This window comes from Rhizobium sp. BK181 (genome assembly GCF_014193305.1).
In the GTDB taxonomy this organism is placed as follows: domain Bacteria; phylum Pseudomonadota; class Alphaproteobacteria; order Rhizobiales; family Rhizobiaceae; genus Rhizobium.
This window is the reverse complement of sequence record NZ_JACHZA010000010.1, coordinates 113,115-168,311: the sequence shown is the minus strand read 5'-3', so window position 1 is coordinate 168,311 and position 55,197 is coordinate 113,115. Positions and strand designations below refer to the sequence as shown.

The 55,197-nt window shown below is 59.8% G+C and carries 56 protein-coding genes, 2 tRNA genes and 1 riboswitch (2 of these 59 running past the window's edge); of the genes, 34 read left to right on the top strand and 24 right to left on the bottom strand.

All coding sequences use genetic code 11. The features are described from left to right. Positions 1-174 carry the 3' portion of a VOC family protein gene (locus FHT77_RS21290; RefSeq protein WP_183756873.1) on the top strand. 210 nt of this gene lie to the left of the window's left edge, so 174 of the gene's 384 nt are visible here — the last part of the coding sequence; its start codon lies off the left edge, out of view; the stop codon is at positions 172-174. A gap of 53 nt (positions 175-227) precedes the next feature. Here FHT77_RS21290 and msrQ read toward each other — a convergent pair whose 3' ends face one another. Both msrQ and msrP read right to left on the bottom strand, forming a co-directional pair. Next, positions 228-884: a protein-methionine-sulfoxide reductase heme-binding subunit MsrQ gene (gene msrQ, locus FHT77_RS21285; RefSeq protein WP_183756872.1), complete on the bottom strand. Its 657-nt coding sequence runs from the start codon at positions 882-884 to the stop codon at positions 228-230. Beyond that, positions 884-1,831: a protein-methionine-sulfoxide reductase catalytic subunit MsrP gene (gene msrP, locus FHT77_RS21280; protein WP_114712287.1), complete on the bottom strand. Its 948-nt coding sequence runs from the start codon at positions 1,829-1,831 to the stop codon at positions 884-886. The genes msrQ and msrP overlap by 1 nt, the downstream gene beginning before the upstream one ends. Before the next feature lie 318 nt (positions 1,832-2,149). On the opposite strand from msrP, the gene ilvD reads away from it, so the two are divergent. Further along, positions 2,150-3,988: a dihydroxy-acid dehydratase gene (ilvD, locus tag FHT77_RS21275; RefSeq protein ID WP_183756871.1), complete on the top strand. Its 1,839-nt coding sequence runs from the start codon at positions 2,150-2,152 to the stop codon at positions 3,986-3,988. A gap of 52 nt (positions 3,989-4,040) precedes the next feature. Here ilvD and FHT77_RS21270 read toward each other — a convergent pair whose 3' ends face one another. Both FHT77_RS21270 and FHT77_RS21265 read right to left on the bottom strand, forming a co-directional pair. Further along, positions 4,041-4,391 (bottom strand): lysozyme inhibitor LprI family protein, encoded by a 351-nt coding sequence (locus tag FHT77_RS21270; protein ID WP_246720023.1) that lies wholly within the window; start codon positions 4,389-4,391, stop codon positions 4,041-4,043. 13 nt (positions 4,392-4,404) lie between these two features. Beyond that, positions 4,405-4,794 (bottom strand): YkvA family protein, encoded by a 390-nt coding sequence (locus FHT77_RS21265; RefSeq protein WP_183756869.1) that lies wholly within the window; start codon positions 4,792-4,794, stop codon positions 4,405-4,407. Positions 4,795-4,932: 138 nt separating this feature from the next. On the opposite strand from FHT77_RS21265, the gene FHT77_RS21260 reads away from it, so the two are divergent. Continuing rightward, positions 4,933-6,336: a DegQ family serine endoprotease gene (locus FHT77_RS21260; protein WP_183756868.1), complete on the top strand. Its 1,404-nt coding sequence runs from the start codon at positions 4,933-4,935 to the stop codon at positions 6,334-6,336. Beyond that, a complete protein-coding gene (locus FHT77_RS21255) occupies positions 6,333-7,649 on the top strand; it encodes a replication-associated recombination protein A (RefSeq protein ID WP_183756867.1) in 1,317 nt (438 codons plus the stop codon). Before FHT77_RS21260 ends, FHT77_RS21255 begins: the two co-directional genes overlap by 4 nt. On the opposite strand, the gene FHT77_RS21250 is transcribed toward FHT77_RS21255, so the two are convergent. The 4 genes from FHT77_RS21250 to FHT77_RS21235 all read right to left on the bottom strand — a co-directional run bounded on the left by FHT77_RS21250 (position 7,650) and on the right by FHT77_RS21235 (position 9,504). Continuing rightward, on the bottom strand, positions 7,650-7,952 hold the full coding sequence (locus FHT77_RS21250; RefSeq protein ID WP_016553576.1) for a DUF1883 domain-containing protein: 303 nt from the start codon (positions 7,950-7,952) through the stop codon (positions 7,650-7,652). A gap of 105 nt (positions 7,953-8,057) precedes the next feature. After that, positions 8,058-8,321 (bottom strand): hypothetical protein, encoded by a 264-nt coding sequence (locus tag FHT77_RS21245; RefSeq protein ID WP_183756866.1) that lies wholly within the window; start codon positions 8,319-8,321, stop codon positions 8,058-8,060. A gap of 111 nt (positions 8,322-8,432) precedes the next feature. Next, positions 8,433-9,344 (bottom strand): 4-hydroxy-tetrahydrodipicolinate synthase, encoded by a 912-nt coding sequence (dapA, locus tag FHT77_RS21240; protein ID WP_183756865.1) that lies wholly within the window; start codon positions 9,342-9,344, stop codon positions 8,433-8,435. A 7-nt stretch (positions 9,345-9,351) separates the two neighbouring features. Continuing rightward, on the bottom strand, positions 9,352-9,504 hold the full coding sequence (locus FHT77_RS21235) for a hypothetical protein (protein ID WP_183756890.1): 153 nt from the start codon (positions 9,502-9,504) through the stop codon (positions 9,352-9,354). A 538-nt stretch (positions 9,505-10,042) separates the two neighbouring features. Between FHT77_RS21235 and FHT77_RS21230 the strand changes: the two genes are divergently transcribed. Then, entirely contained in the window at positions 10,043-10,450 is a 408-nt protein-coding gene (locus tag FHT77_RS21230) for a DoxX family protein (protein ID WP_183756864.1), read from the top strand. Positions 10,451-10,465: 15 nt separating this feature from the next. Here the strand turns inward: FHT77_RS21230 and FHT77_RS21225 are convergent, their stop codons facing one another. The 8 genes from FHT77_RS21225 to FHT77_RS21190 all read right to left on the bottom strand — a co-directional run bounded on the left by FHT77_RS21225 (position 10,466) and on the right by FHT77_RS21190 (position 16,230). Next, positions 10,466-11,242, bottom strand: a complete 777-nt coding sequence (locus tag FHT77_RS21225; RefSeq protein ID WP_183756863.1) for a DUF4239 domain-containing protein — start codon at positions 11,240-11,242, stop codon at positions 10,466-10,468. A gap of 99 nt (positions 11,243-11,341) precedes the next feature. Then, positions 11,342-12,133: a sulfite exporter TauE/SafE family protein gene (locus FHT77_RS21220; RefSeq protein ID WP_183756862.1), complete on the bottom strand. Its 792-nt coding sequence runs from the start codon at positions 12,131-12,133 to the stop codon at positions 11,342-11,344. Positions 12,134-12,148: 15 nt separating this feature from the next. Then, on the bottom strand, positions 12,149-13,081 hold the full coding sequence (gene argC / locus FHT77_RS21215) for an N-acetyl-gamma-glutamyl-phosphate reductase (RefSeq protein ID WP_183756861.1): 933 nt from the start codon (positions 13,079-13,081) through the stop codon (positions 12,149-12,151). Positions 13,082-13,144: 63 nt separating this feature from the next. Beyond that, a complete protein-coding gene (gene speB / locus FHT77_RS21210) occupies positions 13,145-14,104 on the bottom strand; it encodes an agmatinase (protein WP_183756860.1) in 960 nt (319 codons plus the stop codon). 97 nt (positions 14,105-14,201) lie between these two features. After that, positions 14,202-14,504: a putative quinol monooxygenase gene (locus FHT77_RS21205; protein ID WP_183756859.1), complete on the bottom strand. Its 303-nt coding sequence runs from the start codon at positions 14,502-14,504 to the stop codon at positions 14,202-14,204. Between the two features lie 135 nt (positions 14,505-14,639). Beyond that, positions 14,640-15,107, bottom strand: coding sequence for a 30S ribosomal protein S9 (gene rpsI, locus FHT77_RS21200; protein ID WP_183756858.1), 468 nt, complete (start codon positions 15,105-15,107; stop codon positions 14,640-14,642). A 2-nt stretch (positions 15,108-15,109) separates the two neighbouring features. After that, positions 15,110-15,574 (bottom strand): 50S ribosomal protein L13, encoded by a 465-nt coding sequence (rplM, locus tag FHT77_RS21195; RefSeq protein ID WP_183756857.1) that lies wholly within the window; start codon positions 15,572-15,574, stop codon positions 15,110-15,112. A gap of 224 nt (positions 15,575-15,798) precedes the next feature. Further along, entirely contained in the window at positions 15,799-16,230 is a 432-nt protein-coding gene (locus tag FHT77_RS21190) for a PaaI family thioesterase (protein WP_183756856.1), read from the bottom strand. 73 nt (positions 16,231-16,303) lie between these two features. Here FHT77_RS21190 and FHT77_RS21185 point away from each other — a divergent pair, with 73 nt between their 5' ends. Continuing rightward, positions 16,304-17,137, top strand: coding sequence for an enoyl-CoA hydratase (locus FHT77_RS21185; RefSeq protein WP_183756855.1), 834 nt, complete (start codon positions 16,304-16,306; stop codon positions 17,135-17,137). Here FHT77_RS21185 and FHT77_RS21180 read toward each other — a convergent pair whose 3' ends face one another. Both FHT77_RS21180 and FHT77_RS21175 read right to left on the bottom strand, forming a co-directional pair. Continuing rightward, positions 17,138-17,974 (bottom strand): EamA family transporter, encoded by an 837-nt coding sequence (locus FHT77_RS21180; protein WP_183756854.1) that lies wholly within the window; start codon positions 17,972-17,974, stop codon positions 17,138-17,140. A gap of 408 nt (positions 17,975-18,382) precedes the next feature. Then, positions 18,383-18,712, bottom strand: coding sequence for a hypothetical protein (locus FHT77_RS21175; RefSeq protein WP_183756853.1), 330 nt, complete (start codon positions 18,710-18,712; stop codon positions 18,383-18,385). A 104-nt stretch (positions 18,713-18,816) separates the two neighbouring features. Here FHT77_RS21175 and FHT77_RS21170 point away from each other — a divergent pair, with 104 nt between their 5' ends. The 3 genes from FHT77_RS21170 (at position 18,817) to FHT77_RS21160 (ending at position 20,986) form a co-directional block, all read left to right on the top strand. Beyond that, positions 18,817-19,245 (top strand): CoA-binding protein, encoded by a 429-nt coding sequence (locus FHT77_RS21170; protein WP_016553590.1) that lies wholly within the window; start codon positions 18,817-18,819, stop codon positions 19,243-19,245. A 109-nt stretch (positions 19,246-19,354) separates the two neighbouring features. Continuing rightward, positions 19,355-20,638, top strand: a complete 1,284-nt coding sequence (locus FHT77_RS21165; RefSeq protein WP_183756852.1) for an O-acetylhomoserine aminocarboxypropyltransferase — start codon at positions 19,355-19,357, stop codon at positions 20,636-20,638. A 3-nt stretch (positions 20,639-20,641) separates the two neighbouring features. After that, entirely contained in the window at positions 20,642-20,986 is a 345-nt protein-coding gene (locus tag FHT77_RS21160) for a cupin domain-containing protein (RefSeq protein WP_183756851.1), read from the top strand. A gap of 68 nt (positions 20,987-21,054) precedes the next feature. Here the strand turns inward: FHT77_RS21160 and FHT77_RS21155 are convergent, their stop codons facing one another. Together FHT77_RS21155 and FHT77_RS21150 are read right to left on the bottom strand one after the other, a co-directional pair. After that, positions 21,055-22,416 (bottom strand): sigma-54 dependent transcriptional regulator, encoded by a 1,362-nt coding sequence (locus FHT77_RS21155; protein WP_183756850.1) that lies wholly within the window; start codon positions 22,414-22,416, stop codon positions 21,055-21,057. Continuing rightward, complete coding sequence (locus FHT77_RS21150) at positions 22,413-24,275, bottom strand: sensor histidine kinase (protein ID WP_183756889.1); 1,863 nt, start codon at positions 24,273-24,275, stop codon at positions 22,413-22,415. Before FHT77_RS21150 ends, FHT77_RS21155 begins: the two co-directional genes overlap by 4 nt. A gap of 240 nt (positions 24,276-24,515) precedes the next feature. On the opposite strand from FHT77_RS21150, the gene FHT77_RS21145 reads away from it, so the two are divergent. Continuing rightward, the gene (locus FHT77_RS21145) at positions 24,516-25,850 is read left to right on the top strand and encodes a dicarboxylate/amino acid:cation symporter (protein WP_183756849.1); all 1,335 of its coding nucleotides are present in this window, start codon (positions 24,516-24,518) and stop codon (positions 25,848-25,850) included. Between the two features lie 75 nt (positions 25,851-25,925). Here FHT77_RS21145 and FHT77_RS21140 read toward each other — a convergent pair whose 3' ends face one another. Continuing rightward, positions 25,926-27,170 (bottom strand): cytochrome P450, encoded by a 1,245-nt coding sequence (locus tag FHT77_RS21140; RefSeq protein WP_183756848.1) that lies wholly within the window; start codon positions 27,168-27,170, stop codon positions 25,926-25,928. A 41-nt stretch (positions 27,171-27,211) separates the two neighbouring features. Beyond that, positions 27,212-28,462 (bottom strand): GGDEF domain-containing protein, encoded by a 1,251-nt coding sequence (locus tag FHT77_RS21135; protein ID WP_312859766.1) that lies wholly within the window; start codon positions 28,460-28,462, stop codon positions 27,212-27,214. 377 nt (positions 28,463-28,839) lie between these two features. Here FHT77_RS21135 and clpP point away from each other — a divergent pair, with 377 nt between their 5' ends. The 6 genes from clpP to FHT77_RS21105 all read left to right on the top strand — a co-directional run bounded on the left by clpP (position 28,840) and on the right by FHT77_RS21105 (position 37,889). Continuing rightward, positions 28,840-29,469 carry an ATP-dependent Clp endopeptidase proteolytic subunit ClpP gene (clpP, locus tag FHT77_RS21130; RefSeq protein ID WP_016553598.1) on the top strand — a complete coding sequence of 210 codons (630 nt, stop codon included), beginning with the start codon at positions 28,840-28,842 and terminating at the stop codon, positions 29,467-29,469. A gap of 293 nt (positions 29,470-29,762) precedes the next feature. Beyond that, positions 29,763-31,040 (top strand): ATP-dependent Clp protease ATP-binding subunit ClpX, encoded by a 1,278-nt coding sequence (gene clpX / locus FHT77_RS21125; protein WP_016553599.1) that lies wholly within the window; start codon positions 29,763-29,765, stop codon positions 31,038-31,040. Positions 31,041-31,455: 415 nt separating this feature from the next. After that, positions 31,456-33,870: an endopeptidase La gene (gene lon / locus FHT77_RS21120; RefSeq protein ID WP_183756846.1), complete on the top strand. Its 2,415-nt coding sequence runs from the start codon at positions 31,456-31,458 to the stop codon at positions 33,868-33,870. A 207-nt stretch (positions 33,871-34,077) separates the two neighbouring features. Continuing rightward, positions 34,078-34,353: a DNA-binding protein HupB gene (gene hupB, locus FHT77_RS21115; protein ID WP_007531759.1), complete on the top strand. Its 276-nt coding sequence runs from the start codon at positions 34,078-34,080 to the stop codon at positions 34,351-34,353. Between the two features lie 122 nt (positions 34,354-34,475). Beyond that, positions 34,476-34,625: riboswitch (FMN riboswitch) on the top strand. Between the two features lie 82 nt (positions 34,626-34,707). Next, positions 34,708-35,607, top strand: a complete 900-nt coding sequence (locus tag FHT77_RS21110; protein WP_183756845.1) for a DMT family transporter — start codon at positions 34,708-34,710, stop codon at positions 35,605-35,607. Between the two features lie 83 nt (positions 35,608-35,690). Further along, positions 35,691-37,889 carry an esterase-like activity of phytase family protein gene (locus tag FHT77_RS21105; protein ID WP_246720016.1) on the top strand — a complete coding sequence of 733 codons (2,199 nt, stop codon included), beginning with the start codon at positions 35,691-35,693 and terminating at the stop codon, positions 37,887-37,889. 68 nt (positions 37,890-37,957) lie between these two features. Here FHT77_RS21105 and FHT77_RS21100 read toward each other — a convergent pair whose 3' ends face one another. Further along, positions 37,958-38,944, bottom strand: coding sequence for an aldo/keto reductase (locus FHT77_RS21100; protein ID WP_183756843.1), 987 nt, complete (start codon positions 38,942-38,944; stop codon positions 37,958-37,960). A 230-nt stretch (positions 38,945-39,174) separates the two neighbouring features. Here FHT77_RS21100 and FHT77_RS21095 point away from each other — a divergent pair, with 230 nt between their 5' ends. Continuing rightward, positions 39,175-39,576: a cupin domain-containing protein gene (locus FHT77_RS21095; RefSeq protein WP_183756842.1), complete on the top strand. Its 402-nt coding sequence runs from the start codon at positions 39,175-39,177 to the stop codon at positions 39,574-39,576. Between the two features lie 6 nt (positions 39,577-39,582). Here the strand turns inward: FHT77_RS21095 and FHT77_RS21090 are convergent, their stop codons facing one another. Beyond that, positions 39,583-40,188: a class I SAM-dependent methyltransferase gene (locus FHT77_RS21090; protein ID WP_183756841.1), complete on the bottom strand. Its 606-nt coding sequence runs from the start codon at positions 40,186-40,188 to the stop codon at positions 39,583-39,585. A 346-nt stretch (positions 40,189-40,534) separates the two neighbouring features. Between FHT77_RS21090 and FHT77_RS21085 the strand changes: the two genes are divergently transcribed. From FHT77_RS21085 to FHT77_RS21005, 17 genes are all read left to right on the top strand, one after another. Further along, positions 40,535-40,611 (top strand) — tRNA-Asp (locus FHT77_RS21085). Between the two features lie 52 nt (positions 40,612-40,663). Beyond that, a tRNA-Asp gene (locus FHT77_RS21080) sits at positions 40,664-40,740 on the top strand. Positions 40,741-41,067: 327 nt separating this feature from the next. After that, positions 41,068-41,433 carry an NADH-quinone oxidoreductase subunit A gene (locus FHT77_RS21075; protein WP_016553607.1) on the top strand — a complete coding sequence of 122 codons (366 nt, stop codon included), beginning with the start codon at positions 41,068-41,070 and terminating at the stop codon, positions 41,431-41,433. Next, positions 41,424-42,008, top strand: coding sequence for a NuoB/complex I 20 kDa subunit family protein (locus tag FHT77_RS21070; protein WP_016553608.1), 585 nt, complete (start codon positions 41,424-41,426; stop codon positions 42,006-42,008). The genes FHT77_RS21075 and FHT77_RS21070 overlap by 10 nt, the downstream gene beginning before the upstream one ends. A gap of 15 nt (positions 42,009-42,023) precedes the next feature. After that, positions 42,024-42,626, top strand: coding sequence for an NADH-quinone oxidoreductase subunit C (locus FHT77_RS21065; RefSeq protein WP_183756840.1), 603 nt, complete (start codon positions 42,024-42,026; stop codon positions 42,624-42,626). A 73-nt stretch (positions 42,627-42,699) separates the two neighbouring features. Then, the gene (locus tag FHT77_RS21060) at positions 42,700-43,890 is read left to right on the top strand and encodes an NADH-quinone oxidoreductase subunit D (RefSeq protein ID WP_183756839.1); all 1,191 of its coding nucleotides are present in this window, start codon (positions 42,700-42,702) and stop codon (positions 43,888-43,890) included. Next, positions 43,890-44,162, top strand: a complete 273-nt coding sequence (locus tag FHT77_RS21055; protein WP_183756838.1) for a hypothetical protein — start codon at positions 43,890-43,892, stop codon at positions 44,160-44,162. The genes FHT77_RS21060 and FHT77_RS21055 overlap by 1 nt, the downstream gene beginning before the upstream one ends. Positions 44,163-44,178: 16 nt before the next feature. Further along, on the top strand, positions 44,179-45,315 hold the full coding sequence (locus FHT77_RS21050; protein ID WP_183756837.1) for an NADH-quinone oxidoreductase subunit E: 1,137 nt from the start codon (positions 44,179-44,181) through the stop codon (positions 45,313-45,315). Positions 45,316-45,325: 10 nt separating this feature from the next. Next, a complete protein-coding gene (gene nuoF, locus FHT77_RS21045; RefSeq protein WP_114712316.1) occupies positions 45,326-46,630 on the top strand; it encodes an NADH-quinone oxidoreductase subunit NuoF in 1,305 nt (434 codons plus the stop codon). A gap of 5 nt (positions 46,631-46,635) precedes the next feature. Continuing rightward, positions 46,636-47,268: a 5' DNA nuclease gene (locus FHT77_RS21040; protein ID WP_183756836.1), complete on the top strand. Its 633-nt coding sequence runs from the start codon at positions 46,636-46,638 to the stop codon at positions 47,266-47,268. A 217-nt stretch (positions 47,269-47,485) separates the two neighbouring features. Continuing rightward, entirely contained in the window at positions 47,486-49,567 is a 2,082-nt protein-coding gene (nuoG, locus tag FHT77_RS21035; protein WP_183756835.1) for an NADH-quinone oxidoreductase subunit NuoG, read from the top strand. Positions 49,568-49,579: 12 nt separating this feature from the next. Beyond that, the gene (gene nuoH / locus FHT77_RS21030; protein WP_016553616.1) at positions 49,580-50,623 is read left to right on the top strand and encodes an NADH-quinone oxidoreductase subunit NuoH; all 1,044 of its coding nucleotides are present in this window, start codon (positions 49,580-49,582) and stop codon (positions 50,621-50,623) included. A 40-nt stretch (positions 50,624-50,663) separates the two neighbouring features. Next, entirely contained in the window at positions 50,664-51,155 is a 492-nt protein-coding gene (gene nuoI, locus FHT77_RS21025; protein ID WP_007789671.1) for an NADH-quinone oxidoreductase subunit NuoI, read from the top strand. Positions 51,156-51,296: 141 nt separating this feature from the next. Next, a complete protein-coding gene (locus FHT77_RS21020; protein ID WP_183756834.1) occupies positions 51,297-51,911 on the top strand; it encodes an NADH-quinone oxidoreductase subunit J in 615 nt (204 codons plus the stop codon). A 29-nt stretch (positions 51,912-51,940) separates the two neighbouring features. Continuing rightward, entirely contained in the window at positions 51,941-52,249 is a 309-nt protein-coding gene (nuoK, locus tag FHT77_RS21015; RefSeq protein WP_007531803.1) for an NADH-quinone oxidoreductase subunit NuoK, read from the top strand. A 7-nt stretch (positions 52,250-52,256) separates the two neighbouring features. Continuing rightward, positions 52,257-54,257 (top strand): NADH-quinone oxidoreductase subunit L, encoded by a 2,001-nt coding sequence (nuoL, locus tag FHT77_RS21010; RefSeq protein WP_183756833.1) that lies wholly within the window; start codon positions 52,257-52,259, stop codon positions 54,255-54,257. Next, a protein-coding gene (locus tag FHT77_RS21005; RefSeq protein ID WP_183756832.1) for an NADH-quinone oxidoreductase subunit M crosses the window boundary here: on the top strand, positions 54,257-55,197 show its 5' portion. Its footprint extends 571 nt past the window's final position; 941 of the gene's 1,512 nt are visible here — the first part of the coding sequence; the start codon lies at positions 54,257-54,259; the stop codon falls past the right edge of the window. The genes nuoL and FHT77_RS21005 overlap by 1 nt, the downstream gene beginning before the upstream one ends.

The window sequence follows — 55,197 nt, the reverse complement described above, 5'->3', positions numbered from 1 at the left end:
AACAAGGCGGAAGTTGACGCTTTCTACCAGGCTGCACTTGCGGCCGGCGCCAAGGACAACGGTGGCCCCGGCCCAAGACCGCAGTACACGCCCGACTACTACGCCTGCTTCGTCCTCGATCCCGACGGTTACAACATCGAAGCGATGATCAATCAGCCAGCCACGGACGTCTAACTGGTTGCTGGCTCGCCGCCTCGAGGGCGATCCTTGCCGCAGCCTGTGGAAGATCACGAGACGGTTGCCGCTGCTCGGGTGCGGTCGCGTCCCTGGCCGCGTTTGCGGCTGCGCGCGATCGGTCGCCATGATCGGTAGAGGATGAGCACGATGATCAGGCCGACGTAGACGTACTGCTCGAGGTCGAGGACTTTCGTCGACAACGCAAAGTGCACGGCACCAGCGGCGGCGATGATATAGACGAGGCGGTGCAGCCGCACCCAGTTCGGGCCGAGGCGACGGATCGAGAAGTTGTTGGACGTCACCGCGAGCGGAACGAGCAAGGCAAGCCCGGCCATGCCGAACATGATGAAGGGCCGCTTTAGCACATCGTTCACGACCGCAGAGAAATCGAGTGCTTGGTCGAGCACCATGTAGACCGTGAAGTGCATCAGGGCATAGTAGAAGGTCAGAAGGCCGAGCGCGCGGCGATAGCGAAGGTAGTTCCATCCGAGCAGGTCGCGCGCGGGCGAGACGGCCAGCGTCAGGATGAGGAAGCGGATCGTCCAGAGGCCGAGGAACAGCTCGAACGTCTTCACCGGGTCAGCGCCAAGCTGATCGGTGGCGCCGAGATAGAAGGTCCAGGCGGCAGGCAGCAGTCCGAGAGCGTAGAGAGCCCAGACAGAGGCCGACTGCCAGCGCTTTGGAAGACTGAACGAAAAACCTGCCATCAGAAGTTCTTCCGCAGATCCATGCCGCTATAGAGGCTTGCGACCTCGTCGGCGTATCCGTTGAACGGCAGCGTGGGGTGGCGGCTTGCACCAAAGAATCCGCTTTCGCCGATGCGCCGTTCGCTCGCCTGGCTCCAGCGCGGGTGATCGACCTCCGGATTGACGTTGGCGTAGAAGCCGTATTCTTGCGAATTGGTCACCTGCCAGGTGTTCTTCGGCTCCTTGTCCGTCAGCGTGATCCGAACGATCGACTTGATGCCCTTGAAGCCGTATTTCCACGGCACGACCAAGCGGATCGGCGCACCGTTCTGGTTTGGCAGCGTTTGGCCATAAAGACCGACGGCGAGCAGCGTCAGCGGGTGGCGAGCCTCGTCGAGCCGCAGGCCCTCGACATAGGGCCAGTCGAGCGATTGGAAGATGCCCTTCTGCCCCGGCATCTCGTCTGGGCGTACGACGGTTTCGAAGGCGACGTACTTTGCGCTCCCGAGCGGTTCCACCTTGTTGAGCAGAGAAGCGAGCGGGAAGCCGTCCCACGGAATGACCATCGACCACGCCTCGACGCAGCGCATCCGATAGGTGCGGTTCTCGATCGGGAATTCCTTCATCAGCGCTTCGATATCGAACGTGCCCGGCTTGTTGACCATGCCGTCGACCTTGATTGTCCAGGGCAGCGGCTTGAAGTCGCCGGAGAGCGCGGACGGATCACCCTTGTCGAGACCAAATTCGTAGAAGTTGTTGTAGGTCGTCACGTCCTTGAGCGGCGTCGCCTTCTCGTCAACCGTATATTTGCTGTCGATGACCGATAGTGCCGCTGCGCTGGCCTTGCCGGCGCCGTAAAGCGCCATGGCGCCTAGTGTTGCGGCGCCGAGGAACTCGCGACGCCTCAGATAAACCTGCTGCGGTGTAATCTCCGAGGAGGCGATCTTGGGGGGACGGTAGGCTGGCATCGGAAACCTCCTGAGCATGAGAGCTCGGTATAAACCTTCAACGCATCGAACGCGTCTTTGGATCATTGTTTATGCCTACTGGCCTGGCTGCGGAAAGCCAACTTTTTGTGTACGCTGTTTGATGGAATAGTCTGTAACAAAACCACTGTTCCGACCGTATATGGTCGATGCACCCGGCAGCGCAGGCGTACCGGTTTCGGCCTTCCCGGTAGTGACAGCCAACACCGTTTGCATTACGACGATTGCAAAAGCAGCGATAGCCTGGACGCTTCAGCGTCCCGCATCGCCGACGATTTCCGACACGCAAGGAATACACCAATGCCAGCTTATCGTTCCAGAACCACGACCCACGGCCGCAATATGGCGGGTGCGCGCGGCCTTTGGCGCGCAACGGGCATGAAGGATTCGGACTTCGGCAAGCCGATTATTGCGGTGGTGAACTCCTTCACCCAGTTCGTGCCCGGCCACGTCCACCTGAAGGATCTCGGCCAGCTCGTGGCCCGCGAAATCGAAGCCGCCGGTGGTGTTGCCAAGGAATTCAACACGATCGCCGTCGACGACGGTATCGCGATGGGCCATGACGGCATGCTCTATTCGCTGCCCTCGCGCGAACTGATCGCCGACAGCGTCGAGTATATGGTCAACGCCCACTGCGCCGACGCCATGGTCTGCATATCGAACTGTGACAAGATCACGCCCGGCATGCTGATGGCCTCGCTGCGCCTCAACATCCCGACGGTCTTTGTCTCCGGCGGTCCGATGGAAGCCGGCAAGGTCGTGCTGAACGGCAAGACCCATGCGCTCGATCTCGTCGATGCAATGGTTGCCGCTGCCGACGACAAGGTCAGCGACGAGGACGTCAAGGTCATCGAACGCTCTGCCTGTCCGACCTGCGGCTCGTGCTCGGGCATGTTCACCGCCAATTCGATGAACTGCCTAACCGAAGCGCTCGGGCTGTCGCTGCCCGGCAACGGCTCGACGCTGGCAACGCACGCCGATCGCAAGCGTCTGTTCGTGGAAGCCGGTCACCTGATCGTCGATCTCGCCCGCCGTTACTACGAGCAGGACGAGGTCAAGGCCCTGCCGCGCACGATCGCCTCGAAGCAAGCGTTCGAGAATGCCATGGCTCTCGACATCGCCATGGGTGGCTCGACGAATACCGTCCTGCACATCCTGGCGGCCGCACACGAAGGCGAGATCGATTTTACGATGGCCGACATCGACGGGCTGTCGCGTCGCGTTCCGTGCCTCTCCAAGGTCGCCCCGGCAAAGAGTGACGTCCACATGGAAGACGTTCATCGCGCTGGCGGCATCATGTCGATCCTGGGCGAGCTCGATAAGGGCGGCCTTCTTAACCGCGACTGCCCGACCGTCCATGCCGAAACGCTCGGCGATGCGATCGACCGTTGGGATATCACCCGCACCAACAGCGAGACCGTCCGCAAGTTCTACCGCGCGGCCCCCGGCGGCATTCCGACCCAGGTTGCCTTCAGCCAGGAAGCGCGTTGGGACGAACTGGATACTGATCGCGAAAACGGCGTCATCCGCTCCGTCGAGCATCCATTCTCGAAGGACGGCGGACTGGCGGTTCTGAAGGGCAATCTGGCGCTCGACGGCTGCATTGTGAAGACGGCAGGCGTCGATGAATCGATCCTGAAGTTCTCCGGCCCAGCCAAGGTCTATGAGAGCCAGGATGCAGCCGTGAAGGCGATCCTGTCGAACGAAGTCGTCGCTGGCGATGTCGTCGTCATCCGCTACGAAGGCCCGAAGGGCGGTCCAGGCATGCAGGAAATGCTCTATCCGACGAGCTACCTGAAGTCGAAGGGCCTGGGCAAGGCCTGTGCGCTGATCACTGATGGCCGCTTCTCTGGCGGCACCTCCGGTCTGTCCATCGGTCACGTTTCGCCGGAAGCGGCAAACGGCGGCACGATTGGCCTGGTCCGCGAAGGCGACATGATCGACATCGACATCCCGAACCGCATCATCAGCCTGCGCGTCGACGACAAGGAGCTGGCGAACCGCCGCGCCGAGCAGGAGGAGAAGGGCTGGCATCCTGCCGAGCAGCGCAAGCGTAACGTCACGACTGCGCTGAAGGCTTACGCAGCCTTCGCAACCAGCGCCGATCGCGGCGCCGTGCGTGATCTCGGCAGCCGCTGAGTGGCTATCTCGACCCGCTGATTGAGAGTCAGCTGTTCAAATGAACCGGTCGCTAGAGCGGCCGGTTTATTTTTTTGTAGGTTTCATCCAGCTGCTTCAGGCGCTCGTCGTAGGCGGCCTTGATGCAGGCCGCGTCCGGTCCGCATTCCTGACGCTTCATCAGCCAGGCTGTCTGCTCGTCCTGCAGCGTACCGCGTGAGCCCATCGCCATCAGTCCGGATAACAGGTCAAATGTCGTGACCATCTTGACATCCGCGTCGTTCAACGCGCGGTTCTCGCAGATCATCTTCTCATCCGGCTTCAACTCTTTTGCATCGCAGTCGAAACTCGCGGCTTGCGCCAAACCCGGTAACATCAACAGGGCGAGGGCGGTTATCGGGAGTGGGAGCTTGCGAGATTGCATCATGCATAGGTTCCTATTTGCTGACGATCCGGCTGGAGAAAGCCGTCACGACGAAGATGATGCAGCATGCCCATAGGGCAAGGATAAGGATCAAGCCGAGGCGGCTCGACGGCCGGTCGAGGCGCGCTGCCGCCCTTGTGCGCAGGTCCTCCATGACATCAGCTGGAACGAGGCGAAGGGCCAGCATGATGCCAAGCGGCACGATCACCAGATCATCGAGATATCCGAGCACAGGTATGAAATCGGGGATCAGATCGACCGGCGAAAGGGCGTAGGCCGCGACCGCACCGGCGACAGCCTTGGCAGGCCAAGGGACACGTGGGTCGCGCGCGGCAAGCCACAGCGCAACGATGTCACGCTTCAGTGACCTTGCCCATGCTTTGAGCTTTGATATCAGATGCATACCAGCCGTTCCTGAATCAATTTGGCAACTGCGTTCAGCAGTTCGTGAGCTGCCTCATTCTTCCATGCTTCCGCCCTCTTTCCTTTCTAGCGTCCGGCGCTACAACGTCTTCACAAGAGAATTTCAGAAGGAATACCCATGCATGACCTGTTGAAGCGCGCAGCCCTGCCTTTCCTGGCTCTGGTGATCGCGCTACCGGTTTCCGCCAACGCTCAAACCGCGAAGATTGTGCCGCAGAGCCAGATGGAAATGCAGCTTTCCTTTGCGCCACTCGTCAAGCAGACAGCCGGGGCTGTGGTGAACGTTTATGCCGAGAAGACGGTGCGCCGACAATCTCCCTTTGCCGGTGATCCCTTCTTCGAGCAGTTCTTCGGCCAGCAGATGCCGAACCGCAGCGAGAAGCAATCGTCACTGGGATCGGGCGTCATCGTTGAGGCGAACGGCACGATCGTTACCAACAACCACGTCGTGGAAGGCGCAGATGATATCAAGATCGCGCTCTCCGACGGACGCGAGTTTCCATGCAAGGTCGTCTTGAGAGACGACCGGGTCGACCTCGCCGTTCTCAAGGTCGATACGAAGGAAACCTTCCCGACGCTCCAGCTTGGTAATTCCGATGCCGTCGAGGTCGGTGATCTGGTGCTGGCGATTGGCAACCCATTTGGCGTCGGCCAGACAGTCACGAGCGGTATTGTTTCGGCTCTGGCGCGCAACCAGGTCGTGAAGAACGAGTTCGGCTTCTTCATCCAGACCGACGCGTCGATCAACCCCGGCAATTCCGGCGGCGCGCTGATGAACATGAAGGGCGAACTGATCGGCATCAACACGGCGATCTTCTCGCGCGGTGGCGGCTCAAACGGTATCGGCTTTGCGATTCCTGCCAATCTCGTCAAGGTATTCCTCGCCTCGGCCGATGCCGGCGTGAAGTCGTTTGAGCGGCCTTATGTCGGCGCCACGTTCGATGCGGTGACATCCGAGGTTGCCGAAGCGCTCGGGCTTAACAAGGCGCGTGGCGCCCTCATCGTCAAGGTGACAGACGGCAGCCCGGCGGCAAAGGCCGGATTGAAGGCAGGGCAGATCGTGTCCGCCGTCGATGGCATTCCGGTCGAGCATCCGGACGCGCTTCTCTATCGCCTGACGACAGCCGGTCTCGGCAAATCGGTGCAATTGACCGTGGTTGAGAACGGCCGCGAGCAACAGATCGCCCTTGCGCTCGACAGAGCCCCTGAGACCGCCCCGCGCGATCAGCGCACGATTGGCGGCCGTACGCCCTTTACCGGCGCCGTGGTCGAAAACCTGTCGCCTCGCGTCGCGGACGAACTGCGCATGCCCTCGGAATCGACCGGCGTTGTGGTTTCCGAAGTCACGGAGGACTCCCTTGCTGCCCGTCTCGGCTTTGAGCCCAAGGACATCATCATCTCGATCAATGGTGCCGAAGTGAAGACCACCAAGGAACTCGCGGCGATCGCCGACGAGGATCCCAACTTCTGGCGCGTCGAGATCGAGCGCGATGGTCAGCGCATCCGACAGTTCTTCCGATGAGCGATGACCTCTTTGCACCCCGTATTCCTGAAGAGGTCGCCAATCGGCGGCCTCTCGCCGATCGCCTGCGGCCACGTTCGCTTTCGGAAGTCACCGGTCAGGAGCATTTGACCGGAGAGGACGGCGTGTTGCGGCGGATGATCGAGAGCGGTTCGCTAGGCTCGATGATTTTCTGGGGACCGCCCGGAACCGGCAAGACGACCGTTGCCCGGTTGCTGTCGGGTGAAGCCGGCCTGGCGTTCGAGCAGATATCGGCGATCTTTTCCGGTGTGGCGGACCTCAAGAAGGTATTCGAGGCGGCGCGTTTGCGTCGGATGGACGGCCGGCAGACGCTCCTCTTCGTCGACGAGATCCATCGCTTCAACAGGGCGCAGCAGGACAGCTTCCTTCCGGTAATGGAAGACGGCACCGTCATCCTCGTCGGCGCGACGACCGAGAATCCCTCTTTCGAACTGAACGCGGCGTTGCTGTCGCGCGCACGTGTGCTGACCTTCAAGTCGCATGACGATGACAGTCTCCTGGAGTTGCTGAAGCGCGCAGAGGCGGCGGAAGGAAAAGCGCTGCCGCTGACGGACGATGCGCGGGCAAGTCTGCTGCGAATGGCAGACGGGGATGGTCGCGCCGTGCTGACGCTTGCCGAGGAGGTATGGCGCGCTGCGCGAGAGAAAGAAACCTTCGACACCGAGGGCCTGACGCGGATCGTGCAGCGCCGCGCTCCCGTCTATGACAAGGCCCAGGATGGCCACTACAATCTCATTTCAGCCCTGCACAAGTCTGTACGCGGTTCCGATCCCGACGCCGCGCTCTACTATCTCGCCCGGATGTTCGACGCGGGCGAAGATCCGCTTTACCTCGGCAGGCGGCTCGTTCGCATGGCGGTCGAGGACATCGGCCTTGCCGATCCGCAAGCGCTAGTGATCTGCAATGCCGCAAAGGATGCCTATGACTACCTCGGCTCGCCCGAGGGCGAACTGGCGTTGGCGCAGGCTTGTGTTTATCTGGCGACCGCGCCGAAGTCGAACGCAGTCTACACGGCCTTCAAGGCTGCGACGATGGCTGCCAAGCAGAATGGATCCCTCCTGCCGCCGAAGCATATCCTGAACGCCCCCACGAAGCTGATGAAGGGGGAAGGCTATGGGGACGGCTATCGCTACGATCACGATGAACCTGACGCCTTTTCCGGCCAGGACTATTTCCCGGAGAAGATGGGCCGGCAGACCTTTTACGATCCGCCGGAGCGCGGTTTCGAACGGGATATCCGCAAGCGGCTTGAATGGTGGGCGAAGCTCAGGAAAGAGCGCAATCAGCGCTGATCAGGAAGCGCGCATCTGCCCCGCAGGCGCGACGAGCTTTACGGCGGATTCCGCCAGGCCGTGATGGCCTTCCATATCCACGACGAGATGCCAGTGGCCGCTATCGGGAATGGAAAGGCGGATGGGAGATTTCCGCGCGACACCGCCCACATATTTGAAGTCGAGGACTTCGGTAAAGCGCTGATAGTTCGGCGCCGTCATCAGGCGCACGTTCGCAACGGCGTTCAACGTCACCTCGATGATCGTCCCGGCGCGCTGTTCATTCAGATCGTAGTGGGTAAAGCGGAAATTCGGTTTCGGCATCGGTCTGTGGCGTGGCTCGTCTCTGCCTGCACCATAGGCCATTGCAGTTAAGGAAGCGTTTGCCGTCTTGCGGCGAGCCAGCAGCCCGCCGCCACGAAGGTCGTATTAGTGGATATCGTTGTCGCCGCGCTCGAGCGCTGTGAACGGCAAGATAATGCCATCGGCTGCGCGGCAGATCTGCTCGGGGTGATGATCACACTCGTCTGCTGCAAAATTACGGGCGGCGTGCTCGCTGATGAATACGCCTCCAACGAGCCCCTGACGGTCCTGTACCACCCAACGGCCGTTTCGATCCTGGCCAATGGTAAAACGTGCCAAACTTTGACGTTGGAGAGGCTCGATTTTGGGAGCAGATTGAAGAGAAGGCATCGATTTTCCTTTCGAATTGTCTTCTGCCCCTCGGGGCAGTGCCACATGCATGAAGCTAATGGCACCCGCATGCGCCTTCCATTGGTCGGAATAGGATAAAATATAAAAATATCATATAGATAAAGATGAATCGTGAGCGCCAGAAGCGCGCAGCAGTGCTTGCGATATCGACTGCTTTTCGTTCGCTTCGACGCCGAGAAGCGGCAGACGGACCTCCGGATCAATCAACCGCAAGGTCTGCAGGGCGTATTTGATCGCAGCTGGGTCACCCTCGGCGCCCAAAGCAGCCGTCAGCGGCGCCAACCTGCCCTCCAGTTGGCGCGCAGCCGGCAGGTTGCCACCACGGGCCGCCTGCTGCAGCGATGCATAGAGACGTGGGCACAGGTTCGCGCCGGCCGAGATGATGCCGCTGCCGCCTGTGCTCAGAAAGGAGAGCGCCGTTGCGTCGCAATCGGAAAGAAGCAAGAAGCGCTGACGCCACTCCGGCGGCAAGGTACGTGCAGCGACGCTACCGTCCGCAAGAACAAAGCCCACGACGGACGGGATATCGGCAAGGGCATTCAAAGTTGTCGACGTCATGTCGATCGCTGTCCGCAGCGGATTGTTCTCGACGATCAGCGGGAGGCTGGTTGCGAAGGCAAGCTGAGCGAAGTGACTGGCGATCCCCTTCTGACCCGGTTTTGAATAGTAGGGCAGCGTGACGAGGGCCGCCGCCGCACCCAGTTCTTCGGCATCGCGCGTCAAGGCGATCGTGCTTGCGGTCGCATTCGTACCGGTTGCTGCAATCACGGGAACACGCCCAGCAGCGACCCGGACACAGGTAAGGATAGCTGCTGCTCGCTCGCTTCTGGTGAGCGTCGACCCTTCGCCGGTCGCTGTGCAGACCGCAAGTCCGTCAACGCCACTTTGGATCTGCCACTCTACGAGTTGCTCGAGCGCGGAAAGATCGACCACTCCCTCCCGAAACGGTGTGACAAGCGCCGTCGTGGTGGGGCCGAGGCGCAATGTTCGATCTGCTGGCATGCTCTGCTCAGAAGCCGCCGAGGATGACGTAAAGCTCGACGGTGGCAAGCACGAGGCCGAACAGGACCAGCGCCTGGGCAGTTCGTCGTTCGCGCATTTGTCGTTTTGCTGCGCGGCGCGGGCGGGTGATCGGCGCGTTCGATAGCATGAAGTCTCGCATGGCATTCAACCTTCGCATTTCCCGGGAAGGCTAACGCCGTTCACGGTAGGAATTCCATTCAGCTGCGAGCGCGCGGATATAGAAATCGCATAAAGGTGCGGCAGCGCCAAAGCCGAACACTCTGGGGAAAATTCCTGAAATTGCAGATGGTTATCGGAAGTTTTCGAATCATCCTCTTAGGGACCGGCTTCCATCGTCAGGAGGAGCAGAAGGCGAACCCAGGGTTGATCTCGGCTGCGAAACCCGAACAATATCCGTTCGGAGGAATGTCAGGACAATGGATGCCCCGGTAATTGATACAGCAGTGGTGCGTCGGCTGATTGCCACAAGTCATTGAAGACGTGCTGGCCGATCACTTGGCTTGGGCCTGACATGACGCAGTGTCGGCTCGCCAGAAGAAATAATGCTCGCGGCTTGTCGGATGAGAGTATCCGGCGGCGTCCTTTGGGCGAAGGCTGAAGGCACCGCCCAGAGTTGATGTGGGAAGCCGGAAGCCTCGACAATTTTGCTGAACGGCTTCGGCCGAGGGAGAGATGACATGAGCAAGACATTTGCAGTTCTGCTGGCGCGACTGATCTTTGGCGCCGTTTTCGCGATGGCCATGAGCTTCAAGTTCATGGATATGCAATCCACCGCAAGCTATATCGCTGCGGCAGGCTTTCCATTCCCGCTTTTTCTGGCGTGGGTGGCGGCCTTCTTCGAACTGGCACTGACGCTGGCCTTCCTGACGGGAGCCTTCTTTTCGGAAGCTTCCTTCCTTGCGGGTATCTACGTCGTGTTTCTTGCCTTTGCGTTCCACGGCCCGAGCCATTGGAGTGGCAATCAGGCAGAGTTTGGCTTCTTTATCGATCACTTCACCTTCCTGGCCGGCTTGCTATTTGCTGCCGTCCACGGTCCGGGAGACACGCTGGTCGTCAGGATGCGGTCCCCGCTCCTGGCTCGGTAGCAATGGACGGTCGCACTATCCGGAGGCGGGTGGTGTCGCTAATTCGTCGAGCAGGCGTTCGAACGCCGTCGGCTTCAGGGTAGCCGGCGGATTGTACGGGTCAGAGAACGCGTAGATGAAGAAGAGGATGATGCCTGTGAACGCGCCGAGCACCGACAGCAGCAGCAGGTTTCGTGCATCGGGCGGATAAGGATAGTAGCCGAGTGCCATGAACACAACGCCGGAGACTGCTGCGAACCAAAAGATGCTGCTGATGGAGTCGGTGCCGCTGTTTTCGCGTTTATCCCGTGACTCAGCGATGCTGTGGACGTCAGTCAGCATGTGTTCGCGAATGCTTTGTTGACGCGCGTTGGTTGGCGTCAGGTCGAGCACCCGCTGGTAGACATTGTCCCACTTGTTCCACGCCGTCGGAGAGAGCTGCCCGGTTCGTCCAAGCGTTTGCCATTCTTCATCGACAACGATCTGCACGTATTCGAAGAGCGCTTGCTGGATGGGGGCGGCTTTATCGTCGGCGCCGTAACGGTTCGCGTCGAAATATATATCGGCAATGGCGTTCGCTTCGGTGACGCTCTCAAACTTCAGTTGCTGATACTCGATCATCTCCTGCGCGAAGACGAGAGCGAGGATGAGCGCATGCAATGACGAGATGCGCATGACGACGGCGCCGGCAAGTTCTCTGTCCTTACCGGTCGGATCGCCGCCCATGATCAGACGCATGAGGAAGTAGAAACTTAGCGTTACGACGATCGTCCCGCCAACAAAGGCAATGCCAAACAAGACGACGGCACTCATGCGCGCTCCCCCAAAGGTCGCTGGGGACCTTAGGCGGCGGACGAATTTTGATCAACGATGGTTGCACAACAGCGCGGCTTTACCGCTTCGAGGGCGCGTCTATCGCAGGATCCCGTCGAGCGCCGGCATGCCCAGAATGGCGGAGGCTGCGATCAGCAGATAGCAGATCGTCCGGAACGTGCTCTCCTTGGCGAGCCCAAACAGCTTCGAGCCGGCATAGAGGCCGATGGCGTAGCTCGGCAGGATGACAATGGTCAGTGCAAAGACCGCCTCAACGAAAAGTCCGCCGAAGTAGTAGCTGACGACGCCGAAGCAGGTTGAAATCGCGAAATAGAGAATGATATTTGCGCGTACTCGGCCAAAATCGGTCTTGCCGCCGAGCCAGTAGGCAACGACCGGCGGCCCGCCGAGCTGCGCTGCGCCGCTGAAAAGGCCGGCAAGAAGACCTGTGAGGGAGGTCAGGTACGTGCGCGGTTCGCCATGATATCGCCAACCTGAAACAAGCAGTGCGAGCAGACAAACGGCAACTGCCGTAATCGTCCAGCGCAGCGCAAGTGGATCCATCAAGGCCAGCGCCGCCGTCCCGGCAGGCACGCCAAGAAATGCGCCTGCAGCCATCGTGAAGACTTCGCGGCGGTTGGCGCTGCGCCAGGCAGGCGGGATCATTCCGAGCGTCGCCAGTCCGTCTATGACAAGCAGGACGGGTGAGATCAGCTTCGGGCCGATGATGGCTCCACCCAGCGGAACGAAGATCAGCGCCGCACCGAACCCGGAGAAGCCGCGCGCGAGCCCCGCAATCAAGGCAATGGCGACGAGCGACATAATGCCGTGATCCGGCAAGGCGGCGACAAACCACGCGCTCGTGCTCGCCAGCAGCGTATCAAACGACATCGATTGGTTCCGAAATCAGGAGGCGAGCATCAGGTCCATGTTCTGGACGGCGGCCCCCGAGGCACCCTTGCCGAGGTTGTCGAGCAACGCAACGAGGTTGAACTGCGAAGTACCGGGCGTGCCGAACACGAAGAGCTTCATCGTATCCTCGCCGGCAAGCTCGACTGCATCGATGCGGGGCAGCTTGCGGCTCTCGTCCAGCGGCACAACTGTCACGATCTCCTGGCCGGCATAGTGGGCGACAAGAGCGGCATGGATGCTTTCGAGCGTCGTGCCCTCGGCAAGATCGTCGAGATGCAGCGGCACCTGAACGATCATTCCCTGCGGGAACTTGCCGACGGACGGGGAGAAGATCGGCGCGCGGTCCAGAAGACCGTGGATCTTCATCTCGGGCACGTGCTTGTGCGTCAGCGTCAATCCGTAAAGAAAGTGCGGAGCGGAGATCGCATCGTCGCGGCTCGGATCTTCCATCTGCGCGATCATCTGCTTGCCGCCGCCGGTGTAGCCGGAAACTGCGTTGACGGTGACCGGATAGCCGTCCGGCAGGATGCCGGCGGCGCGCAACGGCCGAATGAGGCCGATCGCGCCGGTAGGGTAGCAACCCGGATTGGCGACGAAGCGTGCCGCCTTGATCTTTTCGGCCTGCTCCTTGTCCATCTCCGCAAAGCCGTAGGCCCAGGAAGGATTGACACGGAAGGCGGTGGAGGTGTCGATGACCCGCACGTTGTTGTTGCCGGAGACCATCTGCACGGCTTCTTTCGAAGCATCATCCGGCAGGCAGAGGATCGCGACATCGGCGCTGTTCAGCATATCCTCGCGCATCGCGGCGTTGCGACGCTCGGCTTCCGGGATCGACAGAAGCTCGACATCGCGACGGCCGGCCATGCGCGTGCGGATCTGCAAGCCCGTCGTGCCGTGTTCGCCATCGATGAAGATCTTCGGTGCCATTGTCTCGCTCACACTTTCAATAGGTTAGAAAGAAGTCCGGAATCATTTTGTAAGAGGGATGAGTCAGCCGTGTGACGCGCTCGCGCGGCGCTCGGCATGTAGGCCAAGCATATACATCGCGACCGTCGCCCCCGCAATGGCAGTGATATCCGCGTGGTCATAGGGCGGTGACACCTCAACGACGTCGCCGCCCCTGATGTCCAACTGGTGCAGACGCTGCAGAACCGAGAGAATTTTGGCGCTCGAGGGGCCGCCGGATACGGGTGTACCGGTGCCGGGCGCATAGGCAGGGTCAAGGCAGTCGATATCGAAGGTCAGATAGGCCGGCGCACCGCGGGTATGCGAGATGATCGTCGAGGCGATATCGCTCGCACTCATCTCTTCAAGCTGATGACCATAAAGAATATGAATGCCGAAATCCTCTGGCGCATGCGTGCGGATACCGATCTGGATCGACCTGTCAGGATCGATGATGCCGTCCCGTGCAGCCCGCGCCACGAACGAGCCATGGTCGATCCGCCTGTTGTCGTCGAACCAGGTGTCTTGGTGAGCATCGAACTGGACGAGCGCCAGCGGCCCGTGCTTGGCTGCATGCGCCTTCAGGATCGGCCAGGTGACGAAATGGTCACCGCCAAGGGTCAGCATGAAGGCGCCGCTGTTGACAATGGTCTTTGCCTGCCGCTCGATTGCCGCAGGTGTCTCGTGGTGGTTGCCGTAGTCGAGCAGGCAATCGCCATAGTCGATGACGGCCATCTCGGCAAAGAGGTCGCGGTTGAAAGGATATTGCGGGTCGTTGTCGAAGATCGCTGACGCGCGCCGCATCGCCTGCGGCCCGAAGCGCGTGCCCGGTCGATTGGAGGTCGCGGCATCGAAGGGGATGCCCCAGACGACGGCATCCGCGCCGGACAGGTCCTTGGTAAAGCGACGTCGCATGAACGACAGCGCTCCGGCGAAGGTCGGGTCGGTGGCTGCCGATGTCAGGCTCGTTGCCGTAAAGGCGTGGTCGATCGACTTGTTGGCCAAGAGATGCTCCTTGAGGGGTATGCTGTGCCTATGCCTACCAGAAACGAATCTCAAACCGAAAGGCCAAAACGGTGCCGGTCGCTCGGCCAAGCTGGTTTTACCGCGGCAGCTTGTCCGCCAGCACTTCGGGAGTCTTCAGTTGCGGCGCCTCGGCAAGCAGTTCAGCCGCTCGTGCCATCAGCGCTGCGGCCACCTTGCCGTTCAAATGTGCCTGCCGACCGGCCTCATCATTGAACGCATCGAAGATGGCAAACGTGCTCTGGTCGTACCGAACGGCAAACCACGTCACCGTACCGGGTTCCTCTTCGACAAGTGCCTGCGCGCTTTTCAAGAACGCGGCCACTTCCTCTTCCTTGCCGGACTTTGCTTTCAGTTCGACATAGATTGCTTGCTTGGTCATTCCTGCCTCCCTTGGCACGCGCTTGAAGCGCCTGGAATGCGGTAGAACTGGCAAGGGAACGAGCGGCTTCAAGCGGCGGCCAAAAGAAAAGGCCGGGCAAGAGCCCGGCCTTCGCATTTCCATAGTCCGAAGCGATTAACGCTTGGAGAACTGGAACGAACGGCGGGCCTTGGCCTTGCCGTACTTCTTGCGTTCAACAACGCGGCTGTCGCGGGTCAGGAAGCCACCCTTCTTCAGGACCGATCGCAGGCCCGGTTCGAAGTAGGTGAGGGCCTTGGAAACACCGTGACGAACAGCACCGGCCTGGCCGGAAAGACCGCCGCCGGCAACCGTTGCAACGATGTCGAACTGGCCTTCGCGGGCAGCAGCAACGATCGGCTGGCGCAGGATCATCTGCAGAACCGGGCGTGCGAAGTATTCCGCGAATTCCTTGCCGTTGACGATGATCTTGCCGGAGCCCGGCTTGACCCAAACGCGGGCAACAGCGTTCTTACGCTTGCCGGTCGCGTAGGAGCGGCCAAGCGAGTCGACCTTACGGACGTGTGCCGGAGCCGAAGCTTCGGTAGCCGTGCCGAGATCCTTCAGGGAGGAGAGGTCAGCCATTCTTAGGCGCTCCTTACGTTCTTCTTGTTCAGCTTGGCGACGTCGAGAGCGACAGGCTGCTGTGCTTCATGGGGATGGTTGGAACCAGCGTAAACGCGGAGGTTCTTCATCTGACGACGGCCGAGCGGGCCACGCGGAACCATGCGCTCAACGGCCTTCTCGAGAACGCGCTCCGGAAAGCGGCCTTCGATGATCTGGCGAGCGGTACGCTCCTTGACGCCGCCGGCGTAACCCGTATGCCAGTAGTAAACCTTGTCGGAGTACTTCTTGCCGGTGAATACGACCTTGTCGGCATTGATGACGATGACGTTGTCGCCGTCGTCAACGTGGGGAGTGAAGGTTGCCTTGTGCTTGCCGCGCAGACGCATAGCGATGATGGAAGCGAGACGGCCAACGACAAGCCCTTCGGCGTCGATGATGACCCACTTCTTCTCCACCTCTGCAGGCTTCTGGGAGAAAGTTGCCATAGTAGTTACTCTCTTTTGGATCCCTCGGCCCGAAGGCGAGAGGGCGTTTCTTGTTGCTTGGTTTGGTGGGCCGAAGACGCACCAAAAAGAAAGCAGCCCGGAAAGGCTGCATTTCTGGCGGTGTGTATAAAGACAAAGGGCTGTGCGGTCAATGACGATGCTTTGCAGGATCGCAAAAATATTAAAGCAAAATCAATATGTTATTTGTGTGGTATCATATTACCTCATATTTCGCGGGGCGGAATCGAGTAAGTGGCGGTTGCTTGGGCAATCAGCTCATCCGCATTTTCCTGGAAAATCGATGCCTCGATGACCGCGAGCCGCTTCCCGAGCTTGAGAATTCGGCAGGTGCAGGTCGTCGGTCTTGGCTTTGGCAGGCGCAGGAAGTTGATGCTCAGATTGGTGGTGACAGCCAGAGCCACCGGCCCGATATGCGCGAGCACTGCCGCATAGGCTGTCACATCCGCCAAGGTGAAGAGGGCGGGGCCGGATACGGTGCCGCCCGGTCGCAAATGTCTTTCGCTAGGATCGAGCCGCATCGACACGCAACCTGGGCTGATCTCGGTGATCGTGAACACGCGACCGTCCGTGTGGATCTGCGGAAAATCCGTGTCCAGAAATCGGTGGAGCTCGTCGATCGTCATGATCGGCTGCATGAGTTTGCCTCGAAATTGCTTGTCGCCTGTGGCAGAACAATTAGCACGAAAAAACAATGCAGGGAGTTAGACCATGGCCGAAGTCGTATCCTTTCGGAAGGACCCGAGCAAAGCGGGTGAGGGTGCGCTCGTCATCCCGCAACTGAGTGACGGCGTGCTGCGGCTGACGCTCAGCAATCCGCCTGCGAATGCGCTCTCGATCGCCGTCATGGAAACCCTGATCGGTGAACTGCAGAGCGCCGCCGAAGACGCTGCCGTTCGCGTGGTCATCATCGCATCGACCGGCAACGTCTTTTCTGCCGGCCACGACCTCAAGGAATTGACCGCGCATCGCGCCGATGAGCACAACGGCGAGGCATTCTTTGAGGAAACCTTTGCGCTGGCTGCGGATCTCATGCTGGAGATCACACGCTTGCCAAAACCTGTCATTGCCGAGATCGACGGCCTCGCAACGGCTGCCGGGTGCCAGCTTGTCGCTTCCTGCGATCTGGCGATCTGCACCGATACGGCGACCTTCTGCACCCCCGGCGTCAATATCGGCCTGTTCTGCTCGACACCGATGGTGGCGGTGTCGCGAGCAGCGCATCGCAAGCAGGCAATGGAAATGCTGCTGACCGGTGAGACGATCGACGCCTCGACCGCCAAGGATTTCGGGCTCGTGAACCGTATCGTGCCGAGGCAGTATCTGACTCAGGTCGTCACCAAATATGCCTCCGTCATCGCAAGCAAATCGCCGCTGACGCTGAAGATCGGCAAGGAGGCATTCTACCGCCAGCTCGAAATGCCGATCGAGGAGGCATACAGCTATGCGGCTCAGGTCATGGTCGACAATATGCTGACGGCCGATGCCGAAGAGGGAATCGGAGCCTTCCTTTCCAAGCGCATGCCGCAGTGGACGGGCGAATAGCTAGCCGAGTTTCAGGACCAGCCCGCCGAGCGCGATGATCGCGCCGGCGAGATAGCGCCACGGGCTGGCCTTTTCCTTCAGCACGATCACGGAAATCAGCAGCGCAAAGAGGATCGACGTCTCGCGCAGCGCCGCAACGGTCGCAACCGGCGCCTTGGTCATCGCCCAAAGCGCGAGACCGTAGGAGGCGATAGATCCGCCGCCGCCAATCAGACCACGCCACCAGTTGTAGCGGACATGCACGGCGACTGCGACGCTACCGCGCTTGGCGATGGCCCAGGCGAATAGCAGTACCGGCGGTAGCAGCGACATCCATAGCGTATAGGACACCGCATTGCCGGAGATGCGGGCGCCGATTCCGTCGACATAGGTATAGGTCGCAATCACGCAGGCATTCGCTAGGGCTAGCCGGATGGCGTGCCCGCCGCCTTTTCGTGCTTCGAAGGCCAGTGTCAGGATGCCGGCGCAGATCGTCATCGTGCCAATGAGGGCACCTGTCGACAACGTTTCGTTCAGGATGAAACCGCTGGTGGCCGCAATCAGGAGCGGCGCGCACCCGCGCATGAGCGGATAGACAAGGCCGATATCGCCCGCGCGATAGGCGCCGGCGACGAGCTGGAAATACACGAACTGCAGAATAGCCGAAGCGCCGATGAAGGGCCATGCGGCCGAATTCGGCAACGGCAGGAACAGCAGAAACGGAAGCGCGCAGGCTGCCCCGCCAGCCGATATCAGGCTTGCATCCAGCGACTTATCGGTGCCCGCCTTGATCATGGCGTTCCAGGTTGCGTGCAGCAGAGCACCAAACAGAACGAGTAGGATGATGTGGAGAGGCAAAAAACCACCAAATGGTGTGAAAACTGATCGCTGGATGCTTGTTACGCGGCTGTTGGCAAAAAGCAATCCCGTTCGATGACGTGATGAATAGCGTTGAAGCAGGTCCTGCGCCCCGCGGCAACCGGAAGATGCCGTGTGGCCCCAATCAAAAGAGGAACGTACACCAGAGGTATTCATCGCCCAGCCGTCATTTCAACTATGAGGCGTCTCTAACATACGCATGAACATATGCGAACATATACAGGTTATACATAGAACAGTGATGGTGCGCGAAGCTGGGTCGCCGCAAATTTTACAATAGTGTGACAAAGCCGTCACGGAATCGGTCGATCCCTAAACGGTCAAGCGCCGGGCGCGATTGTTTTCGCAGGCTCGCGGATCATGATTTTGCTCTGGAGCCATGCTGTTTCAGAGCGTGTTATAAGGGGCGAGAAACATCCCGTCAAAGTTGTCGATATTCTGGCAATTCAGCACGCGACACCTCGGATTGTCCTTCGTCGGGATGGTCGTCCATTCAGCATATTGGTGGGCGTCGCAATAGGTGCTGTCGCGAATGTAACGGTCGAACAACGTCATGCCGCTCACCCGCTTTGACGGATACCGGAGGATCACCGCGCCCTCGTTATGGATCGAGGCGCGCGCCGCCTGGCAGCTGATACTGAGCGAATTATATCGGGAGATTGCAAGCGCCGGAGAGGCCGCCATGACGAAAGCGATTACAACAACCAATTTTTTCATGGAAATTACCTCCTTAGGCGCCCTAGTTCCTATATACGCGCAAACTAGCTGGCGGTTTCAGCGAATTGCCACGTAAACGCGATTGTTATTGGAGGTCGACGTTCTTGAATCACGATAGATATGAGGATGACTACATCCTCGACATTCTGCGTTCCGTGAAGACCATTGCCCTGACGGGCGCTTCGCCCAATCCCGCCCGACCGAGTAACGGCGTGATGGGGTATCTGCTGTCCAGGGGATACAAAGTCATCCCAGTGAACCCGGGGCAGGCGGGCAAGCAGATCCAGGGCCAGCCGGTTCACGCCCGGCTTGCCGACGTCCCTGGAACAGTCGACATGGTAGAGGTCTTCAGGGCCTCGGAATATCTATCGGGTGTAGTCGATGAGGCATTGGCAATGAACCCGCTACCGAAGGTGATATGGGCGCAACTTGGCGTCCGCGATGACGCGGCAGCGGCAAAGGCTGAGGCAGCCGGCATCAAGGTCGTCATGGATCGCTGCCCGGCCATCGAATATCCGCGGCTTATCGGCTGAGTGGGTGGATTTTTCAAATAACGTGCCTGGGTTGAAATAGAACGCGATTAACTTTTCGCGATCGTCGGCTATGCTCGCCGCCATTCGATCAACCGAAGGGGAGGGCTTCATGGCCAAGAACGGTCCGGGTTTCAATACGTTGGCAGTGCACGCGGGAGCTCAGCCGGACCCCGCGACCGGCGCGCGCGCCACGCCGATCTATCAAACGACCGCCTATGTATTCAACGATTCGGATCATGCGGCCGCTCTCTTTGGCTTGCAGCAATTCGGCAACATTTACACCCGCATCATGAACCCGACCCAGGCGGTACTCGAAGAGCGCGTCGCGGCGCTCGAGGGTGGCACCGCAGCACTCGCCGTTGCTTCCGGCCATGCGGCGCAGGTGGTCGTCTTCCACACGCTCATGCGCGCCGGCGAAAACTTCGTGGCTGCGAAGCGGCTCTACGGCGGCTCTATCAACCAGTTCGGCCATGCTTTTGATAATTATGGCTGGCAGGTTCGCTGGGCGGATTCCGCCGATCCGGCGAGCTTCGAAAGCCAGATCGATGGGAAGACACGGGCAATCTTCATCGAGAGTCTCGCCAATCCCGGCGGCACCTTCGTCGACATCGCCGCGATCGCAGCGGTTGCACACAAGCATGGCCTGCCGCTCATCGTCGACAATACGATGGCCAGCCCCTATCTCATCCGGCCGATCGAACACGGTGCCGATATCGTCGTGCATTCGCTGACGAAGTTCCTCGGCGGCCACGGCAATTCCATGGGCGGAATCATCGTCGACGGCGGAACCTTCGATTGGTCGAAATCCGGCAACTACCCAATGCTTTCCAGCCCGCGCCCGGAATACAATGGCGTGGTGCTACACTCGACCTTCGGCAATTTTGCATTCGCCATCGCTTGCCGCGTGCTTGGCCTGCGCGATCTTGGTCCTGCCATCTCGCCCTTCAATGCGTTCCTGATCCTGACGGGCATCGAGACGTTGCCGCTGCGCATGCAGCGTCACAGCGACAACGCGATCGCGGTCGCAAAGTGGTTGAAGGCGCACAGCAAGATCGCCTGGGTGAACTATGCGGGCCTCGAAGATGATCCTAACCATGCGCTGCAGCAGCGCTACTCTCCGAAAGGTGCTGGCTCAGTGTTCACCTTCGGGGTCAAGGGCGGTTATGAGGCCGGCAAGACGCTGGTCGAGGGGTTGGAGCTGTTCTCGCATCTCGCCAACATCGGCGATACGCGCTCGCTGGTAATCCACCCGTCATCGACCACGCATCGGCAATTGACGGATGAACAAAGGATCGCCGCCGGTGCCGGTCCCGATGTCGTTCGTCTTTCGATCGGGATCGAGGACGTGAAGGATATCATTGCCGATCTCGAGCAATCGCTGGCGAAGATCTGAGCCATGGCAAACTACCTGACTTTTGACATCGACGGCGTCGAACCGGAATTCGGCGCCCCCGATGCCGACCGGATAATGGCCGGCGACCCGCAGTTCAGGACCTGGAGTCTGGAGGAGGCCGATGGCGGCCTCTATTCCGGCATATGGGAGGCGACGCCCGGCAAGTGGCGCATCGTTTATGATGAGTGGGAATATTTTAACGTGCTTTCGGGCTACTCGATCGTCACGGAGGACGGTGGCGAGGCCGTGCATCTTCGTGCCGGCGACCGGATGATCCTCAGGCCCGGCTTTAAGGGAACATGGGAAGTCGTTGAAATAACTCGCAAGGACTACGTCATCCGGCTCTGATTTCACGGTAGCGGAATAGTGGATATGCCGAAGGGTGTCGCCGCTGATCTTGGCTGGTTTTGACAGAGCTAACTGCTGTCGGAAGATGCGAAATCGCTGCGGACGATGCCGTGGCGCTGGAGCTTGTCGTAGAACGTCTTCCGAGGAATGCCGAGGTCCGCGATCGTGCGACGGACGTCGCCGCCGTTGGCGTTCAAAGCTTCGCGAATGATGTGGGCTTCGTAGCGTTCGAGCCTGTCTGGGAGCGATAGGGTTCGATCCGTCTCCGGTTCCGCCGCCGGAACGCGATCTGACGCCTGCCCGACGCCGAGCACGAACCGTTCGGCGAAATGCGACAGTTCGCGCACGTTGCCCGGCCAGTCGTATTCCCGCAGGTGGCGATGGATCGAGGAGGGGATCGCGGGAACGTCGCGTTTGAAGCGGTTCGCGGCACGCTCGGCGAAGTAACCGAAGAGAAGCGGAATGTCATCGCGGCGCTCCTTGAGCGGCGGAATAGAGATCGTTACCACGTTGAGGCGGTAATAGAGATCTTCGCGAAAGTCGCCGCGTTGGCGGGGATCGCCGAGATCGATCTTGGACGCCGCGACGACCCGCAAGTCGACGGGTCGGACCTCGTTGGTGCCCAACGGCGCAACCTCGCGCATTTCGAGCACGCGCAGCATCTGCACCTGTGTGGCGGGCGGCATGCTCTCGATCTCGTCGAGGAAGAGCGTTCCGCCACTCGCATATTCGATGCGGCCTACACGCTTCTTTTGCGCGCCGGTGAAGGCGCCGGGTTCGTGTCCGAAAAGTTCGCTTTCGACAACGCTTTCCGGCAACGCTCCGCAGTTCAGGGCAACGAAATTACCGGATGCGCGCCGGCTCCAGCGGTGCAGCAGGCTTGCCACGACTTCCTTGCCGCTGCCGGTTTCACCCATCAGGAGCACGTCGACATCGGTGTCGGCAATTTGCCGCAAGGTATGGCGCAGCCGTTCCATCGCCGGCGTCTGGCCGATCAGCGGCAGGTCATCGCGCGCCTCGTCTGTCGCTTTCCGCAGAGATCTGTTTTCCATCACGAGACGGCGCTTTTCGGCAGCGCGCCGCACGCTCTGAATAAGCCTGTCCGTCGCGAAGGGCTTCGTGATGAAGTCGTAGACGCCGTCCTGCATGGCTTTGACCGCCATCGGAATGTCCCCGTGGCCGGTGACCAGGATAACCGGCAAATCCTCGTCCTGCCGTCGTACGCGACCGAAGAGTTGGAGGCCGTCGATTTCAGGCATGCGGATATCGGAGACGACAACACCTGCGAAATCCGGACTCAATGCCGCCAGGGCTTCGCCGGCGTCGGAAAAGGCGGAAACCGAAAAACCCGCGAGTTCGAGCGTTTGCTTGGTTGCGCGCAGCAAGTCCTTGTCATCATCGATTAGAAAGATCGGCGTCGCATCATTCATGCCTTGGCCTTCCGCAGGTGGACCGTAAAACAGGTTCCGGTTTCGTCGCTCGTCACATCGATGCGGCCGCCATAGTCGGCGACAATGTCCTTGGAAATAACGAGACCGAGACCAAGGCCTTTTTCCTTGGAGGTGTTGAACGGCGTAAAGAGCGATTTCAGGATAGCGGGCGAAATACCGGGGCCGTTGTCGGCGACGTCGATCGCAACCTCGTCATCCGTCTCGGTAACGGAGACATCGACCTTCGCGTCCGCGCGCCCGTCGAGCGCTTCCAAGGCGTTCTGGAACAGGTTGATCAGGATCTGCTCAAGGCGAATGCGGTTGCCGAGCACACATTGGCCCGCTGGCGGCAGCCGGATGCTGAGTGCATTCAGTTGACCGGCAAATCGGCTTTTCAGGAGAACCACCGCCCCATCGATAACGCCACGCAGTTCCACAGGCTCCGGCGCCACGCGACCTTTTCGAGCGAATGCCTTCAACTCGTCGGTAATCGCGCCGATCCGTTCCGTGAGGCCGGCGATCGCTTCGAGGTTGTCGTCCACGGGGGTGGTCTGCTTGCGCTCCAGGAACACCCTGGCATTGTCTGCATAGGCGCGTATCGTCGCGACCGGTTGGTTGATCTCATGCGCGACGCCTGCCGCGACCTGTCCCAGGATCGCGAGCCGGTTCGCCTGCACAAGTTCCTGCTGAACAACCTGCAGCCTCGCTTCCGTCTCTCTATGGTCAGAGATTTCGGCCTCCAAACGGTCGCGTGCCCGGCTGAGATCGTCGGTTCGCGCGGTGACCCGTCGCTCCAGCTCTTCGCGCATGCCCTGTTCTTCCGCGATCTTGGTTGCCGCCGCTTGGCGCCTCCACAGAATTAACGCCGCGATTGCGAGAACGGGCAGAAGAACGGCCAGTGACAACAGGCGTATTTCGCGAACGGACGCCGCAACTGGCGCATCAGTGGGTACAAGGTATTCGAGATGCCAAGGCGTAGTGGGAACGGGTGTCGTTAGGCGCAAATACTCGCCTTCGCCGCTACCCGGTAGCACGGCGGAAACGAGCGACGCCTCGGCGTCAACGGGCCGAGGGCGCATGACCGGCAGCGTCGCCAGCGGCGCATCGCCGAACTGCAGGCTGTTGCGGATGGCGGCAAGGTCAGCCTGCGGCACAGGGCTGTTCATCATGAAGCGCCAGGAGGGGATGCTGGTGATGAGAACGACGCCGCGATCATCCGTGACATAGACAGGGCGATGTGTGTCGTGCCAGTCGCTCTCAAGCCGATCGAACTCAAGTTTGACCACGACGACGCCGAGCGGCGCTGCCGCACTTCCCACGCGGCGAGAAATGTAGAGGCCCGGGCGCTTGCTGACACTGCCGAGGGCAAAATGCTCAGCCGTTCCGTCCTCCATCGCCTTTGTGAAGTAGTCGCGGAATGTGTAGTCGTTGCCGACGAAACTGACGGGCTCCCGCCAATTGCTCGAGGACACCGCAATGCCGTTGGGGCCGATGACGTAGAGCACGGCGGCCTGCGTTCCCGTGACCAGCCGCTCGAGCTTCCGGTTCAATATGTCGATCGCATCGCTGCCTTTGGACGAAAGGCCATCGAGAACTTGTTGGTCTTCGGCAAGAAGCAACGGCAGCGCGCGTGGCCTCTCCAAGACTGCGTTCAGGAGCGCGACTTTCAGGCTGGCGTCGGTCCGGCCTTGGCCCGCGATCGCGTCAATGGCGGAGCGACGCCCATAAGCCTCCGCGCCAAACAGCACGGCAACGATGAGCACAGCCGAAATGGAGGCAAACAGAATCCACAGCCGCCGTGCGCGCCGGCGGACGCGGTCGAGGGAGCCAAAACCAGTTGTCGGTGCCGACTGAAGCATCATCTAGTTTGTGCGTAATTCCGCACTTCCGTCAAATCAATTTGTGCGAAAATACGCCCGCGTACTTAAGGTGGCGTAGGCCATCATAAAAAAAGAGATTGGGAAGCAATCACTTAGACGTCCGCATCGGAGTTGGCACGCATGTTGCAAAACCTCACCAAACAGCCAGCGTGGCTGTTGACTGGTAACGCAAATCGCCCCGGGAGGCCGCTTTTGGTTTTGGGGCACATGGAGGACATCATGGGTGCAGCACTTCCGGTCGCGGAGCCACGCGGCAAGGTTCCTTTTTATCGGCTTCTCTACGTGCAGGTTCTTGCCGCCATCTGCGCTGGCATCCTGCTCGGTCATTTCTATCCCGACATCGGCACGGCTCTGAAGCCGCTCGGCGATGCTTTCATCAAGCTCGTCAAAATGATCATCGCCCCCGTCATCTTCTTGACGGTTGCTACAGGTATCGCCGGCATGTCCGACCTGCAGAAGGTTGGGCGCGTCGCCGGCAAGGCAATGCTTTACTTCCTCGTCTTTTCGACGCTGGCACTGGCTGTTGGTCTGCTGGTCGCCAACGTCATACAGCCGGGTGCAGGCATGCACATCGATCCGGCGACGCTGGATGCCAAGGCCGTCGCAAGCTATGCGGAAAAGGCTCATGACTCGACCGTCACGGGCTTCCTGATGAACATCATTCCGAACACGATCGTAGGCGCCTTTGCCGACGGCGATATTCTGCAGGTGCTGTTCTTCTCTGTCCTGTTCGGCATCGCGCTTGCCATGGTCGGCGATCGCGGCCGTCCCGTTGTCGATTTTCTGCAGGCCCTGACAGCGCCGGTCTTCAAGCTGGTGGCAGTGCTGATGAAGGCTGCTCCGATCGGCGCGTTCGGCGCCATGGCCTTCACCATCGGCAAATATGGCATCGGCTCCATCGCCAATCTGGCAATGTTGATCGGCACCTTCTACCTGACGTCGCTGCTCTTCGTGCTCGTCGTTCTGGGTGCGGTCGCCCGCTACAATGGGTTCTCGATCCTCGCGCTGATCCGCTATATCAAGGAAGAACTGCTGCTCGTGCTCGGCACGTCGTCTTCGGAAGCCGCACTTCCCGGTCTCATGGCCAAGATGGAGCAGGCTGGTTGCAAGCGCTCGGTCGTCGGTCTCGTCATTCCGACCGGCTACTCCTTCAACCTCGATGGCACCAATATCTATATGACGCTTGCTGCGCTCTTCATCGCTCAGGCGACGGACACGCCGCTGACGCTGGCAGACCAGATCCTGCTTCTGCTGGTCGCGATGTTGAGCTCCAAGGGCGCTGCCGGCATCACCGGCGCCGGCTTCATCACGCTTGCCGCAACGCTTTCCGTGGTGCCTTCGGTTCCCGTTGCCGGCATGGCGCTGATCCTCGGTATCGACCGCTTCATGTCGGAATGCCGCGCCTTGACGAACTTTGTCGGCAACGCGGTCGCAACGGTTGTGGTCGCCCGCTGGGAAAATGAGCTTGACCAGACGAAGTTTGCTGCCGCCATGGCCGGCAAGCTGCCGCAGGAACCGCTGGATGGAGTGCCGGTGCTACAGGCGGCGGAATAACGCTTCACCGCCTGACTTTCAAAAGCGACGAAAAGGGTCCGCGTCCTCCGGGGCGCGGACTTTTCCATTGCTGACCTACCAAGCAAGGTCGAGGCGATCCAGACCGTGGAAATGATAGACATCTTTTACGACGGGCAACCGGGCAAGTTTCAGTCCAGGCAGCCGCTCGAAGAGAATTGGTAGGACGACGTTCAATTCCAGCCGCGCCAGCGGCGCCCCGATGCAGAAATGGATGCCGGCGCCAAACGACAGGTTAGGCGCCTCGTTGCGGTCGGGCTTGAAGGTAAGCGGATCGCTGTATTTTGTCGGATCGAGATTGGCTGCCGCCAGAATGAGGCTCACCTTGTCGCCTCGCTTGAACGAAATGCCGTCGATCTCGACCGGTTCCAACGCCCATCGCTGGAAGATGTGAACGGGCGCGCAGATACGCAGAGACTCTTCCACAGCTCGTTCGGTTGTCGCCTCGTCCTTGAAGAGGTCCGCCGGATTGTGCCCACTCTCCAGGATAATGCGGACTGAATTGCCGATCTGGTGGACCGTCGCCTCGTGACCGGCATTGAGCAGCACGATTGTCGTCGAGACGAGTTCGTCCTCGGTCAGGTATTGCCCCTTGTGTTCCGTATGGATCATGTGGGTCAACAGGTCGTCCCGAGGGTTGGCTCGGCGCTCGGCGATTACTGTCTTCACATAGTCTGAGAACTCCTTTGCTGCCAGTTCGGCGCCATCCTCATCTTCTCGTGTGCGACCGAAAAGATACATGCGAATATAGGCGTGCGACCATTTCAGGAGCTGCGGCCCCATCTCCTCCGGAATGCCGATCATGCGGGCAATCATGGTCACCGGAATAATGTCCGCAAATGCCGAAAGCAGCTCGACTTCGCTGTTCTTCTCGAAGCCGTCAATGAGCTTGTTGGCGAGTTCGGCAAGTTCAGGCTTCATCTTCTCGACGTGGCGAGAGACGAAAGCGCGGTTGACGAGTGTTCGCAGACGCGTGTGCTCGGGCGGCTCCAGTTCGAGCAAGGAGTACCGTTCGGCGAGGTCGAAATTCGCCAGATGCTGGTCCGGCTCGGGAAGGCCAAGTTCCTCACGGCTTGCGATGTGCAGGATCTGGCGGCCGAAACGGCGATCGCGCAGCAAGCCGTTGACGTGGTCGTAGCCTGTGAAAAACCACTGCTTCTGCTGCTCCCAATAGAACGTAGGACAGTGCGCATGCAGAGCGGCGTAGGCCGCGTTCGGGTCGCTGTAGAACGCCGGATTGCTGGCGTCGAGTGAGACATGGCGTGTGGCGGGGTCTATGGAAAGAAACGGTGGGATCATCATGCTTCGAGGCTTAGCGGATTTGCCAAGCCTCGAAAAGATGCTCAACCTCTCGACAGGGATCCGACGCGGCGAAGTGCGTGGATCTGATCGTCGAGCGTGGGGACGAGCTCACCGCCGGTATGATCGGGCTCGACCGGGGGCGGCGCTGCAGCTTCGGCCTCACCGAAGATGATGGTGCAGTTGCGGCCGGCTGCTTTGGCGGCGTAAAGCGCGCGATCCGCCGCCGAAACCAGCTTGTCTCTGTTTGCCTCGATGGAAGAGGCCATGGCGACGCCGATACTGACCGTGACCGGAATGATCGCATCGCCGGTACTGACGGGAACACGGCAGAATTCGGCGCGGATCGATTCCGCCAGTGCTTCCGCTTCAGTTTGGTCGGCCACCGTCGTGAAGGCGGCGAACTCTTCCCCGCCCATGCGGCCGAAGACGCCGGCAGGAACGAATTGGCGGGCCATGCGAGCAAAGACCGTCAGTACGGTGTCTCCAGCCTGATGTCCGAACCGATCGTTGACGCGTTTGAAATGGTCGAGGTCGAAGAGCAGTACCGCGACCTGGCGGTCATTGTGGAATGCGCGCTCCTGAAGGGCATCGAACTGTCCGAAGAGACCACGCCGGTTCAACACACCCGTCAGGGAATCGGTGAGGCTGAGCATACGAAGATGCTTCTCCGAGCGCTCCATGATGAGAAGGCAGGTATGGGCGCATGCAAAGGTCAGCATGAAGCCCGTTGCCATGGCAGCGCCGCCGGCGAAATTGGCGGCTTCCGCGTCGGTTGGGCCGATGATTGCCATTGCCATTGCCGTACCGAAGCATAGGAAACTCTGGAGCACGAAGATAACGCCGAGCGTTCGTCTGGAGCCTTCGTTGGGTTGGCCTGTCGCGCGGACTGCCATTGCAAGCGCGGTTGCGCCGGTGGCCGAGGCCAAGTTGTAGAGAATGACGCGATTGGTGTAGTCGTCGTTGACCCACGGCAGGAAGACGCCGCCCAGCCAAACAAGCGGCGGAAGGAATGCCCACCATTCGAGCTTGCGACGGTCAAGAGCCAGATACCCGGCAACCCATGCACTTTGTCCGCATAGTGCAATCGTATTGCCGATCTCGATCGAGAGAATAGCGGGTATCTGCCCCCGCAACGCCACCATTGCGAATCCAACGCCACTAAGAAGAAAACCCATTCCCCAATAGAAATAGGTCTTGTTTCGGACGTTATGGCGCCAGGCCATGAAAGCCACCAACGCGAGCGTCATGGCTTCGGAGCACCAAATGGCTAATCCAGTCGTAACATTGAACACGGCAACACCCCTTGCATTGCGCGTATTGTTTCGGAAGAAGCTGGCAACTTCATTAATTGCGCTTCTCCCTTGGCGCATTTTTGCGTTGAGTTGGTGTTAGGCTTTCTGGTCTGTAAACGCAGCGCAGCCGCAAGCAGATTCAGAATTCGTTTATCCTGACGCCGACAAAAGCTGTGTGGCACTAGGATTGCAGCTCGCTCTTCACCATCGCTTGCATGAATGAACCTATATCGGGCGAAAAGCATTCGCTCTGCACTAGCCCTCTTGACGTTATCCGTCAGCGCGTCTTGAAGAGGAGGGCAGGGAAGTTCTATGTAGGGATAAGGCAATTTCTTTGATTCCCGGCCACAGCCGGCAGACGTTGACAAAGGACGCACATGAGAAACCCAGTCGATACCGCTATGGCCCTCGTGCCGATGGTTGTGGAACAGACCAATCGCGGTGAACGCTCCTACGACATCTATTCCCGCCTGCTGAAGGAACGGATCATCTTCCTCACGGGCCCGGTCGAGGATCACATGGCGACGCTCGTTTGCGCCCAGCTGCTCTTCCTCGAGGCGGAAAACCCGAAGAAGGAAATCGCGCTCTACATTAATTCGCCGGGCGGCGTCGTTACCGCCGGCATGGCGATCTACGACACGATGCAGTTCATCAAGCCGGCCGTTTCGACGCTCTGCATCGGCCAGGCCGCCTCCATGGGATCGCTGCTCTTGGCTGCCGGGCACAAGGACATGCGCTTCGCCACCCCGAACTCCCGCATCATGGTTCACCAGCCCTCGGGCGGTTTCCAGGGCCAGGCATCGGACATCGAGCGTCACGCCCGCGACATTCTGAAGATGAAGCGTCGTCTGAACGAGGTCTATGTCAAGCACACCGGCCGCACCTACGAGGAAGTCGAGAAGACCCTTGACCGCGACCACTTCATGGATGCGGACGAGGCTCAGGCCTGGGGTGTTATCGACAAGGTGCTGACATCTCGCATCGAGATGGAAGGCGATGCGGCCTAGTGAGAAGTAGGGATGGTGTTGTATCCGCCACAGTTCTATCTCATTTGTGATCGAACAAGAGAAGAAACCCGGTGGCGGGTGCAGCGATCTCAAGTATTAATGCTATGTTGAATTTTTATGACATAGCATCGGCAGTGGAAGGGGAATTCGTTGCCGCCGGAGCCAGGACAGCTTAGTTTGGACCGGTTCGTACCCCTTAACGGCCTTGGCCGGCTGGGGCTCCAAAGTTGGAGCAGGCCAATGAGTAGACCGTTATTTCACCTTGAAATACGGCGTGCTGGAAGGAAAGTGATATGAGCAAAGTCAGCGGCAGCAACGGCGGCGACTCTAAAAACACCCTGTACTGCTCCTTCTGCGGAAAGAGCCAGCACGAAGTCCGGAAGCTTATTGCCGGACCGACCGTTTTCATCTGCGATGAATGCGTCGAATTGTGCATGGACATCATCCGCGAGGAAAACAAATCCTCGATGGTCAAGTCTCGTGACGGCGTTCCCACGCCGCAGGACATCATCAAGGTCCTCGATGAGTATGTCATCGGCCAGCGCCAGGCGAAGAAGATCCTGTCCGTTGCCGTTCACAACCATTACAAGCGCCTCGCGCACGCCTCCAAGAACGGCGAAGTCGAGTTGGCGAAGTCGAACATCATGCTCGTCGGCCCGACCGGCTGCGGTAAGACCTATCTTGCCCAGACGCTCGCGCGCATCATCGATGTTCCGTTCACGATGGCCGACGCGACGACGCTGACGGAAGCCGGCTATGTCGGTGAAGACGTCGAAAACATCATCCTGAAGCTGCTGCAGGCTGCCGACTACAATGTCGAGCGCGCCCAGCGCGGCATCGTCTACATCGACGAAGTCGACAAGATCTCCCGCAAGTCCGACAACCCGTCGATTACCCGCGACGTGTCGGGCGAGGGTGTCCAGCAGGCGCTTCTGAAGATCATGGAAGGCACGGTTGCCTCGGTTCCCCCGCAGGGCGGCCGTAAGCATCCGCAGCAGGAGTTCCTGCAGGTCGACACGACGAACATCCTGTTCATCTGCGGCGGCGCCTTTGCTGGTCTCGACAAGATCATCTCCGCCCGCGGCGAGAAGACCTCGATCGGTTTCGGTGCGACGGTTAAGGCCCCGGACGACCGCCGCGTTGGCGAAGTGCTGCGGGAGCTCGAGCCGGAAGACCTGGTCAAGTTCGGTCTCATCCCGGAATTCATCGGCCGTCTGCCGGTCTTGGCGACGCTCGAGGACCTCGACGAGGATGCACTGATCCAGATTCTCTCCGAGCCGAAGAACGCGCTGATCAAGCAGTACCAGCGCCTGTTCGAGATGGAAGATGTGGAACTGACCTTCCACGAGGACGCACTTCGCGAGATCGCCCGCAAGGCGATCGTGCGCAAGACCGGTGCTCGCGGCCTTCGCTCGATCATGGAAAAGATCCTGCTCGACACGATGTTCGAACTGCCGGCGCTGGAAGGCGTGCGCGAAGTCGTCATTTCGGAAGAGGTGGCTCGCGGTTCTGCACGTCCGCTCTACATCTACGCGGACCGTCAGGACGAGAAGGCCAACGCTTCGGCGTAAGCCGTTAGAAATATCTTTACGATACGAACCGTGAATTTGAGGGGCTTGCCGTCGGCAGGCCCCTTTCTATTTCAAAACCAGTGCACGACCCTGATAAATCTTGCTAAAGAGGTCTGAAAGCACCCCTGCTGCCGTTGCGGTTTCTAACGTCCGTGGCAATTATGGAATGATTCCGTTGGTGTGTTTCGGCCGTGTGTGTTAGCCGGCGCGGAAGTGGCAAGCGCCGGTCCAGGCCGGTGCTCCAGAGTGAAGGTGTTCCGTTGTCGCATAGCTGTCATGTCCAGGGGGACGCCGGCCATGGCGCAGCTTGAAAAGCATAGTCAGAACCTCCACTTGTTGTCTCAAGTGGAGTGCGGCCCGGTTCTAGTGGCCGCGCCAGAAGAGCCCGGAAACGGGACGATGGAAAGGAAATAAAATGACGAAGAAAACGTCAGTTGCGAGCATCGCATATCCGGTATTGCCCCTGCGCGACATCGTCGTCTTCCCGCATATGATCGTGCCGCTGTTCGTCGGCCGCGAGAAGTCGATCCGTGCGCTCGAAGAAGTCATGGGGTCGGACAAGCAGATCATGCTCGTCACCCAGATCAATGCGAGCGACGACGATCCGGAACCGTCTGCCATCCACAATGTCGGCACGGTCGCCAACGTGCTGCAGCTGCTGAAGCTGCCTGACGGCACCGTCAAGGTTCTGGTCGAAGGCCGCGCGCGCGCCGAGATCGATGCCTACACCGATCGAGAGGATTTTTACGAAGCCCTCGGCCATGTTCTCGAAGAACCGCATGACGATCCGGTCGAACTGGAAGCGCTGAGCCGCTCGGTGGTCTCCGAGTTCGAGAGCTACGTGAAGCTCAACAAGAAGATCTCGCCAGAGGTCGTTGGCGCCGCCAGCCAGATCGACGACTACTCGAAGCTGGCCGATACGGTTGCCTCGCACCTGTCGATCAAGATCACCGAAAAGCAGGAGATGCTGGAAACCACCAGCGTCAAGGCACGCCTCGAAAAGGCGCTCGGTTTCATGGAAGGTGAGATCTCGGTCCTTCAGGTCGAGAAGCGTATCCGCTCGCGCGTCAAGCGCCAGATGGAGAAGACCCAGCGCGAGTACTACCTGAACGAACAGATGAAGGCGATCCAGAAGGAACTCGGCGACGGCGAGGAAGGCCGCGACGAGATGGCCGAACTGGAAGAGCGCATCTCCAAGACCAAGCTGTCGAAGGAAGCCCGCGAGAAGGCCGATGCCGAGCTGAAGAAGCTGCGGCAGATGAGCCCGATGTCGGCTGAGGCGACGGTTGTCCGTAACTATCTCGATTGGCTGCTCGGCATTCCGTGGGGCAAGAAGTCGAAGATCAAGTCGGATCTCAACAACGCCGAAAAGATCCTCGAAGCCGATCACTTCGGTCTCGACAAGGTCAAGGAGCGCATCGTCGAATATCTGGCTGTCCAGGCTCGTGCCACCAAGATCAAGGGTCCGATCCTGTGCCTCGTCGGCCCTCCGGGCGTCGGCAAGACCTCGCTCGCCCAGTCGATCGCCAAGGCGACCGGCCGTGAGTATGTCCGCATGGCTCTCGGCGGCGTTCGTGACGAAGCTGAAATCCGCGGTCACCGCCGCACCTATATCGGCTCGATGCCCGGCAAGGTCATCCAGTCGATGAAGAAGGCGAAGAAGTCCAATCCGCTCTTCCTGCTCGACGAAATAGACAAGATGGGCCAGGACTTCCGTGGCGATCCGTCGTCGGCTCTGCTCGAAGTGCTGGATCCGGCTCAGAACTCGACCTTCATGGATCACTACCTGGAAGTCGAATACGATCTGTCGGACGTGATGTTCATCACGACGGCGAACACGCTGAACATTCCGGCACCTTTGATGGACCGCATGGAAGTCATCCGTATCGCCGGCTACACCGAGGACGAAAAGCGCGAAATCGCCAAGCGGCACCTGCTGCCGAAGGCCATCAAGGAACATGCACTGCAGCCGAACGAGTTCTCGGTCAGCGACGACGCCCTGATGGCGATCAGCCAGCAGTACACCCGCGAAGCCGGTGTTCGTAACTTCGAGCGCGAATTGATGAAGCTCGCCCGCAAGGCGGTCACCGAGATCATCAAGGGCAAGACGAAGTCCGTTCATGTGACGGCCGAAAACATCGACGACTACCTGGGCGTTCCGCGCTTCCGCCACGGCGAAGCCGAACGCGAGGATCAGGTCGGTGTCGTTACCGGGCTGGCCTGGACGGAAGTCGGTGGCGAACTGCTGACGATCGAAGGCGTCATGATGCCGGGCAAGGGTCGTATGACCGTGACCGGCAACCTGAAGGAAGTCATGAAGGAATCGATCTCGGCGGCGGCATCCTATGTCCGCTCGCGCGCTGTCGATTTCGGCATCGAGCCGCCGCGCTTCGATAAGAGCGACATCCACGTGCACGTGCCGGAAGGCGCGACACCGAAGGATGGTCCGTCGGCCGGCGTTGCCATGGCAACCGCGATCGTCTCGATCATGACCGGTATTCCGGTCGACAAGAACGTGGCGATGACGGGTGAAATCACCCTGCGCGGCCGTGTTCTGCCGATTGGCGGTCTGAAGGAAAAGCTGCTTGCAGCGCTTCGCGGCGGCATCAAGAAGGTGCTGATCCCGGAAGAGAACGCCAAGGATTTGGCGGAGATTCCGGACAACGTGAAGAACAACATGGAGATCATCCCCGTGTCCCGCATGGGCGAGGTGATCAAGCATGCTCTGGTCCGCAGACCGGAGGCGATCGAGTGGGATGGCACGGTGGAGACGCCTGTCATCGCGACGGTCGAAGGGCTCGATGAAACAGGCGCGACCATAGCTCACTGAGCCATGTTTGCCACATTCGCGCCTAATTGCTTAAAAACCCTGAAAAGGCTGGCGTTTTCGCCAGCCTTTTTTTGTGAAATTGACCGGCGGACTCTTGCATTTCCTTGATTTGCAGGGTCTTTGGGGTGCGGCGGGCCTGATGAACTCTATTCTGCGCCTAGCTTATAGATTTGAGTCGTTTCGAACCATTTAGAAAGGGGTGGAAACATGAACAAGAATGAACTCGTGTCCGCAGTTGCTGAAAAGGCAGGACTCTCGAAGACTGACGCTGCTTCCGCAGTTGACGCTGTTTTCGAAGTTGTCCAGGCTGAACTGAAGGGCAAGGGCGACGTTCGCCTCGCTGGTTTCGGTAGCTTCACCGTTTCCCATCGCGCTGCCACGAAGGGCCGCAACCCGTCCACGGGCGCAGAAGTCGATATTCCGGCTCGCAACGTGCCGAAGTTCACGCCCGGCAAGGGCCTGAAGGACGCCGTCAACGGCTGATAGGAATTTGCTTGGCGGCCGGGCAACGAGACCGGCGGCACAAGTTTCGGAGGGTTCGGCCATGGCCGGACCCTTTTTGCATTTGGTGCCCTTGTCGGCACGCTGGGGATGCCTTACGAAACGCTCGTTCTCAGGGCGGGGTGAAAGTCCCCACCGGCGGTAAGAGCTTTGCTCGAGCCCGCGAGCGCCTCTCGGCGAATATGTCGAAAGGGTCAGCAGATCCGGTGCAATTCCGGAGCCGACGGTTACAGTCCGGATGAAAGAGAATGAGCGGAACGGGCGAGGGCGGAATCCGTCCTGGCTGCGGTATTGCGCTCATGCGTCCTGATTTGTGTTGGTTTCGGAAAGAAAGACATGAATCAGACTTCTCCTACGTTTTCCGCTTCGCGAGCAATGGCCGGCGCTGCTTGGATGGTTGCTGCAGGCATTGCCTTCTCAATCCTCAATGTCGTCACGCAATGGCTGACAATGAAGCTCGCTTTCCCCGCCGCCTCGGCTGCCTTCTGGCAATACGCATTTGCGTTGGTCTTCTCGCTCCCCTTTCTCCGGCGCGCCGGTCTCGGGGCAATGAGAACGCGCTACCCTTGGCGCCACGTCATTCGCGTTGCCTTTGCCGCCTTTGGCGTGACCACGTGGGTCGCCGGTCTCGCGTCGGTACCAATCTGGCAGGCGATCGCCTTGGTGATGACTTCCCCGTTCTTCATCATCATGGGCGCGCGCATTTTCCTTGGCGAACGCATCGGCGCTGCGAGATGGGCCGCGACCAGTGTCGGCTTCATCGGCGCCATGATCATTCTGCAGCCGTGGTCGGACAGCTTCAATTGGGCTGCGGTCCTGCCGATCGTCTCGGCACTTCTCTGGGGTGCGTCGTCACTGATCACCAAGAGCCTGACGGGTGTCGAGCGGCCGGAAACCATAACGGTCTGGCTATTGGCTCTTCTCACGCCGATCAATGGTGGACTGGCGGTGGCCGCGGGCTTCAGTGTTCCGACCGGTACCACGCTGCTGCTTTTTGCCGTGGCGGGTCTGCTGACCGTGCTGGCGCAATATTTCCTGACGCTCGCCTACACCGCCGCCGATGCCGCCTATGTCCAGCCTTTCGACGATCTCAAGCTCCCGCTGAACGTTCTCGCCGGGTGGTTGGTCTTCGGCTACGCGCCGACCGGATATCTCTGGGTGGGCGCGTTCCTGATCCTTGGGGCATCGCTCTTCATCATGCGGAACGAAATGAAGAGGGAGCAGGCGAACCCCTAGCACTGTCAGAATAAGACAGCCGTGTCATTCCGGTGTCATGCCAATCCCGCAAAACCGCTCTGTTTGAATTCATGGGGGATTTCATGACAACTTTATCGCGCAAGACAGTGCTGGTTGCGGCGCTTCTGACGACGGCCGCGTTTCCGGCCGCCGCGGAGCCCGTTTTCAACCGCATCGCAACCTTTCCGGTGGCATCCAACCTGCCCGAAGGAAAAGACAAGCTCTCGAACACGTCGGCTGAAATCATTACGGCGACCGACGATGGCATGACGCTGATCTACAGCGACAGCCCGCTCGGCGCGATTGGATTTGTTGACATTTCCGACGCCAAGTCGCCGAAGGCTGCGGGCGCGCTGATGATGGACGGCGAGCCCACATCCGTGACATCAGCCGCCGGCAAGGCGCTGGTTGCCGTCAACACCTCGGAGAGCAAGGCAAAGCCATCGGGCCGCCTGGCGATCGTCGACGTTGCCACCAAGAAGATCGAAAACACCTGCGACCTCGGAGGACAACCGGATTCGATCGCGCTCAACAAGGACAAGACGCTTGGCACGATTGCGATCGAAAACGAACGCGACGAAGACATCAACGACGGCAAGATTCCGCAGATGCCGGCAGGCGACCTCGTCGTGTTCCAGGTGAAAAATGGCACGGTCGATTGCGGTACGATCAAGCACGTGACGCTGACCGGCCTTGCCGGGATTGCGCCGGAGGATCCGGAACCGGAATTCGTTTCGTTCAACGATCAGGACGAGATCGCCCTGACCCTGCAGGAGAACAACGAGATCGTCATCATCGACGGGACGACGGCAGCAGTGAAGGGACACTTTCCTGCGGGCAGCGTTGACCTGACCGGCATCGACACGAAGCGCGACGGCGCGCTGAAGTTCACCGGCGAGCTAAAGGGTGTCTTGCGTGAGCCCGACGCCGTGAAATGGCTGGACAACGACCGTCTGGTTGTCGCGAACGAAGGCGACTACCAGGGCGGTTCGCGCGGTTTCACGATCTTCGACAAGACAGGCAAGGTCCTCTACGAATCCGGCGCTTCGTTCGAGCGCGCCGTCGCCAATATCGGGCACTATCCGGACAAGCGCTCGTCCGCCAAGGGTGTCGAGCCGGAAGGTCTGGAGGTCGCGACCTTCGGCGGCCAGAAGTATATCTTCCTGCTTTCGGAACGCGCCTCGGTTGTCGGCGTCTACAAGGATACCGGCGCCGAACCACAACTCGTCCAGATTCTTCCGTCGGGTGTGTCGCCCGAGGGAGGCGTGGCCGTGCCGTCCCGCAATCTCCTTGCCACCGCCAACGAAGTCGATCTCGGCAAGGATGGCGGCCCGCGGTCCCACGTCATGATCTATGAACTCGGCGAAGGCGAAATGGCCTATCCGCAGATCGTTGCGGCCGAGAAGGATGGTAATCCCGTCGGCTTTGCGGCACTCTCCGGTCTTGCTGCCGTTCCGGAAAAGCCGGGCCAGCTGTTTGCAGTCAGCGACAGCGTTCTCGGCATGCAGCCGACGATCTACACCATTGACGCAACCAAGAAGCCGGCCGTCATCACCGAAACGCTGACCGTCAAGCGCGATGGCCAGCCGGCGCAGAAGCTCGATATTGAAGGTGTTGCCGTGGACGAGAAGGGCTGGTTCTGGCTGGCCTCCGAAGGCAACAGCGAGAAGCTCGTGCCGCACGCACTGTATCACGTAAACCCGAAGGGCGAGATCAAGGAAGAGATCGCTCTGCCGAGCGAATTGACCGCCAACGAAATCCGCTACGGGTTCGAAGGCGTGACGATCGTCGGTTCCGGTGACGACGCGACATTGTGGATGGCTGTTCAGCGCGAGTGGAAGGACGATGCGAAGGGTTTCGTAAAGCTCGTCTCCTACAACCCGAAGAGCAAGGAGTGGGGCGCAGTTCGCTATCCGCTCGACAAATTGGACGCAGGCTGGGTCGGCCTCTCCGAAATTTCCGCGCAGGGCGACAGCGTCTACATCATCGAGCGTGACAACCTTGTCGGTGACGCAGCCAAACTGAAGAAGCTCTACAAGGTCGCGGTATCGGATCTGAAGCCCGCCAAGCTCGGCGGCGAGCTGCCGCTCGTCAAGAAGACGGAAGCCCATGACTTCCTTCCGGAACTGAAGACCGCCACCAATGGCTATGTCCTCGACAAGCTGGAAGGCTTTACCCTTGACGCTTCCGGCAAGGCCTATGCCGTCACGGACAATGATGGCGTCGACGACTCCTCGGGTGAAACGCTGTTCTTCCAAGTCAACCTCGTCGGCACGAACTGAGATTGGTTGAGCTATGAAACAAAAATGGCCGGGTCTATGCCCGGCCATTTTTCTTGTGCTCGTTTGCCTTACCAGCGCTGGTGGACATGGGGAGCGACCAGCCGCTCGTAGATCTCGCGTGTGGCGTCCATCACTTCGTGAGAGAGGGGGGCGAGGCTCGCCGCCGCGGCATTTGCGCGTGCTTGTTCGGCGTTGCGTGCGCCGGGAATAACGACAGTGACGGCATCGCTCATCAGGATCCAGCGCAATGCGAAGGCCGCCATTGTCGCACCGGCAGGAACGAGCTTACGCACTTCCTCTACAGCCTGCAGGCCGATCTCGAAGGGGACCCCCGCGAACGTCTCGCCGACATCGAAGGCTTCGCCATGGCGATTGAAATTGCGGTGGTCATCGCTCGCAAATTTCGTCTCGCGGCTAATCTTCCCGGATAGTAGCCCGCTTGCGAGCGGCACGCGGGCGATCACGGCTATGTTCTTCCGCCGAGCCTCTTGGAAAAACAGGTGATCGGGCCGCTGGCGGAAAATGTTGTAGATGATCTGGATGCTGACGACCCCAGGATACTCGATCGCCTTCAGCGCTTCCTCGACCTTTTCGACGCTGACGCCGTAGCCCATGATTTTGCCGGCTTTCTGCAGGTCATTCAGGCCCTCGAAGACCTCCTGACGATAGAGAACTTCGGTCGGAGGGCAATGCAGTTGCACAAGGTCGAGGCTTTCAACACGCAGGTTTTTCAGGCTTCGATCGATGAAGCCCTCGAGGTTGGCCTTGGTATAGCCCTCGGCGACATGCGGGTTGAGCCGGCGACCCGCCTTGGTGGCGACCATCGGCCGCTCACCGCCGCGGCCATCGAGAACGTCCGCAATGATCTTTTCCGACCGGCCGTCTCCGTAGACATCGGCGGTATCGATGAAGGTCATGCCGGCATCGAGCGCCGCGTTCAGCGCATCGCGGCCGTCGGCCTCGCTGACGTCGCCCCAGGCGCCGCCGATCTGCCATGCGCCGAAGCCGATATTTGTTACGGTATGGGGCAGGTGGCCGAAAGAATGCTGTTTCATGGAAATCCTCCGCGTGATGAAATGCCCCGGCACTAGCAGTCACCCCGACCGCTAGCAAGCGCCTGAAGCGGAGATAGGGCGACGAGCCGCAAGCGTCGGCATTTCTTCGAACAGTGGCCTTGCCACACATCTATCGGTCACCGCTTGGTGACTGGCAGGGCTCCGGCCGGCAGAAACGCAGCCGGCGTAGTCGGCGGAAACGCAAAGTTAGGTATGGAAGGGAAAATCAGATGGAGATCAAACCCTGCGGATCACGGCCCTCGATGAAGGCGCCCGCAGAATATTTCACGGGATCAGTTCGCCAGGACCCCTTGATGGAGGCGCCGAGCCCGGCACGGGTGAGGGCGGTCAGCGTTACCTTCGAGCCTGGTGCCCGAACCGCCTGGCACACACATCCGCTCGGTCAGACGCTTATCGTCACCGCCGGAAAGGGTCTGGCGCAAACCGAAGGCGGCCCGCTTCGCGAAATCCGCGCGGGCGACACGGTCTGGTTTGCCCCTGGTGAAAAGCACTGGCACGGCGCGGCACCTGATACCGCAATGACCCACATCGCGATCCACGAAGCGCTGGACGGCAGCGCCGCCGACTGGATGGAACAGGTCAGCGACGATCAGTACGCCGGAAAGGTGTGAGGCGGATCAGAGCCGCTTCAGGCAATAGGAAAAGTGCGCGTGCGATTCGACCGTCAGGAACTCGAATTGCCAACCATAATCCTTGCAGAACTTGGTGACCGCTTCGACGACGCCATAGACGATCGGCTTGACGGTGTTTCCAGTGCAGAAATCGTGCCCGGCGATTCTTCCCGTCCGCTTGACCTTCCGCTCGCAGAGCATGAGTTCCTGCCAGGTAAGCTCGAAGGAATGATCGGTGTCGATATAGACCCAGTCGAGAAAGTCGTCGTCGAACTCGGCGAGCTTTTCGAGAGAGGTGCCCTGCATCAAGTGCAGCTGCCCACACTCGATTTCGCGCTTGAACTGGGTGTGGATCCGATCGAGACCCGAGCTGTAGCGGTCCATGCTCCAGGGGTCGATCAGATAGAGCTGCGAAGGCCGATTCTTCTCCAGTATCTCGGCGGTATATTCTCCGAACGCCGCCCCGATCTCTAGGCCGATGCCACCATTGGGAATGCGATAGAGGAGCTCGCCGCGATCCGGCAGCAACCGCGCATTCTCCAAATGGTGTGCGCTCAACTGTGTGCGCGGCATGCTCGCTCTTTGTGCTTGCCGTTCCTCGCGTGTTTTCATGATGATGTCTCTGCTGCTTGTAGAAATGCCCGGACCGAGCCGCGGTCCTCCATATAGCGGGCCTCTCGGGCGATTGGCTACCCTCGATCGAGCCTGCAAGCTGCAAGCGGGGAGGGCGAGGAACTGGGGAAACTGATCGTTAGCGCGCAGACCGAATGTCACTCTGTTAATAATGCACTGAATTTGCCCGCGGATTTTCGTTCTCCAAAAACAATTCGCGGAGTGTCATCGTTTTGTCTCCAAAGCTGCTTGACACTCAAATGCGAACCCCTTAGTTAGCCGCTCATCGAAGCGGCGAGGCTGCTTTGACACGGATGCGAAAGCTTCCGGATCGCTTGAAATGAATGCGGGTGTAGCTCAGTCGGTTAGAGTGCCGGCCTGTCACGCCGGAGGTCGCGGGTTCGAGCCCCGTCACTCGCGCCATTTCAAGGTAAGCGCCAATCGGCACTTGGTCCGGTCCTTCTGTCCATCATGCGCGGGTGTAGCTCAGTCGGTTAGAGTGCCGGCCTGTCACGCCGGAGGTCGCGGGTTCGAGCCCCGTCACTCGCGCCATTTCTTCCCAAGCCGGGTATCTGCCCTCTCTATTCGCAGTCATGAACGATTGCCGTTTCGTTGTCGTCGCTTAGCTTTGTCTTTTGCCGTGAGCCATGCAATATCCGGTGGGCTGGCATGCAGCCTGAATCAACTTGTGTGGATTTGTCGCGACATCATTGCATCTGCTTGATAATGTCGCGCCTCGACAGTCGAATTTGCTACTCTAAAAGTCTTGCGCCGTGGCGCTGGCTGCGCTAACCACGGCTCTGTTGCAACGCACGTTCGCTTGCCGGGCAATTGCCCACTTGCGCCTCCCGGCGCAGCCCGCAAGCAGGGAAGAACCTGATGACTGGACTGCTCAGTTCCTACATTCCGATCGCTATTTTCATTGGTATCGCCCTTGTCATCGGCCTGGCGCTGTTGATTGCGCCGTTTGCTGTTGCTTTCAAGGCGCCCGATTCGGAAAAGCTTTCGGCCTTCGAATGCGGCTTCAACGCATTCGACGACGCTCGTATGAAGTTCGATATCCGCTTCTACCTCGTGTCGATCCTTTTCATCATCTTCGACCTTGAAGTCGCCTTCCTCTTCCCGTGGGCAGTGTCCTTCGGTGCGATCGGTTGGTTCGGCTTCTGGTCCATGATGGTCTTCCTTGGCGTGCTGACCATCGGCTTTATTTACGAATGGAAAAAGGGAGCCCTGGAATGGGAGTAGCCCCAACCGACAAGGCGCTCGTGGCGCCGCATCCGAAAGGCGTCATCGACCCTGCAACGGGCAAGCCGATCGGCAGCGACAGTGCGTTCTTCGGCGAAATCAACGATGAGTTGGCCGACAAGGGCTTTCTTGTTACCTCGACCCGCGACTTGATCACCTGGGCCCGTACAGGCTCGCTGATGTGGATGCAGTTCGGTCTCGCCTGCTGCGCCGTTGAAGGCCTGATGCAGGTCTCCGGTCCGCGTTACGACATGGAGCGCTTCGGTGTTGCTCCGCGCGCCTCGCCGCGCCAGTCCGACGTCATGATCGTTGCCGGTACGCTGACCAACAAGATGGCGCCCGCGCTGCGTAAGGTCTATGACCAGATGCCTGAGCCGCGCTACGTGATCTCCATGGGATCCTGCGCCAACGGCGGCGGTTACTATCACTATTCCTATTCGGTCGTTCGTGGTTGCGACCGTGTCGTTCCTGTCGATATCTACGTGCCGGGCTGTCCCCCCACGGCAGAAGCGCTGCTCTACGGGGTGCTGCTTCTGCAGAAGAAGATCCGTCGAACCGGAACGATCGAGCGCTAAGGGCGGAGGACTGTCATGAGTGAAGCCTTGAGCGAACTGTCATCGTATCTCCGTGAGATGCGTGGCGATCTCTTTCTTGATGCATCCATCAGCTACGACGAGCTGAACGTAACCTCGACGCCGGAAACGATTCTGGCGCTGCTGACGTTCCTGCGTGACGACGCGCGTTGCGGCTTTATCAGCATGATCGATATCTGCGGCGTCGACTGGCCACAGCGCGAGAAGCGTTTCGATGTCGTCTATCACCTCCTGTCGCCGAAGCAGAACCTGCGCATCCGCGTGAAGGTTGCCGTCGCCGATGGTGAGTCGGTTCCATCAGCTACATCAGTCTACAAGGGCGCAGAGTGGTTCGAGCGCGAAGCTTGGGACATGTACGGCATTCCGTTCTCGGGCCATGCCGACCTGCGTCGTCTTCTCACTGATTACGGCTTCGAAGGTCACCCCCTGCGCAAGGACTTCCCGACGACCGGTTACGTCGAGGTGCGTTACGACGATGCTGCCAAGCGCGTCGTTTACGAGCCCGTCGAACTGAAGCAGGAATTCCGCAATTTCGACTTCATGTCTCCCTGGGAAGGCACCGAATACGTGCTGCCGGGAGACGAGAAGGCGGCGAAGTGAAGATGAGGCTCGGATTTCTTGAAGCCTCTCTGCTCGCCGTCTCATGCCAATTGCCAGCGCGGAGCGCGTCGCTATGACTGAACATAACGTTCGCAACTTTACGATCAACTTCGGACCGGAACACCCGTCCGCACACGGTGTTCTGCGTCTCGTGCTCGAGCTCGATGGCGAAATCATCGAGCGCGTCGATCCGCATATCGGACTGCTGCATCGCGGCACCGAGAAACTGATCGAGACGAAGACCTACCTTCAGGCCGTTCCTTATTTCGATCGTCTCGACTACGTCGCGCCGATGAATCAGGAACACGCTTTCGCGCTCGCCGTCGAAAAGATGCTGAAGCTCGAAATTCCGATTCGCGGTCAGCTGATTCGAGTTTTGTACTCCGAAATTGGCCGAATCTTGTCGCACATCATGAACGTGACGACGCAGGCCATGGACGTCGGCGCGATGACGCCGCCGGTCTGGGGTTTCGAAGAGCGCGAAAAGCTGATGGTGTTCTACGAGCGCGCCTGTGGCGCCCGTATGCACTCGGCCTATTTCCGTCCGGGCGGTGTCCACCAGGATATCCCGCCGGAGTTGGTCGAGGATATCGGCAAGTGGTGCGACCCGTTCCTGAAGATCCTCGACGATATCGAAGGCCTGCTGACCGACAACCGTATCTTCAAGCAGCGTAACGTCGACATCGGCGTGGTGTCGCTGGCGGATGCCTGGTCGTGGGGCTTCTCCGGCGTGATGGTTCGCGGCTCGGGTGCAGCCTGGGACCTGCGTCGCTCGCAGCCTTACGAATGCTACAACGATATGGAATTCGATATTCCTATCGGCAAGAATGGTGACTGCTACGACCGCTACCTGATCCGCATGATCGAGATGCGCCAGTCGGTTCGCATCATGAAGCAGTGCGTCGAGCGCCTCATGGGCAGCGCCAAGACCGGCCCCGTCTCGTCGATCGACGGCAAGGTCGTTCCGCCGAAGCGCGGCGAGATGAAGCGTTCGATGGAAGCGCTCATCCACCACTTCAAGCTTTACACCGAAGGCTACCACGTCCCTGTCGGCGAAGTGTACGCGGCCGTCGAAGCGCCGAAGGGCGAATTCGGCGTCTACGTCGTCGCCGATGGCAGCAACAAGCCGTACCGCTGCAAGATCCGTGCACCGGGTTATGCTCACCTGCAGGCAATGGACTTCCTTTGCAAGGGCCACATGCTTGCGGACGTTACGGCCGTGCTCGGTTCGCTCGACATCGTGTTCGGTGAGGTAGACCGCTGATGAAGCTGCTGCCGCTTGCTGCGATCGTTCTTTTTGCTGCGTCCGGGGCCGTCGCCCAGGAGGTGGGTGGAATGGGTCCGAAGTTGGGCCAGGGCGAGGTGCAGCCGCCGGCGGCAAAGGCCTCTATGGGCGAGCTCTTGTCCAAGGGCTATGAAATCAAGGCTGCCGTTCCGAACGGCGGCAAGTTCGTTGTGTTTTTGCAAAAAGACCAGTCGGCCTACGCATGCGAGATGAAGTCTCTGACGGCATCGCAGTGCGGGACCATAAACTGACAAGGCGTGAGGAAGAATGTCCGTTCGTCGATTAGCCGAAGATCAATTCCAGCCAGCCGCGTTCGCCTTCAATGACGAGAACGCAGCTTGGGCGGATAAGACGATCCAGAAATATCCCGCAGGCCGTCAGCAATCCGCGGTTATTCCGCTGTTGATGCGGGCGCAGGAGCAGGATGGTTGGGTCACGCGTGCCGCGATCGAAAAGGTCGCTGACATGCTCGATATGGCCTACATCCGCGTTCTCGAAGTTGCGACCTTCTACACGCAGTTCCAGCTCGGCCCGGTCGGCACGCGCGCCCACATCCAGGTGTGCGGCACGACGCCCTGCATGCTGCGCGGCTCGGAAAGCCTCATGGCGGTCTGCAAGAGCAAGATCCACCATCATCCCTTTGAGCGGAATGCCGATGGCACGCTCTCCTGGGAAGAGGTCGAATGTCTTGGGGCCTGCGTCAATGCACCGATGGTGATGATTGGCAAAGACACCTACGAAGATCTGACGCCAGAACGCCTCGAGGAAATCATCGACACGTTTGAAGCTGGCAACGGCGCAAGCATCAAGGTCGGTCCGCAGATCGACCGTCACTTCTCATCGCCGGAAGGTGGCCCGACGTCGCTTTTGACCGAAGAGCCGAAGGCAAAGAAGGTTTCGGCCAAGAAGGCCGTCGAGGAAGCCGGTACTGCAACGGTCGACGCGGCACCGGTTCCGCCATCTGAGGCAGCCCGTGCGAAGAGCACCGACGCCGAGACCAATGCCGCCCTGAAGACCCCGGTCACGGCTCCGAAGGCGGCTGCGAAGAATGCAAAGGCTGCGGAAGAGCAGCCGGCACCCGCCACGGCCGCGCAGGTTGCGGCGCCAGCCAAGCCGTTCCTGACCGACAAGAACCGTCCGGCTGGCATCGAAAAGCCCGCGACACTAGACGATCTGAAGATGATCTCCGGTGTCGGCCCGAAGATCGAGGCTACCCTGCATGAGATCGGGATTTTCACCTTCGCACAGGTCGCGGGTTGGAAAAAGGCTGAACGCGAATGGGTCGATGGCTACCTGAATTTCAAGGGTCGCATCGAGCGCGACGACTGGATCAAGCAGGCCAAGGCGCTCGCCAAGGGCGGCGAAGCGGAATATATCAAGGTCTTCGGTAAGAAGCCGCGGTAAGAGGTGAAGCATGTTACAAGATAAAGACCGCATCTTTACCAATATCTACGGCCTCAAGGACAAGTCCCTGAAGGGCGCCATGGCGCGCGGCCACTGGGACGGCACCAAGCAGATCCTCGAAAAGGGACGCGACTGGATCATCAACGAGATGAAGGCCTCTGGCCTTCGTGGTCGTGGCGGCGCCGGCTTTCCGACGGGTCTCAAGTGGTCCTTCATGCCGAAGGAAAGCGACGGACGCCCGCACTACCTCGTCGTCAATGCCGACGAGTCGGAGCCGGGCACCTGCAAAGACCGCGACATCATGCGTCACGATCCGCACACGCTGATCGAAGGCTGCGTGATCGCAAGCTTCGCCATGGGTGCGAATGCTGCCTACATCTACGTCCGTGGTGAGTACATCCGCGAGCGCGAAGCGCTCCAGGCCGCGATCGACGAGTGCTACGACTACGGCCTGCTCGGCAAGAGCAACAAGCTCGGCTATCCGATGGACATCTACGTCCACCACGGCGCCGGCGCCTACATCTGTGGCGAAGAGACCGCGCTGCTCGAAAGCCTCGAAGGCAAGAAGGGCCAGCCGCGCCTGAAGCCGCCGTTCCCGGCAAACATGGGCCTCTACGGCTGCCCAACGACCGTCAACAACGTCGAGTCGATCGCCGTTGCCCCGACGATCCTGCGTCGTGGTGCGACCTGGTTCTCCTCGATCGGTCGCCCGAATAATGTCGGCACCAAGCTGTTCATGCTCTCCGGTCACGTCAACAAGCCGTGCACCGTCGAAGAAGAAATGGGCATCACCTTCCGCGAGCTAGTGGATCGTCATGCCGGCGGTATCCGTGGCGGCTGGGATAACCTGCTTGCCGTCATTCCGGGTGGCGCATCCTGCCCGATCGTTCCGGCCAAGGACATCATCGACTGCCCTATGGATTTCGACGGCCTGCGTGCGGTCGGTTCGTCCTTCGGTACGGCGGCCGCGATCGTCATGGACAAGTCGACCGACGTCATCAAGGCGATCGCTCGCATCTCGGCCTTCTTCAAGCATGAGAGCTGTGGTCAGTGCACGCCGTGCCGCGAAGGTACTGGCTGGATGTGGCGCGTCATGGAGCGCATGGCCAAGGGCAACGCCCAGAAGCGCGAAATCGACATGTTGTTCCAGGTCACCAAGCAGATTGAGGGCCACACCATTTGTGCGCTCGGCGATGCTGCCGCGTGGCCGGTGCAGGGGCTGATCCGCAACTTCCGGCACGAGATCGAAGCACGGATCGACCAGTATACGGCGAGCGCACTGGATCACGGTGCTGTTCTGGAGGCTGCGGAGTAAGCGCGATGACGACGAAGGCATCGGACAGCATGAAGAAAGAGGGAGCGGCTGATTTCTCGGCCGACTTCGGTCGTCTTGCTGCCGAGATGCTGGAGAATGCTCGCGCGTTGCCCGTGCCGCCTGTGATGGTCAATCCGGCGGCGGCCATGGCTGCGGCGACGGCGATCGGCCTCGGCTTTTCGACGCAGATGGCGGGCGCATTCTTCGGAGCGCTGCAGGGTGCGTTCGACGCAACGAGCAAGTTTGCCGCCGTTCTCGATGAAACGCCGCCTGATGAGGCCAAGCCTGAAGTGGAAATCCGGCCGGAAAACGTTCGCCCGGCGCCTGCCACGAACGCCGCAACCAAGGTCAAGCTGTCGGTTGTTCCCGCGAAGCCGGATGTAAAGACTGAAGTGGCGGCCAAGCCCGCTTTGCGCCCCCGCAAGTCCGACGATCTGAAGCAGATTTCCGGGATCGGCCCGAAAATCGAGCAGGTTTTGAACGCCAAGAGCATTCGCTCCTTTGCGGTGATTGCCGGCTGGTCTGACGAGGATGCAGCACGCATCGACGCCGAATTCGGTTTCGATGGGCGGATCGTCCGCGATGGCTGGGTTGCGCAGGCCAAGGCGCTTCTTGCCAAGGGGCGAAAGCGGAAGTGATTTTTCGGCCAAACGGCCGGAGCAAGGTCAAGGCTGAAGAGTGGAGGGCAGGGGTCCGAAACTGCAGAGGCCGAAAGCCGATCCCGGGTCTCGGGGTGGGCGGAGAATTTGGGCGACACCGATGCCAACGGGATAAGAATCCGGCCTGGCAGCGAAACTGTTGCAAAGTGGGTTTGTTTGCCGCCATCCGGCAAACGGAAAACAGGACTGAGTGACGATGGCAAAACTGAAGATTGACGGCAACGAGATCGAAGTCCCGGATCATTACACCCTCATTCAGGCGTGTGAGGAAGCCGGTGCTGAAGTTCCGCGCTTCTGCTTCCATGAGCGCCTTTCGGTCGCCGGCAACTGCCGCATGTGCCTCGTTGAGGTCAAGGGTGGCCCGCCGAAGCCGCAGGCATCTTGCGCCATGGGCGTGCGCGATATCCGCGGCGGCCCGAATGGCGAACTTCCTGAGGTCTTCACCAACACGCCGATGGTCAAGAAGGCCCGCGAAGGCGTGATGGAGTTCCTGCTGATCAACCATCCGCTCGATTGCCCGATCTGCGACCAGGGCGGCGAATGCGACCTGCAGGACCAGGCAATGGCCTTCGGTATCGACAGCTCGCGCTATCAGGAAGACAAGCGCGCCGTCGAAGACAAGTATATCGGACCGCTCGTCAAGACGGTCATGAACCGCTGCATTCACTGCACTCGTTGCGTTCGCTTCACGACCGAAGTGGCTGGTATCTCCGAACTCGGCCTGATCGGCCGCGGCGAGGACGCCGAAATCACCACGTACCTCGAGCAGGCGATGACCTCGGAGCTGCAGGGCAACGTCGTTGACCTTTGCCCGGTCGGCGCCCTGACGTCGAAGCCCTTCGCCTTCACGGCTCGCCCGTGGGAACTGAACAAGACCGAATCGATCGACGTCATGGACGCGCTCGGTTCTGCAATCCGCGTCGATACACGTGGCCGTGAAGTCATGCGCGTACTGCCGCGCGTCAACGACCAGATCAATGAAGAGTGGATCTCCGACAAGAGCCGCTACATTTGGGATGGCCTGAAGACGCAGCGTATCGACCGCCCATATGTTCGCAAGGATGGCCGCCTGCAGGCAGCGACCTGGGGCGAAGCCTTCGGCACGATCAAGGCTGCCGTTTCTGCAACCAGCGGCGAGAAAATCGGCGCGATTGCCGGCGACCTCGCATCCGTCGAAGAAATGTACGCCCTGTCGGAGCTCGTGAAGTCGCTGGGTTCCGAGAACCTCGACTGTCGCCAGGATGGGACGGCACTCGATCCGTCGCTCGGTCGCGCAAGCTACGTCTTCAACCCGACGATCGAAGGCATCGAACAGGCAGACGCGCTGCTGATCATTGGCGCCAACCCTCGTTTCGAGGCCGCCGTGCTCAACGCTCGCATCCGCAAGCGCTGGCGTCGCGGCAACTTCCCGATCGGCGTGATCGGTGAGGCAGGCGAGCTGCGTTACGACTACGAATATCTCGGCGCCGGCCCGGACACTCTGAAAGATATCGCCGACGGCAGCCATGCCTTCGCGAAGGTTCTGACGGATGCCAAGAAGCCGATGATCCTCATCGGTCAGGGCGCTCTGTCGCGCGCCGATGGTGCTGGCGTTCTCGCAACTGCTGCAAAGGTTGCGGGCATTGTCGGCGCAGTCGTCGAAGGCTGGAACGGCTTTGCCGTACTCCACACCGCGGCATCGCGCGTCGGCGGCCTCGATCTCGGCTTCGTTCCGGGCGCAAAGGGCGTCAACGCTGCCGAAATGCTGTCGTCGATGGACGTTCTCTTCCTGCTTGGCGCCGACGAGCTTGATTTCACTACCAAGAAAGCAAAGCTGACGGTCTATATCGGCTCGCATGGCGACAACGGCGCCCACAATGCCGACGTCATCCTGCCGGCCGCGGCCTATACCGAAAAGTCCGGCACCTGGGTCAACACCGAGGGGCGCGTCCAGATGGGCAATCGCGCCGGCTTTGCGCCTGGCGATGCCCGCGAAGACTGGGCGATCCTGCGTGCGCTTTCCGACGTGCTCGGCAAGAAGCTTCCCTTTGATTCGCTTGGCGAATTGCGCGCAAGGCTTTACGCGGCATTCCCGCATTTCGCAGCACTTGATGAGATCGCCGAAAGCGACAGCGCCAAAATTGCCGCAGTCGCTAAAAAAGCCGGCAAGATGAATAAATCCGGGTTTGCGTCGCCGGTCAAAGACTTCTATTTGACGAACCCGATCGCGCGCGCTTCCGCCGTAATGGCAGAGTGCTCGGCATTGGCCCGCAACAACTTCAAAGTCGCGGCAGAGTAAGGGCAGGGGACTATGGAATCGTTTGTTTCAACTTATCTCTTGCCTGGCCTCCTTATGGTCGGTCAGTCGCTTCTTCTCCTCGTCTGCCTGCTCGTCTTCATCGCCTACATCCTGCTGGCCGACCGTAAGGTCTGGGCAGCCGTGCAGTTGCGCCGAGGTCCGAATGTGGTGGGGCCGTGGGGCCTTTTCCAGTCCTTCGCCGATCTTTTGAAGTTCGTCTTCAAGGAGCCGGTGATTCCGGCTGGCGCCAACAAGGCCGTGTTCCTTCTGGCACCGCTCGTGACGGTGCTGCTGGCGCTGTCGACCTGGGCTGTCGTGCCGCTGGCGGATGGCTGGGTGATCGCCAACATCAACGTCGGCATTCTCTACATCTTCGCGATCTCGTCGCTTGAAGTGTACGGCATCATCATGGGCGGATGGGCTTCGAACTCGAAGTATCCGTTCCTCGGCGCGCTCCGCTCCGCTGCGCAGATGGTTTCCTATGAAGTCTCGATCGGCTTCGTTATCGTCACTGTTCTGCTCTGCGTGGGTTCGTTGAACCTGACGGACATCGTCCATGCCCAGCAGTCCGGCCTCGGTACGCGCCTCGGTTTGCCGGCGTCGTTCCTCGACTGGCATTGGCTGGCGCTGTTCCCGATGTTCATCGTCTTCTTCATTTCCGCACTTGCCGAAACGAACCGCCCGCCTTTCGACCTTCCGGAAGCGGAATCGGAACTCGTCGCCGGCTTCATGGTCGAATACGGTTCCTCGCTCTACATGATGTTCATGCTCGGCGAATATGCGGCCATCGTTCTGATGTGCTCGCTGACGACGATCCTGTTCCTCGGGGGCTGGCTGCCGCCGGTCGACGTATGGTTCCTGAACTGGGTCCCGGGCGTCATCTGGTTTACGCTGAAGTCGTGCCTGGTGTTCTTCATGTTCGCGATGGTCAAGGCATTCGTCCCGCGTTATCGCTACGACCAGCTGATGCGCCTCGGCTGGAAGGTTTTCCTTCCGCTGTCGCTCGCCATGGTCGTAATCGTTGCATTCGTGCTGAAGCTGACGGGTTGGGCGTGATCATGCCGGCCCTCGTTTCAAGCAATATTGGAGGTTGAAGATGGCAGGCTTGTCCAACGCGGTCAGCTCGCTGTTCCTGAAGGAATTCGTCAGTGCGTTCTGGCTGACCTTCCGGTACATTTTTAAGCAGAAGGCAACGATCAATTACCCGTTCGAAAAGGGACCGGTCAGCCCGCGCTTCCGCGGCGAACACGCGCTTCGTCGTTATCCCAACGGCGAGGAGCGCTGCATCGCCTGCAAGCTCTGCGAGGCCATCTGTCCTGCCCAGGCAATCACCATCGAAGCCGGCCCCCGCCGCAACGATGGCACGCGCCGCACAGTTCGTTACGACATCGACATGGTAAAGTGCATCTACTGCGGCTTCTGCCAGGAGGCATGCCCCGTCGATGCGATCGTCGAAGGTCCGAATTTCGAATTTGCAACGGAAACCCGCGAAGAACTCTACTTCGACAAGGCGCGGCTTCTGGAGAACGGCGACCGGTGGGAGCGTGAGATCGCGCGCAACATCGCGCTGGATGCACCGTACCGTTGATCGAAATTGAAATGCCGGAGTGCCGCCCCTCGCGCGGCTTCCGGTCAACATGCACCGAGGCTTTGCCGGCGAGTTCCGTGCGAAGCTTCATCGGGCAGGGAAACTCCCGGCTGCCCGGGGGAAGATGAAAAAGGCACCAACATGGGTCTGCAGGCTCTATTTTTCTATCTTTTCGCCTTTGTCGCGGTAGCGTCGGCGTTCATGGTCATCTGGTCGAAGAATCCGGTTCATTCCGTTCTCTTCCTGATCCTGGTTTTCTTCAACGCGGCTGGCCTCTTCCTGCTGCTGGGCGCTGAATTCCTGGCGATGATCCTGCTCGTCGTGTACGTCGGCGCCGTGGCCGTTCTCTTCCTCTTCGTGGTCATGATGCTTGACATCGACTTCACGGAGTTGCGTGCAGGGGTTCTCGAATATGCGCCGATCGGTGCGGTCATCGGCCTGATCCTCGCGGCCGAGCTGATCGTTGTTGTCGGCGGCAGCGTGATTTCGCCGGAGATTGCCAAGTCGGTCGCGATGCCGATCCCGGCGCTGACAGAGCGCACCAACACCGCCGCACTCGGCGACGTGCTCTATACGAATTACGTCTACTTCTTCCAGATCGCTGGTCTGGTGCTGCTCGTCGCAATGATCGGTGCGATCGTGCTGACGCTCAAGCATCGCCAGAACATCAAGCGACAGAATATCGCCAATCAGGTGGCCCGCAATCCTAAGACCGCCGTTGAGGTGGTCAAGGTGAAGCCGGGACAGGGCGTTTGAAGCAGGCGCGAGCTTAAGGAACAAATACAATGGTCATCGGACTTTCCCATTACCTGACGGTCAGCGCCATCCTCTTCACGCTCGGCGTCTTCGGTATCTTCCTGAACCGGAAGAACATCATCGTTATCCTGATGTCGATCGAGCTCATTCTGCTTGCGGTCAACATCAACATGGTCGCCTTCTCGTCGTTCCTGAACGACATCGTCGGCCAGGTTTTCGCATTGTTCATTCTGACCGTCGCTGCGGCTGAAGCGGCTATCGGTCTTGCAATTCTCGTCGTCTTCTACCGTAACCGCGGCTCGATCGGCGTCGAAGACGTCAACATGATGAAGGGCTGATAAGGCTATGTTTTTATATAAGGCTATCGTCTTTCTTCCCCTGATCGGCGCGATCATCGCTGGCCTCTTCGGTCGCGCGATCGGCGCCAAGGCATCGGAATACGTCACATCGGGCCTGATGATCATTGCCGCGGTGTTGTCGTGGTATGTCTTCATCACCGTCGGCATGGGCCACCACGAAGGCGGACCCATAAAGGTCGAAGTGCTGCGCTGGATCCAGTCCGGCGGCATCGACGTGTCCTGGTCGCTGCGTGTCGATACGCTGACCTCGGTCATGCTGATCGTCGTCAACACCGTCTCGACGCTCGTGCACGTCTACTCGATCGGATACATGCATCACGATCCGCATCGTCCGCGCTTCTTTGCCTATCTGTCGCTCTTCACTTTCGCCATGCTGATGCTGGTGACCGCCGATAACCTGGCCCAGATGTTCTTCGGCTGGGAAGGCGTTGGTCTGGCCTCGTATCTGCTGATCGGCTTCTGGTTCAAGAAGCCGTCGGCGAATGCGGCCGCGATGAAGGCCTTCATCGTCAACCGCGTCGGCGACTTTGGCTTTATCCTGGGTATCGCCAGCCTCTTCGTCCTTTTCGGTGCGATCAATTTCGATACGATCTTCGCAAACGCGGCGACCTTTGCGCCGTCGGAAGCCGGTGGCCAAGGCGGCGAGGTCGTTCTCAACCTCTTCGGCATGCATCTCGACAAGGCGCACGCACTGACCGGCGCCTGCCTGCTGCTCTTCATGGGCGCGATGGGTAAGTCGGCACAGTTCCTGCTGCACACCTGGCTGCCGGATGCCATGGAAGGTCCGACGCCAGTGTCGGCGCTCATCCATGCTGCGACGATGGTGACCGCAGGCGTGTTCCTCGTCGCCCGCATGTCGCCGCTGTTTGAACTGTCACCGGACGCGTTAGTATTCGTAACGACGATCGGTGCGATCACGGCGTTCTTCGCGGCAACTGTCGGTCTCGTGCAGAACGACATCAAGCGCGTCATCGCCTACTCGACCTGCTCGCAGCTTGGCTACATGTTCGTTGCGCTCGGTGTCGGTGCATACGGCGCTGCGATCTTCCATCTGTTCACGCACGCTTTCTTCAAGGCCCTGCTGTTCCTCGGCGCCGGCTCGGTGATCCACGCCGTCGATGGTGAGCAGGACATGCGTTACATGGGCGGCCTGCGGACGCACATCCCGGTCACCTTCTGGATGATGACGATTGGTACGCTGGCTCTGACGGGCGTCGGGATTCCTTTCACGCCAATCGGCTTTGCCGGCTTCTTCTCCAAGGACGTGATCATCGAGGCCGCCTACGCGTCGCATTCGCCGGTCGCGGGGTTTGCTTTCACGCTGTTGGTGATCGCCGCTCTGTTCACCAGCTTCTATTCCTGGCGCTTGGCGTTCCTGACTTTCTTTGGCCAGCCGCGCGCCTCACACGAAGTGATGCATCACGTTCACGAGTCCCCGCAGGTGATGCTGGTGCCGCTGTATATTCTTGCTGCCGGTGCGGTTCTCGCAGGCGTCCTTTTCGAGGGCCGCTTCTATGGCGAGGAATATGCGGAGTTCTGGAAGGGCGCGCTCTTCACCTCCGAACACAACGAACTGTTGGAAGAATTCCATCACGTTCCGGCCTGGGTTGGGCTGAGCCCGTTCATTGCGATGCTCGTCGGCTTCATCACCGCTTGGTACATGTATATCAAGTCGCCGTCGACGCCGCGTGTCCTGGCGAAGCAGCATCGGGTGCTCTACCACTTCCTGCTCAACAAGTGGTACTTCGACGAACTCTACGACTTCCTCTTCGTCCGTTCGGCAAAGGCGCTTGGTCGCTTCCTGTGGAAGAAGGGTGACGTCGGCGTCATCGACACCTATGGCCCGAACGGCGTTGCTGCTCGCGTTGTCGATGTCACCAACCGCGTCGTGCGCTTGCAGACCGGTTACCTCTATCACTACGCGTTCGCCATGCTGATCGGTGTTGCGGCGCTTGTTACCTGGATGATGCTCGGGAGTTCCGTCTGATGACCGATTGGCCTATTCTTTCAACGGTCACCTTCCTGCCGCTCGTCGGCGTGGTGCTCCTGCTGCTGATGAATGAAAACGGTCCGAGTGGCCGCCGCAACGTGCTCAACATTTCGTTGATCACGACGGTCGCCACTTTCGTTCTGTCGCTCTTCATCTGGATCGGCTTCGACAATGCGAACCCGGGCTTCCAGATGATCGAAAAGCATGGCTGGCTCGGCACCGGCATTAGCTATCATCTCGGCATTGACGGGATCTCGATGCTCTTCGTGATCCTGACGACCTTCCTCATGCCGTTCTGCGTACTGGCTAGCTGGCTGTCGATCGAGAAGCGCCTGAAGGACTACATGATCGCCTTCCTGATCCTGGAAGTCATGATGGTTGGCGTCTTCGTCTCGCTCGACATCGTTCTCTTCTACGTGTTCTTCGAAGCCGGCCTCATTCCGATGTTCCTGATCATCGGCGTCTGGGGTGGCAAGGACCGCGTTTACGCTAGCTACAAGTTCTTCCTGTATACGCTGCTTGGCTCCGTTCTGATGCTGCTCGCCATCATGGCGATGTACTGGCAGGCCGGCACGACCGATATTCAGGCGCTGCTTGCCTATAAGTTCCCGCCGCAGATGCAGACATGGCTTTGGCTTGCCTTCTTCGCGTCCTTCGCGGTGAAAATGCCGATGTGGCCGGTTCACACCTGGCTTCCGGATGCGCACGTCCAGGCACCGACCGCAGGCTCGGTTATTCTGGCAGGCGTCCTTTTGAAGCTCGGCGGCTATGGCCTGATCCGCTTCTCGCTCGGCATGTTCCCGGTTGCCTCGGAGTTCTTCGCGCCGCTCGTCTTCGCGCTGTCGGTCATTGCCATCATCTACACCTCGCTGGTGGCGCTGATGCAGGACGATATGAAGAAGTTGATTGCCTATTCCTCGGTGGCCCACATGGGCTA

What these genes read in the sequence shown, in the direction of transcription:
- FHT77_RS21230 (WP_183756864.1), top strand. Translation starts at nt 10,043, where the DNA reads ATGAGCAAGACATTTGCAGTTCTGCTGGCGCGACTGATCTTTGGCGCC.
- FHT77_RS21250 (WP_016553576.1), bottom strand. Translation starts at nt 7,952, where the DNA reads ATGCCGAAACCGAATTTCCGCTTTACCCACTACGATCTGAATGAACAG.
- nuoF (WP_114712316.1), top strand. Translation starts at nt 45,326, where the DNA reads ATGTTACAAGATAAAGACCGCATCTTTACCAATATCTACGGCCTCAAG.
- FHT77_RS21225 (WP_183756863.1), bottom strand. Translation starts at nt 11,242, where the DNA reads ATGAGTGCCGTCGTCTTGTTTGGCATTGCCTTTGTTGGCGGGACGATC.
- FHT77_RS21095 (WP_183756842.1), top strand. Translation starts at nt 39,175, where the DNA reads ATGGAGATCAAACCCTGCGGATCACGGCCCTCGATGAAGGCGCCCGCA.
- msrP (WP_114712287.1), bottom strand. Translation starts at nt 1,831, where the DNA reads ATGCCAGCCTACCGTCCCCCCAAGATCGCCTCCTCGGAGATTACACCG.
- FHT77_RS21050 (WP_183756837.1), top strand. Translation starts at nt 44,179, where the DNA reads ATGTCCGTTCGTCGATTAGCCGAAGATCAATTCCAGCCAGCCGCGTTC.
- FHT77_RS21040 (WP_183756836.1), top strand. Translation starts at nt 46,636, where the DNA reads ATGACGACGAAGGCATCGGACAGCATGAAGAAAGAGGGAGCGGCTGAT.
- FHT77_RS21190 (WP_183756856.1), bottom strand. Translation starts at nt 16,230, where the DNA reads ATGCAGCCGATCATGACGATCGACGAGCTCCACCGATTTCTGGACACG.
- ilvD (WP_183756871.1), top strand. Translation starts at nt 2,150, where the DNA reads ATGCCAGCTTATCGTTCCAGAACCACGACCCACGGCCGCAATATGGCG.
- clpX (WP_016553599.1), top strand. Translation starts at nt 29,763, where the DNA reads ATGAGCAAAGTCAGCGGCAGCAACGGCGGCGACTCTAAAAACACCCTG.
- rplM (WP_183756857.1), bottom strand. Translation starts at nt 15,574, where the DNA reads ATGGCAACTTTCTCCCAGAAGCCTGCAGAGGTGGAGAAGAAGTGGGTC.
- FHT77_RS21270 (WP_246720023.1), bottom strand. Translation starts at nt 4,391, where the DNA reads ATGCAATCTCGCAAGCTCCCACTCCCGATAACCGCCCTCGCCCTGTTG.
- FHT77_RS21150 (WP_183756889.1), bottom strand. Translation starts at nt 24,275, where the DNA reads ATGCTTCAGTCGGCACCGACAACTGGTTTTGGCTCCCTCGACCGCGTC.
- rpsI (WP_183756858.1), bottom strand. Translation starts at nt 15,107, where the DNA reads ATGGCTGACCTCTCCTCCCTGAAGGATCTCGGCACGGCTACCGAAGCT.
- FHT77_RS21260 (WP_183756868.1), top strand. Translation starts at nt 4,933, where the DNA reads ATGCATGACCTGTTGAAGCGCGCAGCCCTGCCTTTCCTGGCTCTGGTG.
- FHT77_RS21090 (WP_183756841.1), bottom strand. Translation starts at nt 40,188, where the DNA reads ATGAAAACACGCGAGGAACGGCAAGCACAAAGAGCGAGCATGCCGCGC.
- FHT77_RS21160 (WP_183756851.1), top strand. Translation starts at nt 20,642, where the DNA reads ATGGCAAACTACCTGACTTTTGACATCGACGGCGTCGAACCGGAATTC.
- nuoL (WP_183756833.1), top strand. Translation starts at nt 52,257, where the DNA reads ATGTTTTTATATAAGGCTATCGTCTTTCTTCCCCTGATCGGCGCGATC.
- FHT77_RS21155 (WP_183756850.1), bottom strand. Translation starts at nt 22,416, where the DNA reads ATGAATGATGCGACGCCGATCTTTCTAATCGATGATGACAAGGACTTG.
- clpP (WP_016553598.1), top strand. Translation starts at nt 28,840, where the DNA reads ATGAGAAACCCAGTCGATACCGCTATGGCCCTCGTGCCGATGGTTGTG.
- FHT77_RS21265 (WP_183756869.1), bottom strand. Translation starts at nt 4,794, where the DNA reads ATGCATCTGATATCAAAGCTCAAAGCATGGGCAAGGTCACTGAAGCGT.
- FHT77_RS21245 (WP_183756866.1), bottom strand. Translation starts at nt 8,321, where the DNA reads ATGCCTTCTCTTCAATCTGCTCCCAAAATCGAGCCTCTCCAACGTCAA.
- FHT77_RS21255 (WP_183756867.1), top strand. Translation starts at nt 6,333, where the DNA reads ATGAGCGATGACCTCTTTGCACCCCGTATTCCTGAAGAGGTCGCCAAT.
- FHT77_RS21165 (WP_183756852.1), top strand. Translation starts at nt 19,355, where the DNA reads ATGGCCAAGAACGGTCCGGGTTTCAATACGTTGGCAGTGCACGCGGGA.
- FHT77_RS21140 (WP_183756848.1), bottom strand. Translation starts at nt 27,170, where the DNA reads ATGATGATCCCACCGTTTCTTTCCATAGACCCCGCCACACGCCATGTC.
- FHT77_RS21075 (WP_016553607.1), top strand. Translation starts at nt 41,068, where the DNA reads ATGACTGGACTGCTCAGTTCCTACATTCCGATCGCTATTTTCATTGGT.
- FHT77_RS21060 (WP_183756839.1), top strand. Translation starts at nt 42,700, where the DNA reads ATGACTGAACATAACGTTCGCAACTTTACGATCAACTTCGGACCGGAA.
- FHT77_RS21020 (WP_183756834.1), top strand. Translation starts at nt 51,297, where the DNA reads ATGGGTCTGCAGGCTCTATTTTTCTATCTTTTCGCCTTTGTCGCGGTA.
- msrQ (WP_183756872.1), bottom strand. Translation starts at nt 884, where the DNA reads ATGGCAGGTTTTTCGTTCAGTCTTCCAAAGCGCTGGCAGTCGGCCTCT.
- FHT77_RS21110 (WP_183756845.1), top strand. Translation starts at nt 34,708, where the DNA reads ATGAATCAGACTTCTCCTACGTTTTCCGCTTCGCGAGCAATGGCCGGC.
- FHT77_RS21175 (WP_183756853.1), bottom strand. Translation starts at nt 18,712, where the DNA reads ATGAAAAAATTGGTTGTTGTAATCGCTTTCGTCATGGCGGCCTCTCCG.
- FHT77_RS21145 (WP_183756849.1), top strand. Translation starts at nt 24,516, where the DNA reads ATGGGTGCAGCACTTCCGGTCGCGGAGCCACGCGGCAAGGTTCCTTTT.
- FHT77_RS21070 (WP_016553608.1), top strand. Translation starts at nt 41,424, where the DNA reads ATGGGAGTAGCCCCAACCGACAAGGCGCTCGTGGCGCCGCATCCGAAA.
- dapA (WP_183756865.1), bottom strand. Translation starts at nt 9,344, where the DNA reads ATGCCAGCAGATCGAACATTGCGCCTCGGCCCCACCACGACGGCGCTT.
- FHT77_RS21185 (WP_183756855.1), top strand. Translation starts at nt 16,304, where the DNA reads ATGGCCGAAGTCGTATCCTTTCGGAAGGACCCGAGCAAAGCGGGTGAG.
- nuoI (WP_007789671.1), top strand. Translation starts at nt 50,664, where the DNA reads ATGGCAGGCTTGTCCAACGCGGTCAGCTCGCTGTTCCTGAAGGAATTC.
- FHT77_RS21235 (WP_183756890.1), bottom strand. Translation starts at nt 9,504, where the DNA reads ATGCGAGACTTCATGCTATCGAACGCGCCGATCACCCGCCCGCGCCGC.
- FHT77_RS21205 (WP_183756859.1), bottom strand. Translation starts at nt 14,504, where the DNA reads ATGACCAAGCAAGCAATCTATGTCGAACTGAAAGCAAAGTCCGGCAAG.
- FHT77_RS21055 (WP_183756838.1), top strand. Translation starts at nt 43,890, where the DNA reads ATGAAGCTGCTGCCGCTTGCTGCGATCGTTCTTTTTGCTGCGTCCGGG.
- FHT77_RS21105 (WP_246720016.1), top strand. Translation starts at nt 35,691, where the DNA reads ATGACAACTTTATCGCGCAAGACAGTGCTGGTTGCGGCGCTTCTGACG.
- nuoK (WP_007531803.1), top strand. Translation starts at nt 51,941, where the DNA reads ATGGTCATCGGACTTTCCCATTACCTGACGGTCAGCGCCATCCTCTTC.
- nuoH (WP_016553616.1), top strand. Translation starts at nt 49,580, where the DNA reads ATGGAATCGTTTGTTTCAACTTATCTCTTGCCTGGCCTCCTTATGGTC.
- nuoG (WP_183756835.1), top strand. Translation starts at nt 47,486, where the DNA reads ATGGCAAAACTGAAGATTGACGGCAACGAGATCGAAGTCCCGGATCAT.
- argC (WP_183756861.1), bottom strand. Translation starts at nt 13,081, where the DNA reads ATGGCACCGAAGATCTTCATCGATGGCGAACACGGCACGACGGGCTTG.
- hupB (WP_007531759.1), top strand. Translation starts at nt 34,078, where the DNA reads ATGAACAAGAATGAACTCGTGTCCGCAGTTGCTGAAAAGGCAGGACTC.
- FHT77_RS21100 (WP_183756843.1), bottom strand. Translation starts at nt 38,944, where the DNA reads ATGAAACAGCATTCTTTCGGCCACCTGCCCCATACCGTAACAAATATC.
- lon (WP_183756846.1), top strand. Translation starts at nt 31,456, where the DNA reads ATGACGAAGAAAACGTCAGTTGCGAGCATCGCATATCCGGTATTGCCC.
- FHT77_RS21220 (WP_183756862.1), bottom strand. Translation starts at nt 12,133, where the DNA reads ATGTCGTTTGATACGCTGCTGGCGAGCACGAGCGCGTGGTTTGTCGCC.
- FHT77_RS21065 (WP_183756840.1), top strand. Translation starts at nt 42,024, where the DNA reads ATGAGTGAAGCCTTGAGCGAACTGTCATCGTATCTCCGTGAGATGCGT.